Source organism: Photorhabdus sp. RM96S (genome assembly GCF_042879335.1).
Classification (GTDB): domain Bacteria; phylum Pseudomonadota; class Gammaproteobacteria; order Enterobacterales; family Enterobacteriaceae; genus Photorhabdus; species Photorhabdus kayaii.
On sequence record NZ_JBHFKT010000019.1, the window covers coordinates 1 to 57671 of the forward strand.

The 57671-nt window shown below is 39.2% G+C and carries 59 protein-coding genes and 2 pseudogenes (1 of these 61 running past the window's edge); 33 read left to right on the forward strand and 28 right to left on the reverse strand.

The window, feature by feature from the left end; genetic code table 11:
• Positions 1 to 735: 735 nt before the first annotated feature.
• The 14 genes from ACGF49_RS12745 (at position 736) to galE (ending at position 16499) form a co-directional block, all read left to right on the forward strand.
• Entirely contained in the window at positions 736 to 1875 is a 1140-nt protein-coding gene (locus ACGF49_RS12745; protein ID WP_387491258.1) for a hypothetical protein, read from the forward strand.
• On the forward strand, positions 1875 to 3023 hold the full coding sequence (locus ACGF49_RS12750) for a glycosyltransferase (RefSeq protein WP_387491261.1): 1149 nt from the start codon (positions 1875 to 1877) through the stop codon (positions 3021 to 3023). The genes ACGF49_RS12745 and ACGF49_RS12750 overlap by 1 nt, the downstream gene beginning before the upstream one ends.
• Positions 3020 to 4237, forward strand: a complete 1218-nt coding sequence (locus ACGF49_RS12755; protein ID WP_387491264.1) for a hypothetical protein — start codon at positions 3020 to 3022, stop codon at positions 4235 to 4237. The genes ACGF49_RS12750 and ACGF49_RS12755 overlap by 4 nt, the downstream gene beginning before the upstream one ends.
• Before the next feature lie 26 nt (positions 4238 to 4263).
• The gene (locus tag ACGF49_RS12760; RefSeq protein WP_387491267.1) at positions 4264 to 5316 is read left to right on the forward strand and encodes a glycosyltransferase family 4 protein; all 1053 of its coding nucleotides are present in this window, start codon (positions 4264 to 4266) and stop codon (positions 5314 to 5316) included.
• Between the two features lie 7 nt (positions 5317 to 5323).
• Positions 5324 to 6442, forward strand: a complete 1119-nt coding sequence (gene gmd, locus ACGF49_RS12765) for a GDP-mannose 4,6-dehydratase (protein ID WP_387491270.1) — start codon at positions 5324 to 5326, stop codon at positions 6440 to 6442.
• A 2-nt stretch (positions 6443 to 6444) separates the two neighbouring features.
• Positions 6445 to 7413: a GDP-L-fucose synthase gene (locus tag ACGF49_RS12770; RefSeq protein WP_214067462.1), complete on the forward strand. Its 969-nt coding sequence runs from the start codon at positions 6445 to 6447 to the stop codon at positions 7411 to 7413.
• 1 nt (position 7414) lies between these two features.
• Positions 7415 to 7879 (forward strand): GDP-mannose mannosyl hydrolase, encoded by a 465-nt coding sequence (locus tag ACGF49_RS12775; RefSeq protein WP_387491275.1) that lies wholly within the window; start codon positions 7415 to 7417, stop codon positions 7877 to 7879.
• Positions 7880 to 7885: 6 nt separating this feature from the next.
• Positions 7886 to 9295, forward strand: a complete 1410-nt coding sequence (locus ACGF49_RS12780) for a mannose-1-phosphate guanylyltransferase/mannose-6-phosphate isomerase (protein ID WP_387491278.1) — start codon at positions 7886 to 7888, stop codon at positions 9293 to 9295.
• Complete coding sequence (locus tag ACGF49_RS12785) at positions 9295 to 10035, forward strand: glycosyltransferase family 2 protein (RefSeq protein ID WP_387491281.1); 741 nt, start codon at positions 9295 to 9297, stop codon at positions 10033 to 10035. Before ACGF49_RS12780 ends, ACGF49_RS12785 begins: the two co-directional genes overlap by 1 nt.
• Positions 10036 to 10039: 4 nt before the next feature.
• On the forward strand, positions 10040 to 11407 hold the full coding sequence (cpsG, locus tag ACGF49_RS12790; RefSeq protein ID WP_387491283.1) for a phosphomannomutase CpsG: 1368 nt from the start codon (positions 10040 to 10042) through the stop codon (positions 11405 to 11407).
• Between the two features lie 436 nt (positions 11408 to 11843).
• On the forward strand, positions 11844 to 12776 hold the full coding sequence (locus ACGF49_RS12795) for a UDP-glucose 4-epimerase family protein (RefSeq protein ID WP_387491286.1): 933 nt from the start codon (positions 11844 to 11846) through the stop codon (positions 12774 to 12776).
• 19 nt (positions 12777 to 12795) lie between these two features.
• On the forward strand, positions 12796 to 13359 hold the full coding sequence (locus tag ACGF49_RS12800) for a sugar transferase (protein ID WP_246545037.1): 564 nt from the start codon (positions 12796 to 12798) through the stop codon (positions 13357 to 13359).
• An 87-nt stretch (positions 13360 to 13446) separates the two neighbouring features.
• Positions 13447 to 15408 carry a polysaccharide biosynthesis protein gene (locus ACGF49_RS12805; protein WP_387491289.1) on the forward strand — a complete coding sequence of 654 codons (1962 nt, stop codon included), beginning with the start codon at positions 13447 to 13449 and terminating at the stop codon, positions 15406 to 15408.
• A gap of 71 nt (positions 15409 to 15479) precedes the next feature.
• A complete protein-coding gene (gene galE, locus ACGF49_RS12810; RefSeq protein ID WP_387491292.1) occupies positions 15480 to 16499 on the forward strand; it encodes a UDP-glucose 4-epimerase GalE in 1020 nt (339 codons plus the stop codon).
• Positions 16500 to 16760: 261 nt separating this feature from the next.
• On the opposite strand, the gene ACGF49_RS12815 is transcribed toward galE, so the two are convergent.
• Together ACGF49_RS12815 and ACGF49_RS12820 are read right to left on the reverse strand one after the other, a co-directional pair.
• Positions 16761 to 16934 (reverse strand): type II toxin-antitoxin system YafQ family toxin, encoded by a 174-nt coding sequence (locus ACGF49_RS12815; RefSeq protein WP_387491294.1) that lies wholly within the window; start codon positions 16932 to 16934, stop codon positions 16761 to 16763.
• Positions 16935 to 16937: 3 nt separating this feature from the next.
• Entirely contained in the window at positions 16938 to 17120 is a 183-nt protein-coding gene (locus tag ACGF49_RS12820) for a type II toxin-antitoxin system antitoxin, RelB/DinJ family (protein WP_387491365.1), read from the reverse strand.
• Between the two features lie 36 nt (positions 17121 to 17156).
• Between ACGF49_RS12820 and trmL the strand changes: the two genes are divergently transcribed.
• Positions 17157 to 17645, forward strand: coding sequence for a tRNA (uridine(34)/cytosine(34)/5-carboxymethylaminomethyluridine(34)-2'-O)-methyltransferase TrmL (gene trmL / locus ACGF49_RS12825; RefSeq protein ID WP_387491297.1), 489 nt, complete (start codon positions 17157 to 17159; stop codon positions 17643 to 17645).
• 489 nt (positions 17646 to 18134) lie between these two features.
• Entirely contained in the window at positions 18135 to 18833 is a 699-nt protein-coding gene (locus tag ACGF49_RS12830) for a bifunctional 2-polyprenyl-6-hydroxyphenol methylase/3-demethylubiquinol 3-O-methyltransferase UbiG (RefSeq protein WP_113041796.1), read from the forward strand.
• Here ACGF49_RS12830 and ACGF49_RS12835 read toward each other — a convergent pair.
• The 5 genes from ACGF49_RS12835 to ACGF49_RS12855 all read right to left on the reverse strand — a co-directional run bounded on the left by ACGF49_RS12835 (position 18803) and on the right by ACGF49_RS12855 (position 21929).
• Complete coding sequence (locus tag ACGF49_RS12835; RefSeq protein ID WP_146748073.1) at positions 18803 to 19006, reverse strand: hypothetical protein; 204 nt, start codon at positions 19004 to 19006, stop codon at positions 18803 to 18805. The genes ACGF49_RS12830 and ACGF49_RS12835 overlap by 31 nt on opposite strands.
• Before the next feature lie 51 nt (positions 19007 to 19057).
• A complete protein-coding gene (gene cysE, locus ACGF49_RS12840) occupies positions 19058 to 19879 on the reverse strand; it encodes a serine O-acetyltransferase (RefSeq protein ID WP_112896088.1) in 822 nt (273 codons plus the stop codon).
• Positions 19880 to 19923: 44 nt separating this feature from the next.
• Complete coding sequence (gene gpsA, locus ACGF49_RS12845) at positions 19924 to 20946, reverse strand: NAD(P)H-dependent glycerol-3-phosphate dehydrogenase (RefSeq protein WP_228900811.1); 1023 nt, start codon at positions 20944 to 20946, stop codon at positions 19924 to 19926.
• Complete coding sequence (gene secB, locus ACGF49_RS12850) at positions 20946 to 21422, reverse strand: protein-export chaperone SecB (protein WP_228900812.1); 477 nt, start codon at positions 21420 to 21422, stop codon at positions 20946 to 20948. Before secB ends, gpsA begins: the two co-directional genes overlap by 1 nt.
• A 69-nt stretch (positions 21423 to 21491) precedes the next feature.
• The gene (locus ACGF49_RS12855; protein ID WP_113041798.1) at positions 21492 to 21929 is read right to left on the reverse strand and encodes a rhodanese-like domain-containing protein; all 438 of its coding nucleotides are present in this window, start codon (positions 21927 to 21929) and stop codon (positions 21492 to 21494) included.
• Positions 21930 to 22480: 551 nt separating this feature from the next.
• Between ACGF49_RS12855 and envC the strand changes: the two genes are divergently transcribed.
• On the forward strand, positions 22481 to 23788 hold the full coding sequence (envC, locus tag ACGF49_RS12860; RefSeq protein WP_387491303.1) for a murein hydrolase activator EnvC: 1308 nt from the start codon (positions 22481 to 22483) through the stop codon (positions 23786 to 23788).
• A gap of 4 nt (positions 23789 to 23792) precedes the next feature.
• Positions 23793 to 24704, forward strand: a complete 912-nt coding sequence (locus ACGF49_RS12865; protein ID WP_228900821.1) for a divergent polysaccharide deacetylase family protein — start codon at positions 23793 to 23795, stop codon at positions 24702 to 24704.
• Positions 24705 to 24841: 137 nt separating this feature from the next.
• Here the strand turns inward: ACGF49_RS12865 and tdh are convergent, their stop codons facing one another.
• Both tdh and kbl read right to left on the reverse strand, forming a co-directional pair.
• A complete protein-coding gene (tdh, locus tag ACGF49_RS12870; RefSeq protein WP_113041802.1) occupies positions 24842 to 25867 on the reverse strand; it encodes an L-threonine 3-dehydrogenase in 1026 nt (341 codons plus the stop codon).
• Positions 25868 to 25876: 9 nt separating this feature from the next.
• Positions 25877 to 27073 (reverse strand): glycine C-acetyltransferase, encoded by a 1197-nt coding sequence (kbl, locus tag ACGF49_RS12875; RefSeq protein ID WP_228900824.1) that lies wholly within the window; start codon positions 27071 to 27073, stop codon positions 25877 to 25879.
• Positions 27074 to 27307: 234 nt separating this feature from the next.
• On the opposite strand from kbl, the gene rfaD reads away from it, so the two are divergent.
• Genes rfaD through rfaC form a run of 3 tightly spaced genes read left to right on the forward strand, consistent with a single transcriptional unit; the run spans position 27308 to position 30271 of the window.
• Positions 27308 to 28246, forward strand: coding sequence for an ADP-glyceromanno-heptose 6-epimerase (gene rfaD / locus ACGF49_RS12880; protein ID WP_262977967.1), 939 nt, complete (start codon positions 27308 to 27310; stop codon positions 28244 to 28246).
• Positions 28247 to 28256: 10 nt separating this feature from the next.
• Positions 28257 to 29306, forward strand: coding sequence for an ADP-heptose--LPS heptosyltransferase RfaF (rfaF, locus tag ACGF49_RS12885; RefSeq protein ID WP_228900828.1), 1050 nt, complete (start codon positions 28257 to 28259; stop codon positions 29304 to 29306).
• A complete protein-coding gene (rfaC, locus tag ACGF49_RS12890; RefSeq protein WP_262977968.1) occupies positions 29306 to 30271 on the forward strand; it encodes a lipopolysaccharide heptosyltransferase RfaC in 966 nt (321 codons plus the stop codon). Before rfaF ends, rfaC begins: the two co-directional genes overlap by 1 nt.
• 60 nt (positions 30272 to 30331) lie before the next feature.
• On the opposite strand, the gene ACGF49_RS12895 is transcribed toward rfaC, so the two are convergent.
• From ACGF49_RS12895 to rfaQ, 4 genes are all read right to left on the reverse strand, one after another.
• The gene (locus tag ACGF49_RS12895) at positions 30332 to 31291 is read right to left on the reverse strand and encodes a polysaccharide deacetylase family protein (protein WP_262977969.1); all 960 of its coding nucleotides are present in this window, start codon (positions 31289 to 31291) and stop codon (positions 30332 to 30334) included.
• A gap of 266 nt (positions 31292 to 31557) precedes the next feature.
• Positions 31558 to 32661 carry a glycosyltransferase gene (locus ACGF49_RS12900; protein ID WP_228900834.1) on the reverse strand — a complete coding sequence of 368 codons (1104 nt, stop codon included), beginning with the start codon at positions 32659 to 32661 and terminating at the stop codon, positions 31558 to 31560.
• Complete coding sequence (locus tag ACGF49_RS12905) at positions 32658 to 33791, reverse strand: glycosyltransferase family 4 protein (protein WP_228900836.1); 1134 nt, start codon at positions 33789 to 33791, stop codon at positions 32658 to 32660. Before ACGF49_RS12905 ends, ACGF49_RS12900 begins: the two co-directional genes overlap by 4 nt.
• On the reverse strand, positions 33788 to 34852 hold the full coding sequence (gene rfaQ / locus ACGF49_RS12910) for a putative lipopolysaccharide heptosyltransferase III (RefSeq protein ID WP_271858875.1): 1065 nt from the start codon (positions 34850 to 34852) through the stop codon (positions 33788 to 33790). Before rfaQ ends, ACGF49_RS12905 begins: the two co-directional genes overlap by 4 nt.
• Positions 34853 to 35081: 229 nt before the next feature.
• On the opposite strand from rfaQ, the gene waaA reads away from it, so the two are divergent.
• Genes waaA through coaD form a run of 3 tightly spaced genes read left to right on the forward strand, consistent with a single transcriptional unit; the run spans position 35082 to position 37615 of the window.
• The gene (gene waaA, locus ACGF49_RS12915; RefSeq protein WP_113041810.1) at positions 35082 to 36359 is read left to right on the forward strand and encodes a lipid IV(A) 3-deoxy-D-manno-octulosonic acid transferase; all 1278 of its coding nucleotides are present in this window, start codon (positions 35082 to 35084) and stop codon (positions 36357 to 36359) included.
• Positions 36360 to 37133, forward strand: coding sequence for a glycosyltransferase family 2 protein (locus ACGF49_RS12920; RefSeq protein WP_113041811.1), 774 nt, complete (start codon positions 36360 to 36362; stop codon positions 37131 to 37133). It abuts the gene before it with no gap.
• On the forward strand, positions 37133 to 37615 hold the full coding sequence (coaD, locus tag ACGF49_RS12925; RefSeq protein WP_113041812.1) for a pantetheine-phosphate adenylyltransferase: 483 nt from the start codon (positions 37133 to 37135) through the stop codon (positions 37613 to 37615). Before ACGF49_RS12920 ends, coaD begins: the two co-directional genes overlap by 1 nt.
• Before the next feature lie 74 nt (positions 37616 to 37689).
• Here the strand turns inward: coaD and mutM are convergent, their stop codons facing one another.
• Positions 37690 to 38499 carry a bifunctional DNA-formamidopyrimidine glycosylase/DNA-(apurinic or apyrimidinic site) lyase gene (mutM, locus tag ACGF49_RS12930; RefSeq protein WP_113041813.1) on the reverse strand — a complete coding sequence of 270 codons (810 nt, stop codon included), beginning with the start codon at positions 38497 to 38499 and terminating at the stop codon, positions 37690 to 37692.
• A gap of 119 nt (positions 38500 to 38618) precedes the next feature.
• On the opposite strand from mutM, the gene rfaL reads away from it, so the two are divergent.
• On the forward strand, positions 38619 to 39836 hold the full coding sequence (gene rfaL / locus ACGF49_RS12935) for an O-antigen ligase RfaL (protein WP_228900844.1): 1218 nt from the start codon (positions 38619 to 38621) through the stop codon (positions 39834 to 39836).
• A gap of 19 nt (positions 39837 to 39855) precedes the next feature.
• Here the strand turns inward: rfaL and ACGF49_RS12940 are convergent, their stop codons facing one another.
• The 8 genes from ACGF49_RS12940 to radC all read right to left on the reverse strand — a co-directional run bounded on the left by ACGF49_RS12940 (position 39856) and on the right by radC (position 46087).
• Positions 39856 to 41031 (reverse strand): glycosyltransferase family 4 protein, encoded by a 1176-nt coding sequence (locus tag ACGF49_RS12940; protein WP_113041814.1) that lies wholly within the window; start codon positions 41029 to 41031, stop codon positions 39856 to 39858.
• Positions 41012 to 42130 (reverse strand): glycosyltransferase family 4 protein, encoded by a 1119-nt coding sequence (locus tag ACGF49_RS12945; protein WP_113041815.1) that lies wholly within the window; start codon positions 42128 to 42130, stop codon positions 41012 to 41014. The genes ACGF49_RS12940 and ACGF49_RS12945 overlap by 20 nt, the downstream gene beginning before the upstream one ends.
• Positions 42111 to 43133 (reverse strand): glycosyltransferase family 9 protein, encoded by a 1023-nt coding sequence (locus ACGF49_RS12950; RefSeq protein WP_228900846.1) that lies wholly within the window; start codon positions 43131 to 43133, stop codon positions 42111 to 42113. Before ACGF49_RS12950 ends, ACGF49_RS12945 begins: the two co-directional genes overlap by 20 nt.
• Before the next feature lie 187 nt (positions 43134 to 43320).
• Positions 43321 to 44442, reverse strand: coding sequence for a glycosyltransferase family 4 protein (locus ACGF49_RS12955; RefSeq protein ID WP_228900848.1), 1122 nt, complete (start codon positions 44440 to 44442; stop codon positions 43321 to 43323).
• Positions 44424 to 44573, reverse strand: a complete 150-nt coding sequence (locus tag ACGF49_RS12960; RefSeq protein WP_349010475.1) for a hypothetical protein — start codon at positions 44571 to 44573, stop codon at positions 44424 to 44426. Before ACGF49_RS12960 ends, ACGF49_RS12955 begins: the two co-directional genes overlap by 19 nt.
• A 166-nt stretch (positions 44574 to 44739) precedes the next feature.
• Positions 44740 to 44907 carry a 50S ribosomal protein L33 gene (gene rpmG, locus ACGF49_RS12965; protein WP_010847629.1) on the reverse strand — a complete coding sequence of 56 codons (168 nt, stop codon included), beginning with the start codon at positions 44905 to 44907 and terminating at the stop codon, positions 44740 to 44742.
• Between the two features lie 11 nt (positions 44908 to 44918).
• Entirely contained in the window at positions 44919 to 45155 is a 237-nt protein-coding gene (rpmB, locus tag ACGF49_RS12970; protein WP_011148921.1) for a 50S ribosomal protein L28, read from the reverse strand.
• Positions 45156 to 45394: 239 nt separating this feature from the next.
• On the reverse strand, positions 45395 to 46087 hold the full coding sequence (radC, locus tag ACGF49_RS12975) for a DNA repair protein RadC (RefSeq protein ID WP_088372679.1): 693 nt from the start codon (positions 46085 to 46087) through the stop codon (positions 45395 to 45397).
• 197 nt (positions 46088 to 46284) lie between these two features.
• Here radC and coaBC point away from each other — a divergent pair, with 197 nt between their 5' ends.
• From coaBC to slmA, 4 genes are all read left to right on the forward strand, one after another.
• Positions 46285 to 47502 (forward strand): bifunctional phosphopantothenoylcysteine decarboxylase/phosphopantothenate--cysteine ligase CoaBC, encoded by a 1218-nt coding sequence (coaBC, locus tag ACGF49_RS12980; RefSeq protein ID WP_113041818.1) that lies wholly within the window; start codon positions 46285 to 46287, stop codon positions 47500 to 47502.
• The gene (gene dut, locus ACGF49_RS12985; protein ID WP_113041819.1) at positions 47480 to 47938 is read left to right on the forward strand and encodes a dUTP diphosphatase; all 459 of its coding nucleotides are present in this window, start codon (positions 47480 to 47482) and stop codon (positions 47936 to 47938) included. The genes coaBC and dut overlap by 23 nt, the downstream gene beginning before the upstream one ends.
• 91 nt (positions 47939 to 48029) lie before the next feature.
• Positions 48030 to 48161 carry a hypothetical protein gene (locus ACGF49_RS12990; RefSeq protein WP_267479076.1) on the forward strand — a complete coding sequence of 44 codons (132 nt, stop codon included), beginning with the start codon at positions 48030 to 48032 and terminating at the stop codon, positions 48159 to 48161.
• Between the two features lie 17 nt (positions 48162 to 48178).
• Positions 48179 to 48778: a nucleoid occlusion factor SlmA gene (gene slmA / locus ACGF49_RS12995; RefSeq protein ID WP_112877832.1), complete on the forward strand. Its 600-nt coding sequence runs from the start codon at positions 48179 to 48181 to the stop codon at positions 48776 to 48778.
• A gap of 60 nt (positions 48779 to 48838) precedes the next feature.
• Here the strand turns inward: slmA and pyrE are convergent, their stop codons facing one another.
• Entirely contained in the window at positions 48839 to 49480 is a 642-nt protein-coding gene (gene pyrE, locus ACGF49_RS13000) for an orotate phosphoribosyltransferase (RefSeq protein WP_113041820.1), read from the reverse strand.
• An 84-nt stretch (positions 49481 to 49564) separates the two neighbouring features.
• Positions 49565 to 50293, reverse strand: coding sequence for a ribonuclease PH (gene rph, locus ACGF49_RS13005; protein WP_113041821.1), 729 nt, complete (start codon positions 50291 to 50293; stop codon positions 49565 to 49567).
• A 126-nt stretch (positions 50294 to 50419) separates the two neighbouring features.
• Between rph and ACGF49_RS13010 the strand changes: the two genes are divergently transcribed.
• On the forward strand, positions 50420 to 51283 hold the full coding sequence (locus tag ACGF49_RS13010; protein WP_113041822.1) for a YicC/YloC family endoribonuclease: 864 nt from the start codon (positions 50420 to 50422) through the stop codon (positions 51281 to 51283).
• A 225-nt stretch (positions 51284 to 51508) separates the two neighbouring features.
• On the opposite strand, the gene ACGF49_RS13015 is transcribed toward ACGF49_RS13010, so the two are convergent.
• Positions 51509 to 51787 (reverse strand): ATP-binding protein, encoded by a 279-nt coding sequence (locus ACGF49_RS13015; protein WP_113041823.1) that lies wholly within the window; start codon positions 51785 to 51787, stop codon positions 51509 to 51511.
• A 13-nt stretch (positions 51788 to 51800) separates the two neighbouring features.
• Positions 51801 to 52733, reverse strand: a pseudogene (locus ACGF49_RS13020) (site-specific DNA-methyltransferase); the annotation flags it as partial.
• 313 nt (positions 52734 to 53046) lie between these two features.
• Between ACGF49_RS13020 and ACGF49_RS13025 the strand changes: the two are divergent.
• Entirely contained in the window at positions 53047 to 53211 is a 165-nt protein-coding gene (locus ACGF49_RS13025; protein WP_113041824.1) for a type II toxin-antitoxin system Phd/YefM family antitoxin, read from the forward strand.
• Between the two features lie 101 nt (positions 53212 to 53312).
• Positions 53313 to 53456, forward strand: a pseudogene (locus ACGF49_RS13030) (type II toxin-antitoxin system death-on-curing family toxin); the annotation flags it as partial.
• A gap of 27 nt (positions 53457 to 53483) precedes the next feature.
• Here ACGF49_RS13030 and ACGF49_RS13035 read toward each other — a convergent pair.
• Positions 53484 to 54434, reverse strand: a complete 951-nt coding sequence (locus tag ACGF49_RS13035) for a hypothetical protein (protein ID WP_113041826.1) — start codon at positions 54432 to 54434, stop codon at positions 53484 to 53486.
• Positions 54435 to 54745: 311 nt separating this feature from the next.
• Between ACGF49_RS13035 and ACGF49_RS13040 the strand changes: the two genes are divergently transcribed.
• Positions 54746 to 56221: a DNA translocase FtsK gene (locus ACGF49_RS13040; RefSeq protein WP_113041827.1), complete on the forward strand. Its 1476-nt coding sequence runs from the start codon at positions 54746 to 54748 to the stop codon at positions 56219 to 56221.
• A 245-nt stretch (positions 56222 to 56466) separates the two neighbouring features.
• On the opposite strand, the gene ACGF49_RS13045 is transcribed toward ACGF49_RS13040, so the two are convergent.
• Positions 56467 to 57671 carry the 3' portion of an MFS transporter gene (locus tag ACGF49_RS13045; protein WP_262977975.1) on the reverse strand. 13 nt of this gene lie beyond the right edge of the window, so 1205 of the gene's 1218 nt are visible here — the last part of the coding sequence; its start codon lies beyond the right edge, outside the window; the stop codon is at positions 56467 to 56469.

Here is a 57671-nt window from a genome sequence, read left to right on the forward strand (position 1 = left end):
TGGTTCTGTAGCCTATCTCATTGATTCTACAGACCACTTGGATGAAAAGGCTGTATATCTTGGTACACAAGGGCTGGTTGGAAGTGGAGCATAATTATGAAAACTTATTTAGTCTTCAGCACAGCCATCTCACTAACTATTAATACTAAATAAACATAATGCCACAGCTAATCTTCAGCTACCGAATGGATATCAAGGAACAAATTACCCATCTGAAAAACAAACGCAAAGCGAAAATACTGCTACACCCCAAAACGAACAAACACGGCACAACACCCCTTGAAAATCAAGCATCATAGTGTGTTGTTGACCAATTTAGCCGCCATTTCATGAGTGGTAATACAGATTTTAGCTAACCCTATTCTACCAATTAGTTAAACAAGTGGTTTGTTAAACTTGACCCAGAAGAGTTTACAGTCTAATCTCCCCCCAACTAGTTACAAAATCTTATCCCCCATTACTTTTTGTTAAGACAGACAAAAGTATTGAAAAATCAGTGCGGTAGATAAGATTTCCGAATATTACAGGCACTCTGGGGGCCAATAACCTAGTGCGGTAGCTTTATCTTAGGAAAAATGGAATGCTTATTACTCAATTATAGAAATATTTACTAGATAGCAATAATTCTATAAACATTCATCTCAAATTCCGAAAAATCCATTCCTTATTAAATCAAATATATATTCATCATTTATGTTAATAAAGAAAATTCTGTTAAAACCAAGTATATTATCTTTGTATGTCAATATATTGGGCTTAACATCGGGAATAACAACCATACTAATAATAACAAAATATTACAATTTATTATTTCAATCTGAGTATTATATAACAACAGCATTGGTTTCATGGATAATTTTATTTGACTTTGGCATATCACAAACACTGCTTTACGTCTCTAAAAAAAGTAAAAGAAAAATAGAAAATGCTATAGGATGCTACTTATCTTATTATGTAGCATTTGGATTATTATTTATAATATTATATAAATCATACAATCCAGAAACAACATGGGAAAGTATACTTTACTTCCTCATTTTCTTGTTGAATGGTGCACTATCAATTATTCTATCTTATATAAGAGGGCAAGGGGAAGAAATATATTACTGGAAAGCAAGAAGTTTTGAATTTACTATTTACACATTAACATTAACATTAACACTATTATATGGTTTATCTATATACTCGTTAGTAATAGCAATAAGTTTATCCTCATTAGTCAATTTTATTAGCATCATAAAAATCATTGATATAAAAACATTCAAAATCACATTGAATCCAAAACCCTGGTTATCAACGCTCGCAAATACTCAAATCAGAGTAGCAGTAGAGTATGTTTCCTTCTTAATAGGATTAAAGATAGCAATTCCGTTTGTTAAATCTCAGTTAGGAGCTATATTAACAGGGAAAATAGCCTTAACTTTAACATTACTCTCAATACCCTTATCAATATCGATCGCTCTTCATACAACTAAAATCAGCAGTTTTGTATTTAACAATCAAGAAAAAAACATCAAAAATAAATATATAAGATGGTCACTATTTATAACAACATTCTTTACTCTACTAAATTTTTTCATAATCATATTAATAACAATGGATAATATCAGTTATATAAATGAAAGAATAGCAAATATAAAAATTATCACTGCAATAATGTTAGGTAATCTAGTTTCACTAATTTTATACTTAATCTCAAACTGGCTAAGGATAAATAACCATGATATAGGCTGGAAATGTATACTTATATTTAATATCTCCCAACTAATAGTCTTTACTTTATCATTTAACATAGTTTTCTCTATCTATACCTCATTATTTCTATTAATTGCATTTATTATTCTTTCATCTCTTATCAATTCCTGGAGACATTAATGAAAAAAATAACAAGAAAAATAATAAGAAGAAAGATATACCATATCCTTTGTAATTTCTTCATTATAAAAATAAGAAAAAACAATAAAAAAAAGGTGCTCTGTTCATATATATTAAAACCTTTTATTTTAAAAGGCGCTATATCACATAGTAACCTTCAAGAAGCTAGATGTATTGCAGACATAATATGTTCTTTAGGATATGATGTAGATATTTGTGATTATAAAAACATAAGAAAATTAAACTACAGCAAGTATGACATCATTTTTGGATTCGGTCACCATCTTGAAAATGCAATTTATAAAAATTTCCCAGGAAAAATAATACATTATGCTACTGGAATGCCTCAAGCATTCCAGAATGGAGAATCCATAAAGAGAATAAGGGAATTTAAAGCAAGAAACAATAATATATTGGCTTTAGAATCAGCAAGGTTTAGCTATGATAAACATTTACTACAAGAACAATTAAGTCATGGTATCATTTCAATAGGTGGGCATGACACTTATAAAGAGTTCAAGAAAATAAATAATAATCTTAGAATAATAGATACAACTTATATAGACTGTGGTTATCTTGAAGAAATACTCAGCACAAGAAATATAAATTCAGCCAAAAATAATTTTCTATGGTTAGGAGGGACAGGGGCAATACACAAAGGGTTAGACTTATTAGTTGAAGCATTTAAAGACTTAAAGAACGCCCAACTACATATTGTTGGAGACATTGAGAATGAACCTACTTTTTTTACCTACTTAACTAATACAATAAAAAATACTAATAATATATTCTATTATGGATATCAGAATCTAAATAGTCCCAAAATGATATCTATATTTAAAGAATGTACCTTTTCTATATTGCCATCATGCTCAGAGGGGCAAGCAACCTCAATAATAAACAGTATCGGCAATGGTGGTCTTATTCCCATAGTTACAAGACATGGTGGAAATGATAAAGAATACACTATTCATATAAAAGAATTAAGCATAGAATCAGTAAAAAATTCTATTATAAATGCATTAAATATGACCCAGGAAGAAATAAGAGAACATCAAGAATTTGCTATCAAAACAGTAAAATATGAAAATACCTTAAATAGATTTGAGGAAAAGTTTAGAACCACATTCTTGGAGTTAATAAGTTGACAACATGCCTATTACTGCTATTATCATTAATCCTTTTATCCTTATTATTACTAGGTCAGTTTAATCATAAAAAACTTTTTTTATTCGGGGTTTGTTATTATTTTATATTACCTATAATAGTTGGAGAAAATAAAGAAATATTTAATATAATATATTTTGAACACTGGTTTGAAACGTTTGAATTAGTTAATATTAATGAAAAACTATTTATTATTTTTTATAGCATCATTCTGTTCTTAGCTTATCTTTTAGGATGTAAAATAAGTCAAATAATAGGTTATAAAAACAATTCATTTATTACAGCAAATGCTCTGATAAATAAGAAAGGACATGGATTAGGCCAAACAAGCAGCTTACTCATATCGATATTAATTTTTTTTATATGTATCCCCATTTGGATTCATTCTTCTCATTTCTTTTTTCAAGGATATTCAGTTGGCTATGATTCATCAATTATGGGAAAAATGGTCACTCTAAACTTATTATTAACCACTTTTGTTTTTTGTATAAAAAAATCCGTTTCTTTAAACATAAAGATATTTAGCTTCGGCCTAGTCATAACCAATAGTCTACTATTGTTAAGTATGGGAGGAAGGATGTATGTACTAATATTTTTAATATTTATGATATCCTGGTTTTATGATAGTAGAAAAATTCCCAATAAAATTATTATTGCATTCATAATCGCATCATTTTTATTAATTACAGTTGGTGTGATTAGATCACACTCTGTTTCTATTAATTTATTTTCTTACATCGCCCTAGCAGAACCTGTTTTCACAAGCTTTTCATTATTTAGCTTCCTAACTCATGATAACAACTTCCATTATTTTAATTTTCCAACTAATTTTCTGAATGCTTTTCTACTGATTCTACCAAATTTCTTAGACTACAAAAAAAGCCTAATGATTAATATGGAAGATCTCGGATTTGTTTTTTATGCCCCATTAGGTGCAACAAGTCTCATCGTTTCTCTTATTGGAAACTTTGGGACAATTGGCGGAGTTTTTTTTATATTATTGATGTCCACTTTGATTGAAACAATAAGGTATTCTCAAAATGTAGTATTGAGAGTATTCTATACAATGTTATGCTCAGTTATTCCTTTTATGCTATTTAGAGACAGCTTTGGAATAGTAATAAAAGTTTCTATATTTACAGGTTTAATCTTACCTTCAATTTTTATGCTAATAGCAAGAATATTAAAACATTGATGTATTTATATTAAGAGATGAAAAAAATGATAATAATTGACGGAATCATATTCTCTTTACAGAATGCTGGAGGAATATCAGTATATTATAATGAACTCCTAAAAAGACTAAAAAAATCAGAAATAAATCACACACTTTATTTGTACAATAATAATAACAAAATCATTTCTAAAGAAGAGATTGTTACACCACAAATTAGCAAAACCAGATTAAATATTAATCTAGAAAGGTATTTAAACTTCCCATTATTAGAGGAAAAACCTAACACTATATTTCACTCTAGTTATTATAGATTACCTTACACAAAAAACAAAAGCACTAAAATCATCACAACTGTCCATGACTTTACATATGAGAAATTTTCTCCATTTTTTAAAAGAAACATTCACCATTGGCAGAAACAAAGAGCTATAATAAACAGCGATATAATAATATGTATCTCAGAAAATACTAAAAATGATCTAATTGAATATATACCTCAAGCTGTAAATAAAGACATTAGAGTTATTTATAATGGTGTAAGTGATGATTTTCATAAGATTAACAATAAAATAACATTTAACAAAAGATTCGTTTTATTTATTGGAGCTCGAGATGGTTATAAGAATTTTACTAATGCAGTAAAGGCTTTGAAAAACAGAGATGATCTAGAGCTGAGAATTGTAGGAGGTGGTCCTCTTAATGAAAAAGAAAAAATACTATTAGATGATAATATAAAGAATAGATATATCAAAATAGATTATATTACAAACAAAGATCTAAATTTATTATATAATCATGCTTATGCTTTATTATATCCATCTCTTTATGAAGGCTTTGGTATTCCTCTTCTTGAAGCAATGAAAGCCGGCTGTCCGGTCATTGCCTCAAATTCCTCATCAATACCTGAAATCGCATCTGATTGCGCCCTTTTACTCGAATCGCCTAATTTCAAAAATATATTCTCAGCATTAGAAATACTTGAAAATTTAAACTCTAGAGAAAATCTCATTAAAAAAGGATTGATTCAAAGTAGTCTATTTTCTTGGGATAAAACATTCTCTCAATTAAATAATGTATACAATGAATTAATTGGATAATTAAATTATGAAAAAAGCATTAATAACAGGTATTACTGGGCAAGATGGTTCTTATTTGGCAGAATTTTTATTAGAAAAAGGATATGAAGTGCACGGGATAAAACGTCGCTCATCTTCATTCAATACTTCACGAGTTGACCACATATATCAAGATCGCCACGAAAATAACCCTAACTTCTTCTTGCACTATGGTGATCTGACAGATTCATCCAATCTAATCCGTTTAGTACAAGAAATTCAACCGGATGAAATATATAATCTTGGTGCTCAATCTCATGTCGCAGTTTCTTTTGAATCGCCTGAATATACTGCGGATGTCGATGCATTAGGCACATTAAGGCTGCTAGAAGCTATCCGTATTAATGGATTAGAAAAAAAGACACGTTTCTATCAAGCATCAACTTCTGAACTTTATGGATTAGTACAAGAAATACCGCAAAAAGAAACTACCCCTTTCTATCCTCGCTCCCCTTATGCTGTAGCCAAAATGTATGCTTACTGGATCACAGTAAACTATCGTGAATCCTATGGCATCTATGCGTGTAATGGTATCCTATTTAATCATGAGTCTCCACGTCGTGGTGAAACATTTGTAACCCGTAAGATCACACGAGCTATCGCAAATATAGCTCAAGGATTAGAAAAATGTTTATATCTTGGAAATATGGATGCTTTACGTGACTGGGGACATGCTAAAGATTATGTGCGTATGCAATGGATGATGCTTCAGCAAGAAACAGCTGAAGACTTTGTCATATCAACCGGTAAACAAATATCAGTCCGTGAATTCGTTCGTATGTCTGCCAAAGAAGCAGGTATCGAATTAGAATTCAGTGGTAAAGGTATAGATGAAATCGCTACAGTTACTTCAATACAAGGTAACAATGTCACATCAGTTAAAGTGGGTGACGTCATAGTTAGAATCGATCCTCGTTATTTCCGTCCTGCTGAAGTCGAAACTTTATTAGGTGACCCAACTAAAGCCAAGGAAAAATTAGGCTGGACACCTGAAATTACAGTGGAAGAGATGTGTGCTGAAATGGTTGCTAATGATTTACAACAAGCCAAACAACACGCTCTATTAAAAGCTAGTGGTTTCAATGTAACAATCTCAGTAGAGAATTAATAATGCTTAATAAAAAACGAATCTTTGTAGCAGGCCACCGTGGTATGGTTGGTTCTGCAATTGTACGCCAACTTCAAAATAGACAAGACATAGAGCTAGTTCTTAAAAACCGTGGAGAGCTGGACTTAATTTCTCAGTCTGCTGTACAGGATTTCTTTGCCAAAGAAAAAATTGATGAAATATATTTAGCAGCAGCAAAAGTAGGTGGTATTGTTGCTAATAATACCTATCCTGCTGAATTTATTTTTGAAAATCTAATGATAGAGTGCAACATTATTCATGCTGCCCATTTATCCAATATCCAAAAGTTGTTATTTTTAGGTTCATCTTGCATTTATCCTAAACTTACTAAACAGCCGATGGCTGAAAGCGCATTACTGACTGATACACTAGAGCCAACTAATGAACCCTACGCTATTGCAAAAATAGCAGGTATTAAACTGTGTGAGTCTTACAATCGTCAATATGATCGGGACTACCGTAGTGTTATGCCAACCAACCTCTATGGTGAAAATGATAATTTTCATCCAGAAAATTCCCATGTCATTCCAGCATTGCTACGCCGCATTCATGAAGCAAAACAAAATAACGATGCAGAAATCGTTGTGTGGGGTACAGGAGAGCCAATGCGAGAATTCCTACATGTAGATGATATGGCTGCTGCTAGTGTATATATTATGGAGCTTTCTAGTGATATCTATAAAGCAAACACTCAGTCAATGCTTTCCCATATCAATGTAGGCACAGGAGTTGATTGTACTATCCGTGAATTAGCAGAAATGATAGCTAAGGTAGTTGGTTTTACTGGTAACATCATATTTGATACCAACAAACCTGATGGTACTCCCCGTAAATTAATGGACGTAAGCCGTTTATCTCAACTAGGTTGGAACTATCAAATACCTTTAGAAACCGGTTTAAATATGACCTATCAATGGTTTTTAGATAACCAAAATAATTTTAGGAAATAGTATGGGACAAGTGTTGAATGACTCATTATTCAAAACTATTGTGGCTAACACTCCCCTAATCTCTATTGACCTTATTATTCAAAATTCCCAGAGAAAAATATTACTTGGGAAAAGAATCAATCGCCCAGCTCAAGGTTACTGGTTCGTGCCTGGTGGACGCGTCAGAAAAAATGAAACGCTTATTAACACACTTAATCGATTACTTAAAGAAGAGCTAGGAATAAGCACATCATTACCCAATACAACATTTCTTGGGCCTTTTGAACATTTCTATTCTGATAGTTTTCTTGAAGAAGACGTTAAAACCCACTACATAGCACTTGGATATAAATTAAACATTGATCTGGATTTATCAAAATTACCTAATATTCAACACGATCGTTATCGCTGGGTTAGCATTAATGATCTATTATCTGCTGACGATGTACATCTACATACAAAATACTATTTTCAATATAGGAAGTAACCGATAATGTTATTACCCGTAATTATGGCTGGTGGGACTGGCAGTCGCTTATGGCCTCTATCTCGTACTCTTTATCCGAAGCAATTTTTATCATTAGCTTCGGAACTAACTATGTTACAGGAAACATTTACACGGTTAAAAGAACTTCCACATCTACCCCCACTAGTGATATGTAACGAAGATCATCGTTTTATTGTTGCGGAACAATTGCGCCAGAAAGATTTAATTTATAGTGACATTATCCTTGAACCTGTAGGTAGGAATACTGCCCCAGCTATCGCTTTAGCTGCCCTACATGCTATATCAAGAGGTGAAGATCCTTTATTGTTAGTATTAGCCGCTGATCATGTAATACAAGATAAATCTTCTTTTATTACCGCAATTAAAAAAGCTCAATCACTAGTAGATGCTGATAAGCTAGTAACATTCGGTGTTGTTCCTCACACTCCAGAAACTGGATATGGTTATATTCGACAAGGAGAACTTATAACTAATGATGTATATAAGGTTGCCTCTTTTGTTGAGAAACCAGATTTGCAAACTGCAAAACACTATTTATCCTCAGGTAACTATTACTGGAACAGCGGCATGTTTGCTTTTAAAGCATCACGCTATTTGGAAGAGCTCAAAAAATATCAACCAGATATTTTTTCTATTTGCCAGAAAGCGATCTCAAGCGAACACCAAGATTTAGAATTCATTAGACTCAATAAAGATGTTTTCCAAAAATGCTCTGATATTTCCGTTGATTATGCAGTAATGGAGAAGACTAATGATGCAGTAGTCGTTCCTATGGATGCAAAATGGAATGATGTTGGATGTTGGTCTGCACTATGGGAAATAAATGATAAAGACTCTAAGGGAAATGTCATTCGGGGTGACGTATTAATGGAAAATACTAGTAATAGCTATATTTCTTCTCAGAATAAACTGGTTGCTACTGTAGGAATCAATGACCTAGTTATAGTAGAAACCAAAGATGCAGTATTAGTTGCACATAAAGATAAAGTTCAAGATGTAAAGGGGATCGTCAGCCAACTAAAGCTCAATAATCGAAAAGAACACCAACAGCACAGAGAAATCTATCGCCCTTGGGGCTCCCATGATGCTATTGCAAACAGTATTCGTTATCAAGTGAAAAAAGTAACTGTCAAACCAGGGCGGCATATTACCACTCAAATTCATTATCATAGGGCTGAGCATTGGATTGTTGTATCAGGCATAGCGAAAGTGCACAATGGTGAAAAAACATATCTAGTTACCGAAAATGAATCAACTTATATTCCTGCTGGTGTTGCTCATTCTATTGAGAATCCAGGAAAAATACCATTAGAAATTATTGAAGTTCATACTGGTAGTTATCTTTCTGAAGATGATGTAGAACGGGTTGGAAATCATGGTATGGAATATCAATAATGAAAATAAGTATTATTACCGCAACATATAATAGTGAAAAAACGCTTGCTGACACTTTATTATCTCTGGAAAAACAGACTTATCAGAATATAGAATATATTATTATTGATGGAGCATCTGAAGATAATACACTAATGATGATTAATAAAAACTCAACTCGTGTAACCACTATTATCAGTGAACCAGATAAGGGTATTTACGATGCTTTAAATAAAGGAATTGCGACAGCTACTGGTGATATCGTTGGCTTCCTACATTCTGATGATTTATTCGCATATCCCGAAGCTATTGCAGATATAGTGGCTATGTTTGAAAAATATAAATGTGAAGCTGTTTATGGTGATCTTCAATATGTATCGAAAAATAACATAAACAATGTGGTTAGGTATTGGAAAAGTGGCCCATTTTACCCTAAAAAGATGCAATACGGCTGGATGCCTCCACATCCTACTTTTTATATGAAACGTAAATTATATGATAAATGGGGAGGTTTTGATTTGAATTTTAAAATATCCTCAGACTATGACTCAATTACGAGATACATTATAAACCACAATATTAAATTAATATACTTACCCAAAGTAATCATTAAAATGAGGATCGGTGGTGAAAGTAATCGCTTAGAAAATACAATTCTTAGATCTAAAGAAATCATTCGTATAATGAAGAATCGCCGTATTTTTTGGCCTATAGCTCTGATTTATAGAAATTTATCTAAACTTCCCCAATTTTTAAAATAACACTATGCCTAAATTATCTTGTTTCAAAGCATATGATATCCGTGGCCAACTAGGTGAGGAATTAAATGAAGACATCGCCTATCGCATTGGTCGAGCTTATGGTGAATTTATCAAACCTGAATCCGTGGTTATTGGGAGTGATGCACGTTTAACTAGTGAAAGCCTCAAACTTGCTTTGAGTCGTGGTTTACAAGATGCAGGCTCTAATGTCCTTGATATAGGACTTTCAGGTACCGAAGAAGTTTATTTCGCAACTTTTCATCTAGGTATTGATGGTGGGATTGAGGTTACAGCCAGCCATAATCCTATAAACTATAATGGGATGAAACTTGTTGGAAAAGATTCAAAGCCAATTAGCGGCAATACTGGGTTAAAGGAAATACAACACCTCGCTGAAGTAAATAACTTTTCTACCTTTAACAAAAGACCCCGTGGTAACTATAAAAAAATAACTATTTTAGATAGTTACATAACTCATATCCTAAATTATATCGATACTAATAAATTAAAACCTTTAAAACTGGTTGTTAATAGTGGGAATGGCGCTGCTGGTCATGTGATCGATGCTATAGAATCTCGCTTTAGAGAACTAAATGTTCCTATTGAATTTATAAAAATTCATCATAAAGCTGATGGTAATTTCCCTAATGGAATTCCTAATCCACTATTACCAGAATGTCGACAAGATACTTCTGAAGCAGTGAAGAGATACAATGCTGATATAGGCATTGCATTTGATGGTGATTTTGATCGTTGTTTCTTTTTCGACGAAAATGGATGTTTCATTGAAGGATATTACATCGTTGGGTTATTAGCTGAAGCCTTTCTGAAAGATAATCCAGGACAGAAAATCATTCATGATCCACGCCTTACATGGAACACTATAGAAGTCGTTAAGTCGTCTAATGGTATTCCTATCCTGTCAAAAACAGGACACGCTTTCATTAAAGAAAGGATGAGAGAAGAAAATGCTATTTATGGTGGAGAAATGAGCGCTCATCATTATTTTAGAGAATTTTCTTATTGTGATAGTGGCATGATTCCATGGCTATTAATAGCTGAATTACTTTCTATTAAAGAAAAAAATCTTAGCCAACTAGTACAAAATCGCATTGAAGCATTTCCCTCATCGGGTGAAATAAACAGTAAATTACTCGCGCCTCAAGAGGTTATTCAGCGCGTTTTAAACACTTATCAAAAAGATGCTATCGCAATTGATTACACAGACGGTGTTAGTATTGAATTCAAAGATTGGCGTTTTAACTTAAGAACATCTAATACTGAACCGGTGGTTCGTTTAAATGTAGAATCTAAGAATAATATACCATTGATGCGACAAAAAACAGATGAAATATTAAAACTACTAAAGTAATGAATACACAATCTAATCATTGAAGGAATAGATTATATCATTTACATACGGTATTCTAGCTTCTGAAAAAATAAGCTGATATTGTTGTGATTAATTATTTTTTACCACGGATCAAACAAATCACTATGTTAAGTTGAAAAACTAACTAGCAAAAAAATGAAACTCTATCAAGAAAACATGTTTAATATAAATCAAAGATCATTATACATCAACATTATATTAAATACTTAACCAGATAAAATCCGTTTATTTTATTTAACCAACTCATTATTATTAAATGCCACAATAAAAATCATTTAATATAAGTTCATTAACAGATACTGAAAAATATCTTTTAATATTAATCTGGCCCTATCTTTGGCTATAAAACAATACTTAATGAATTTTTGGGATAAACCATAAGCCTTTAAAGATATAAAGAGAAGGAATTATCATAATGATTCTTTTAACTGGTAGTACAGGGTTCGTTGGTAGAGCCATTCTTGATAAATTATCAGGAAAATTAGTTAAAACTCTTGGTCGTACTCGCCCAGCAAACCAATCCTCTAATTTTTTCAGTGGCACTATTGACTGCGATACTAACTATTCTCTAGCACTAGAAGGTGTTAAAGTTGTTATCCACTCAGCCGCTCGAGTCCATATCATGAATGATTCAGTATTGAATCCATTAGCTGCATTCAGGGAGGTCAATGTTGCAGGAACTCTAAATTTGGCTCGTCAAGCAGCTGCTGCTGGTGTTAAACGTTTTATTTTTATTAGTTCTATCAAAGTAAACGGTGAAGAAACAAACCCCAGCACCCCATTCCGATATAATGATATACCCGCACCAAGTGACGCTTACGGGCAATCTAAAGCTGAAGCAGAAGAAGAACTAAAAAAATTAGCAAATCTTACGGGAATGGAACTAGTAATCATTCGTCCACCTTTAGTCTATGGCCCTGGCGTTAAAGCTAATTTTAGGTCATTAATGACGGTAGTGAACAAAGGCTTACCCCTGCCACTAGGCGCTATTCATAATCAGCGTAGTTTAGTAGCACTAGATAACCTAGTTGATTTGATCGTGACCTGTGTCGATCACCCACAAGCAGCAAATCAAACATTTATGGTCAGCGATGATCAAGATATTTCCACTACTGAGCTTCTAAAAAAAATGGCCAATGCTCTGGATAAACCATCAAGATTAATCCCAGTACCAATGAATTGGATTCGTTTCGTTGCCGGTTTGCTTTGTAAGAAACCTATTGCTGACAGATTATGTAGCTCTTTACACGTGGATATTACTCATACTAAGCAGGTTTTAGGTTGGACCCCACCGGTTACAATGGATGAAGAATTAGCCAAAATTGCTAGTGTGGAATTTAATAAATAAATTGGATCAATTATTACCCATGACCACTTTGATAATTCGTATATTTGATATTATATTTTCCTTAATAGGGTTAATTATAACTTCCCCGATCTTATTTATCTTAACTATTATCGGATTATTTGATACAGGTTCACCTTTATTCCGGCAAACACGTGTAGGACGATTTCAAAAACCGTTTACTTTGGTCAAGTTACGTACTATGAAAATAGATACAGCTTCTGTTGCAAGTCACTTAGCTAATTCTTCTTCTATTACTAAATTTGGTAGTTTCTTACGTAAAAGTAAGTTAGACGAGCTACCACAATTATGGAATGTATTGAAAGGGGAAATGAGCCTTGTCGGACCTCGACCTTGTCTCTTTAATCAAGAAGAACTAATCACTGAAAGAAAACTGCTTAATGTATTTAATGTGAAGCCAGGAATTACAGGGTTAGCACAAGTGAACACCGTAGATATGTCTACACCAAAATTATTAGCTGAAATGGATGCTAATATGATTAATTCACTCACATTAACTGATTATTTCAAATACATTATCCAGACGGTTGCTGGTAAAGGTTCTGGCGATAGGGTTAAATATTAATAGTCTTTTCTCATGTCTTTTAATGTTACAACTATTCAAAGCAGCAATATTAACCTCAACCATGCAAATAAGTAGGCATAAAATATAATGTTATTTTATTTTCTTGAGCTTTCGCGAAAGCTCAAACGAACTATTTCTATTTCAGTGGACATAGGACTATTGAGTATTGCTTTTTGGGGAGGATATTGGGTTCGTCTTGATGCACAAGTTCCCATTTCTAATTTGCCTCAATGGGGACTATTAGCAATACTCACGCCAGTGACTATACTAATTTTTATAAAATTAGGATTATATCGAGCAATATTGCGCTATGTAGGTTTTAAAGTTTTATGGACAGTAGCCCTAGGAATTTCGGTATCTACTATATTATTAGTAATATCTGCTTTCTTCTTCAGCATATCCCTACCACGTACTGTACCTATAATTTATTTCGCATTTGCTATACTGTTAGTCGGTGGCGTTAGATTATTTTTCCAGATGTTGGTTAATAGAAATAAAAACAATAGAATTCCTGTATTGATCTATGGTGCCGGTTCATCAGGCCGACAATTACAATTAGCACTAAATCAAGGACAAGAATATTTTCCTGTCGCATTTGTTGACGATGATATAACCCTACATAAGACAATGATTCAAGGAATTAGTGTCTATCCCTCTGAGAATATTGACGAATTAATTCTTCGTTTTAACATTAAGAAAATATTATTAGCAATACCTAGTGCACCCAGGTCAATACGTCAAAATGTCATCCACCGCTTAGAACATTTTCCGTGTGAAGTTCTCTCTATTCCAGGTATGACTGACTTAGTAAAAGGGAATGCATTTATTGATGAATTAAAAGAGGTTTCTATAGAAGATCTATTAGGACGTGATCCTGTGGAGCCAATACCTGAACTAATGAATGCAAATATAACGAATAAGCATGTTATGGTGACAGGAGCTGGCGGCTCTATTGGCTCTGAACTATGTCGTCAAATATTACGCTGTGAACCAGCTAAGTTAGTATTATTTGAATTATCTGAATATAACCTTTACGCAATTGATAAAGAACTTAATGAACAATGTCATCGTGAAAGTATTAAAACTGAGATTATACCCCTTCTAGGTTCAGTTCAACATCAATGCCGCTTAAGTACTGCAATGATTAGCTTCCAAATTCAAACTGTCTATCATGCAGCTGCTTATAAGCACGTTCCTTTAGTTGAATATAACGTAGTCGAAGGAGTACGTAATAATATATTTGGTACTCTTTACAGTGCTCAAGCTGCTATAGAAGCTGGTGTTGAAACCTTTGTTTTAATTTCAACAGATAAAGCGGTTCGTTCTACCAATACTATGGGAGCGACTAAGCGTATGGCAGAATTAATTTTACAGGCTCTAGCTGAGGCACAAAATCAAACCCGTTTCTGTATGGTTCGTTTCGGTAATGTATTGGGATCATCAGGTTCTGTAGTACCACTGTTTCGCAAACAAATTCTGAATGGTGGCCCTATCACTGTGACTCATCCAGATATTATTCGTTACTTTATGACAATTCCAGAGGCTTCCCAACTAGTGATTCAGGCTGGGGCCATGGGTACTGGAGGAGATGTCTTTGTACTTGATATGGGCAATCCTGTTAAGATCCTTGATTTAGCTCACCGTATGATTAGATTAAGTGGCCTAACATTGAAAAACAAACAAAACCCAGAAGGAGATATAGAAGTAAAAGTTGTAGGACTCCGCCCAGGTGAAAAGTTATTTGAAGAGTTATTAATTGGTGACTCAGTAAATAATACAGCTCACCCACGTATTATGACTGCTCAAGAGAACATGTTACATTGGCCAATACTGCGTGAACTTTTAGTCGAATTAGCAGATGCATGTTGCAACCACGATTACAAGCAAATTCGCCAATTATTATTAAAAGCGCCAGCAGCATTCTCACCAACAGATGGGATATGTGATCTAGTTTGGAAAGCCCAAAAAAAGCTTGATTTTGATGTAATCCAAGCCGGAACACATGATATTGAATTTTTTATATCTGAATTACATACACCCTTTCATTGATCATTAAAATAATTAACTCTCATAATAAGTATATCAATTATTTATGTAAGAGAATTTATTAAAGGATTCAAATGATTACTTTAATCACCGGCGGAACCGGCTATATCGGCTCACATACAGTATTAGCGCTTCTGGAAAGAGGAATTGATGTTGTTGTTATCGATAACCTTTGCAATTCATCACCTGAATCTCTTCTCCGAGTTGAAAAACTCACTGGTAAATCAGTGAAGTTTTATCAAGGTGATATCCTTGATTTAGATTTACTGAATCAAATCTTCCAAGAAAACAAAATAGACACTGTAATTCATTTTGCCGGATTAAAAGCCGTTGGTGAATCTACCAGAAAGCCTCTTGAATATTACCAGAACAATGTTACTGGCACCCTAGTTCTATTGCAGGCTATGCGTGCCAACGATGTGTATCAATTGATTTTCAGTTCATCCGCAACGGTTTATGGTGATCCTGAATTTGTACCACTTACTGAAAATGCTAAAGTAGGCGGCACCACTAACCCTTATGGCACATCAAAACTGATGGTTGAGCAAATTCTAAAAGATTTTGCCGCAGCCGAGCCAAATTTCAAAATCACCAGCCTGAGATATTTCAATCCTGTTGGTGCTCATTCATCAGGTATGATTGGTGAAGACCCTAACGGTATTCCCAATAATCTGTTGCCTTATATCACTCAAGTTGCTATTGGCCGTCTGAAATGTTTATCAGTTTATGGCAACGATTATCCAACCAAAGACGGTACCGGTATTCGTGATTATATCCACGTAATGGATTTGGCTGAAGGCCATATTGCTGCTATTGATTATCTGGATAAACAACTATCCTATGAAGTTTTCAATTTAGGAACAGGCGCTGGTTATTCTGTATTGGATTTACTTCATGCTTTTGAAAATGCAGCAGGTAAAGAGATTCCACATAAAATCACAAATAGACGCCCTGGAGATATTGCTGAGTGTTGGTCTGATCCGTCCAAAGCCCGTGAAATTCTCGGCTGGCAAGCAACACGCAATATTGACGACATGATGCACGATAGTTGGAATTGGCAGAAGAATAACCCCAATGGTTTTCGCTCTAATTAAGGTGTATACCTACACTGTTTGGTTCCTTAAAAGAAGTAAAATTCAGAATAAATCTGAATGACTACCTATTCGATATATACCCTATGGATTTCAAGATGCATCGCGACGGCAAGGGAGTGAATCCCCGGGAGCATAGGTAACTATGTGACCGGGGTGAGCGAGTGCAGCCAACAAAGAGGCAACTTGAAAGATGACGGGTATAGTTTAAATTCAGTATTTGTGCGCTGATAAATAAGCAAAATATCTGGCGCTCCGTGGCATTCAAGGTAACCAATAATATTGGCCTGCTAATGAATGTTCACGGTAACGCTCTAGTAAAGGCTCACCAGTCTGTAAAAGCTCAATGGTTTTCAAGATAACCGATTGAGCTTTTTTATTATTAGCATAACGTTTTGCATCTTTTTTAAAACGACTCTGGTAAACAATCTTTAGCATTATTTACCATCCAAGATCACGCTTTATTTCATCTATCGTATCAACTCGGTGAACACCTACGCCATTTTCCAGATTCCGAATAGCCTGTAATGTCTCCTGATTAAGTTGCAGCAACTCAGCAGGTAATTCTGGCTCAACAGCCAGACGATTAATCAGAGATGAAATCCCCCTGCATCCCCTCCCGATTTCTGCTAATCTGTGCCCCTTGTTTCTGGGGGGTATATGCTAAACATCGTCTTATTTGAACCTGAAATCCCACCTAATACCGGTAATATTATTCGCCTTTGTGCCAATACCGGTTTCCAATTGCATTTGATTCAACCCTTGGGTTTTACCTGGGATGATAAAAGGCTACGTCGAGCCGGGCTGGATTATCATGAGTTTGCCAATGTTAAACAACATCATGATTATTATGTTTTTTTAGAGAATGAAAAGTTAATAGAAGGATCTGCTGCTCGTTTGTTTGCTCTCACAACAAAAGGAATACCAGCACATAGTGCGGTAAGTTATCAAGCAGGGGATTATTTAATGTTCGGGCCGGAAACCAGAGGGCTACCGCCTTACGTACTGGATAATATGCCGCCACAACAAAAAATCCGTATCCCAATGCTGGCAAACAGCCGCAGTATGAATCTTTCCAATTCAGTCGCTGTTGTCGTTTTCGAAGCCTGGCGACAATTAGATTATCAGGACGCTATCATAAAAAATTAGTGTGTCATTTAATAAGCGTGACTAATATCGCTACACTTTCTTACAATAGCCCAACGTGTTATTTATTTATCGTATCGCGGCAATTTTTTCTTCTTTATGTGGGTCTGGTGAAGAATAGTTTTCTACTCTACACCAGATTCACGATGAGCCAAGCACCCATTTTTGTCATGTTCTCGGATGAAGTGTGGTACGTAAAATAAAAAATCATGGGTAGAGGAAAATAGGAAGATATTAGACGTAGCTTTTATCCTGGGTTTTTCCGAACAAGTTTTTGCGCTAAATCATCGTTTATTACGGGGCATAGGTGCTATGATTAGTATAGAATAACCCTATTGGGGGATTTTTTCTCTTTGAAAATTGATTCAGATAACTTAATCGGGGTTGATTCCCTCAAATGATCTACTATTTGATAAAACTATTTAGATCATAATAATTTAACAAAGTTAGCATTAAATCAACTCATTTTCATTGATATATATTGGTTACACTATGAAAGCAAAAATTTCAAAAGAATTTCTCCAAGATGTCATAGAATGGGACATATATAATTGGAGCCATGCATTAAAATATTGGCAAGATAATTCTAGCTTAGAATTAAAATCAGCTAATATTCTAGAAATAGGCAGTGAAAATGGTGGGCTATCGTTGTGGGCTGCATTAAATGGTGCAAATGTCCTATGTACCGATCTAAATGGCCCTACACCAAAGACACTGGAGAAACATAAGCGTTATAATATAGAAGATAACATTCAATATGAAAAATTGAGTGCATCGGATATTAAATATAAGAACCATTTTGATATTGTTATGTTTAAATCAGTATTAGGTGCTGTCGGTTATAATTTCAATAAAACAGCACAAAAAGAGGCTATTAATCAAATCTTTCATTCATTAAAAGAAGGAGGTGAACTTTGGTTTGCAGAAAATCTGGTTGCATCACCATTGCATAAATTTCTCAGGAAAAATTATGTTAATTGGGGAAATACTTGGGGCTATGTTACCGTCAATGAAATGACAGATTATCTGTCAGTATTTTCAAATGTTAATTATACAACATTAGGCTTCCTTGCTACGCTTGGTAGGAATGAATTTCAAAGAAAATTTTTAGGGGTGTTAGATAATAAAGTTCTAAATAAAGTCATTCCTAAGCATTGGCACTATATTATAATAGGTGTGGCAAAAAAATAATTTATATACCCGTCATCTTTCAAGTTGCCTCCTTGTTGGCTGCACTCACTCACCCCAGTCACATAGTTATCTATGCTCCCGGGGATTCGCTCCCTTGCCGCCGCGATGCATCTTGAAATCCATAGGGTATAGAAGATTTCACAAGTTAAGCATGCCAGATCATATTTCCACATTCAGCATGTGAAAATATGATAGTGATTACTAATTATCCAGATTTCGATAAATTAAATCCCATCCCCATACTCAAAGCCATGATTGATACCATTAAAGTGTTGGTTCATATCCAATGATGGCTTTTCGCTTTCAGGTTTACCAACAATACGGGCAGGCACTCCAGCGGCTGTTGTGTGCGGTGGAACAGAGCGAAGTACAACTGAACCTGCGCCAATTTTGGCCCCACGACCAATTTCAATATTACCCAATATTTTCGAACCTGCGCCAATCATCACCCCTTCCCTGACTTTCGGATGACGATCACCCCCGGTTTTACCCGTACCACCAAGGGTAACGGATTGCAGGATAGAAACGTCATTTTCCACTACCGCCGTTTCACCAATTACAATGCCTGTAGCATGGTCAAGCATAATGCCACAGCCAATCTTTGCTGCCGGATGAATATCAACGCCAAAAGACATCGAGATTTGGTTTTGTAGATAAATAGCCAATGCTTTACGTCCTTCTCCCCAGATCCAATGGGCAATACGATAGGCTTGTAAGGCATGAAACCCTTTGAGGTAAAGCAAGGGAGTTGAGTATTTATCTACAGCGGGATCACGTAAACGTACCGCTATGATGTCGCGGGCAGCAGAGACAATCATCTTTTGATCTGAGTTATAAGCCTCTTCTACGATCTCTCTAACAGCAATAGCCGGCATAATCGGCGTAGCCAGCTTATTAGCCAACATATAACTTAAAGCACTACCAAGATTTTCATGCTTGAGCAATGTTGCATGAAAAAAACTGGCCAACATCGGTTCACATTCAGCCAGTGCTCTCGCTTCTGTTTTTATGTTCTTCCAAACTTCGTCCAATTCTTCTAGCGACATATTTTTTACTCTCACATTTAGAACCTATCTCATTAGATTTTTATTTAAGAGCGTACATTATCGCTCTCGTCCTTTCTGGCTCTTCCTAATAATGCCTGAGCAGCTTCTTGCACATTTTTATTGCAATAGAGTATCTGATAGATTTGTTCTGCAATCGGCATTTCTACATTGGCACGATTAGCCAATGCACGTACTTCTTTGGTATTGCGATAACCTTCAACAACCTGTCCAATCTGATCCTGGGCTTCTTCGACGCTAATTCCCTGCCCCAACATCATGCCAAAACGACGGTTACGTGATTGGTTATCAGTACAAGTTAAGACCAAATCGCCCAATCCCGCCATGCCCATAAAGGTCGAAGGATCAGCACCAAGCGCCGCCCCAAGGCGACTCATTTCCGCCAATCCACGCGTAATCAAGGCAGTACGAGCATTAGCACCAAAACCCATACCATCAGATATTCCCGCACCAATGGCAATCACGTTTTTTACAGCACCACCGAGTTGAACACCAATAAAATCAGGATTTTTATAAACCCGGAAGCTTTTGCCACAGTGGAATAATTGCTGAAGCTCATCGCCAAAAGCAGATTCCGTCGCGGAAATAGCAATCGCAGTAGGCAAACCAGCCGCTAACTCTTTAGCAAATGTTGGCCCAGAGAGCACCGCTAGCGGTATTTCATTGCCTAATATCTCACGGGCCACATCCTGCAATAACCGACCGGTATCCGCTTCCAAGCCTTTAGTTGCCCAGACGATACGTGAATCAGGCCGTAGATGTGGTTTTACCTGCTTTAACACTTCACCAAACACATGGCTAGGTACCACAACAAGAATATCGCGGCTCGCTGTTAGTGCTTTTATTAGGTCTGTTTCAAGCAATAAACTATCAGGAAAGGAAACATCCGGCAGAAATTTCTGATTACAACGCGCCTGTTGCAATGCCCGGATATGTTCTGGGTTGTGCCCCCAAAGTACAACATTATGACCATTACGAGCCAGCGTAATGGCTAATGAGGTGCCGTATGAGCCGGCACCAATCACTGTCATAGAAACAGTATTATTCATTAAGCTTCCTGTTCAGTTTGTTCACCACCCTCAGACTGTTCTGCCTGCTGTTGCAGGTAGTTCATGAATAGGGCGTCAAAGTTTACTGGAGCCAGATTCAGCTGTGGGAAGGTACCACGGCTAACCAGGCTAGTGATGCACTCACGAGCATATGGGAACAGGATATTCGGACAATATGCCCCCAAGCAGTGAGCTAGCTGAGTTCCTTCAATACCGTCAATAGAGAAAATACCCCCTTGCTGTACTTCACACAGGAATGCCGTCTCTTCTCCCAAAGTTGCTGTTACAGTCACACGCAGAACAACTTCATAAACCCCTTGAGCCAACTCACTGGAAGCGGTATCCAGATCCAGTTTTACTTCCGGCTGCCATTCCTGCTGAAACACTTGCGGTGCGTTCGGTGCTTCAAAAGAGATATCTTTGGTGTAGATACGTTGGATCTGAAAAGCCATTTCTGTATTGCTTTGTTCTGACATAATAATTGTTACCTTTAGATGTCCTTATTAAATTTTTCATGTGAATGTCACCATTCACGCCCAAAATGATTACTTTTTACCACGCGCCAATGGCAAGTTTTCGCCTGTCCAACCAACCAAACCTTCTTTCAAGGAACATACGCGTTCAAAACCAGCACGAATAAGATTCTCTGCCGGAGTACGAGATTCAGCGCCATTCGCAGAAACAACAATTACAGGCTGCTTTTTATGTTTTTCCAACTCAGCAAAATTGTTGTCTTTAATTTCAGAGGGAGTCAGGTTTACTGCGCCAATAATATGCCCTTTGCGGAAATCTTCACGGGAACGTAAATCCACGACGATGGCTTCTTCTTTATTGATCAGATTAATAGCTTGAGCACGAGTTATCTCTTTGGTTTTAGAGAAGAAACCTCTCGTTGTAGTCACAATAACGGCAACCAGCAGTGCAATCCAGATGAGGCTTAAGGTCATATGCTGGTTAATAAATTGCATGATTTCTTGCAGCATGGGGGCAACAACTCCCGTTGGTTAATAACAAATATCTAAGGTTCCAGAGTATACCTTTGTGTTGCGTCAATTACAGCCAAATAGCATAAGCTCAATGCAAATTTTGCGGAGAGTTTCGAGAAAAAATAAAAATATCCTGAAAATGAAGCACCTTAAGTACATTACCAGCATATGTTCTGTCACACTAAATGTATGTATGCGGGAATTTCAACGATAAATAGGCTAATATGTCTATATTTATACCCTATGGATTTCAAGATGCATCGCGACGGCAAGGGAGCGAATCCCCGGAAGCATAGAAAACTATGTGACTGGGGTGAGTGAGTGCAGCCAACAAAGAAGCAACTTGAAAGATGACGGGTATAGATAACTATGTGACCGGGGTGAGCGAGTGCAGCCAACAAAGAGGCAACTTGAAAGATAACGGATATATTCGATTTCGATGTTAAGACAGCATTATCTAAAGTGTAAAAAATCAGCGTAGCATCTGGTAACTCTTTGTTCATCATGAAATAATCTAGTGCATACAGTAGCAAGGTATATTTACAGAAATGGCTGACAACAAGGAAATGCATAGCCGTAATTATCGGCGCAATCAGAACTCACGGCGGAATGATATCTGTGCCTTATTGTTCTATGCTTTCCTATTGGTTATTTTCAGCTTTAGTACCTTTGCGAATCAAATTATCGCCAATAAAAATCAGCTGAAAGATCTCCAACAAAACATCGCGGAGAAAGAGAAAAGTGTGCAACAACAACAGCAAAAACGGAGTTCTTTGCTAAATCAGTTGAAAGATCAGGAAAATACCATTTCCAAAATTGGTCAATCTCTCCACAACACTCAAACTCAACTCAGTAAGCTGAATAAAGAGATTGCCGCTCTAGTCTCCAATATCAAAAAACTGGAAAAACAACAAAAAGCGCAACGAGATATGCTGGCACGCCAATTGGATGCAGCATTTCGTCAAGGGCAACATCAAGGGCTTGAACTCATGTTCAGAGGAGAAGAGGGCAAGAGAGGTGAGCGCATACTCGCTTACTATAGCTACCTTAATCAAGCCCGCCAAGACACCATTGTTAAACTTGAGCAAACAGCCGTTGATTTAACTGAACAAAAAAAACTTGAGCAGCAGAAACAGGAAGAGCAGAAACAAGTGCTGACTGAACAGCAGCAGCAGAAACAGCAAATGGAAGTGGCCCGCAATGCCCGGCAGAAAACCCTAACTGAACTGGAATCTTCCTTAAAGAAAGACCAGAAAAATCTCGCTGAACTAAAACAAAATGAAACCCGTCTGCGAGATAAAATCGCTAAGGCAGAACGGGAAGCGAAAGCACGCGCTGAACGAGAAGCCAGAGAAGCTGCCCGTGTTCGTGCTCAAATTGCAGCGAAACAGAAGCAAGCACAACAAAAAGGTTCCAGCTATAAACCCACTGAAGATGAACGCGCATTGATGGCGCGTACCGGTGGCCTTGGTCGTCCGGCTGGTCAGGCAATCTGGCCTGTCCACGGTAAGGTGATACATCAGTTTGGTGAAGCGCTGCAAGGCGAATTACGCTGGAAAGGCATGGTGATTTCAGCCACAGAAGGTACGGAAGTCAGAGCGATATCCGATGGCCGGGTTTTACTGGCTGACTGGCTACAAGGCTATGGGCTGGTTGTCGTTATAGAGCATGGTAAAGGTGATATGAGTCTCTATGGCTATAATCAGAGTGCCCTAGTCAGGGTCGGCCAGCAAGTTCGGGCCGGACAACCTATTGCATTGGTCGGTAACAGTGGCGGTCAGCAGCAACCCGCTCTCTATTTTGAAATTCGCCGTCAGGGAAGAGCGGTAAACCCACAACCGTGGCTTGGGAGATAATCAGGTGAGACAACGCAAACTCGCAAAACTCATTGGTACTACCGCCCTGCTACTCTTGAGCCTACAAGCCAGTGCAGCCCGTCTGGCAATTGTTATTGATGATTTTGGTTACCGTCCTCATAACGAAAACAAAATATTGCAGATGCCTGTTGCAATCTCTATCGCCATTCTGCCGGATTCACCGCATGGCAGGGAGATGGCCGAAAAAGCCTATAAACAAGGGCGGGAGATCTTAATCCACCTGCCAATGGCACCTTTAAGTAAGCAATTGCTAGAGCCGGATACTCTCCAGCCAACCATGAGCAGTGAAGATATTGACCGCATCATCCAGCGTGCAATACAAAAAGTTCCTTATGCTGTAGGGATCAATAACCATATGGGCAGCGCTATGACTTCGAGTTTGCCGGGAATGCAGAAAGTGATGCGCTCACTGTCTGGTTATAACCTCTATTTTCTCGACAGCGTGACGATTGGCAATACTCAGGTAACAAAGGCAGCGAAAGACACGCCCGTTCGCGTTATCCGCCGTAATGTTTTCCTAGATGATGTGCAATCAGAAGCGGAAACTCGCCATCAGTTAAACCGTGCGATTTCCATTGCCCGTAAGAATGGTTCCGCTATTGCTATCGGTCATCCTCATTCAACAACCATTCGTGCATTACAGCAGATGCTGCCAACGCTTCCCGCTGATATTGAGTTAGTTAGCCCAAGTAGGTTGTTAAGTGGCAAACCTGTTGGTGATAATCAGCCTAAATGGGGCAAGCTGTGTGAAATAAAAGAGGCACCCGCTACAGTTACCAGCCAAGATTATCTGGCCGTTATTGGCGATACTCTGGTTGATAATCCTATTGTGAACACGGTAAGCCGATATATCCAGAAACTGACCGGTGATAAATCTCAGGATAAAACAGAATAGAAATTCATATTAAGGAATAACCAATCACCTTGTTATTTCTATTTATTCGATGATAGCTTGCAATATTGCTAATGCCTCAAATAGGCGCTCAAGAGCTAAAAGCGCCTGTCAATTTTAGTGATAACTCACTCGGTCAGTTAATCCCAGTTCAGAATAACTTTACCAGACTGCCCTGAACGCATGATGTCAAAGCCTTTCTGGAAATCATCAATAGAGAACCGGTGAGTGATAATGGGTGTCAGATCCAAACCAGACTGAATCAATGTAGCCATTTTATACCAGGTTTCAAACATCTCACGGCCATAAATACCTTTAATAAACAAGCCCTTGAAAATCACCTGATTCCAATCAATTGCCATATCTGATGGAGGAATGCCCAACAGTGCAACACGGCCGCCGTGATTCATGGTATTTAATAAGGTACGAAACGCCACCGGGGCGCCGGACATTTCCAAACCAACATCAAAACCTTCCGTCATGCCCAATTCCGCCATGACATCGGTCAGATTTTCCTGGCTGACGTTCACCGCACGGGTGACACCCATTTTACGTGCCAACTCAAGGCGATATTCGTTAACGTCGGTGATAACAACATGACGTGCGCCAACATGTTTACACACTGCCGCCGCCATAATACCAATTGGACCTGCACCAGAAACCAACACATCTTCGCCAACCAGATCAAACGAGAGCGCGGTGTGAACAGCATTGCCAAATGGGTCAAAAATAGAAGCCAGTTCATCAGAGATGTTATCTGGGATTTTGAATGCATTAAATGCAGGAATAACCAGATATTGAGCAAAACAACCAGCGCGGTTTACCCCTACGCCAATGGTATTACGGCATAAGTGAGTACGGCCACCACGACAGTTACGGCAGTAACCACAAGTAATATGCCCTTCGCCAGACACCCGGTCACCCATTTTAAAACCTTTTACTTCCTGACCAATAGCAACAACTTCGCCGACATACTCATGACCAACAACCATCGGTACAGGAATGGTTTTTTGTGACCAATCATCCCAGTTATAGATGTGCACATCCGTACCACAAATCGCTGTTTTACGGATTTTGATCATCACATCATTGTGCCCCAGCTCTGGCTCGGGCACATCGATCATCCAGATGCCTTCTTCTGCCTTTAACTTTGACAATGCTTTCATAAAGATGCCTTATGCAATTACATTTAATTGCTTACCAATGCGCGTGAACGCCGCAACTGCTCGTTCAATTTGCTCTTCCGTATGCGCTGCTGACATTTGCGTGCGGATACGGGCCTGATTTTTAGGGACTACCGGATAGAAGAAACCAGTAACATAAATGCCTTCTTTCAGTAATTCTACGGCAAACTCCTGTGCCAATTTCGCATCGCCTAACATGACCGGAATAATCGCATGGTCAGCCCCCGCCAAAGTGAAACCTGCGGCTGTCATTTTTTCACGGAACAGGTTAGCGTTCTTCCACAAACGATCACGCAATGCATCTCCCTCTTTCAGCATATCCAGCACCTTAATGGATGCCGCGACAATCGCCGGTGCCAATGAGTTAGAGAACAGATATGGACGTGAGCGCTGGCGCAGCCACTCAACAACTTCTTTACGTGCCGCGGTATAGCCACCGGAAGCACCACCCAACGCTTTACCTAATGTGCCGGTAATGATGTCAATGCGATCCATTACGTCACAATATTCGTGAGTACCACGGCCATGAGCACCAACAAAACCAACAGCATGGGAGTCATCCACCATAACCATTGCATCAAATTCATCAGCCAGATCACAGATAGACTTCAAATCAGCAATCACACCATCCATCGAGAACACACCATCGGTTGCAATCACAATATGACGTGCATTATCTGCTTTCGCTTTCTCTAATTGTGCTCTCAGTTCCTGCATATCATTATTAGCATAGCGATAACGCTTCGCTTTGCATAAACGGACACCATCAATAATAGAAGCGTGGTTCAACGCATCAGAGATAATGGCATCTTCCGGCCCAAATAGCGTTTCAAATAAACCACCATTAGCATCAAAACAAGAAGAATAAAGAATAGCATCTTCCATACCCAAAAATTCTGCCAGTTTTCTCTCCAGCTCTTTATGAGGATCCTGAGTTCCACAAATAAAACGAACAGACGCCATACCAAAACCGTGGCTATCCATTCCCGCTTTAGCCGCGGCAATAAGCTCAGGGTGATTAGCCAAACCTAAGTAGTTATTTGCGCAGAAGTTAATAACGTGGCTGCCATCGGCTACAGCAATGTCAGCATTTTGTGCAGAAGTGATGATACGTTCATTTTTGAACAATCCTTCAGAATGGGCTTGTTCTAATTGTTCGTTAATTTGCTGATAAAATGATGCTGACATTTATTTTTCTCCTGATTTATAAATGAAGGGTTGTGAGATATTTTACTCATTGATCAAGCTACTGACGACTCTATCAGGCAGATAATATTAACTTTGCTGTATCCGTCACGTCATGCAACCTGAATTACCATAATATTTCAGTATATTCCCCTGCTTAAGCTGCTGTCGTCATGGATGTTAGATGTTATTATAGAAACAATTTGCTTCATTAACCCGATTGTAGAGGTGAGTCGGATGATTATTGTCACTGGCGGTGCTGGATTTATTGGTAGCAATATTGTCAAAGCACTAAATGACGAAGGATATAAAGATATTCTGGTCGTAGACAATCTAAAAGATGGTACTAAGTTCATCAATCTGGCTGACTTGGATATTGCTGATTACATGGACAAGGAAGAGTTTATTGCCAGTATTCTGGCCGGTGATGACTTCGGTGATATTGACGCTATTTTCCATGAAGGCGCTTGCTCATCCACAACCGAGTGGGATGGCAAATATATGATGGATAATAACTATCAATATTCCAAAGAATTGCTGCATTATTGCCTTGAACGCGGCACTCCTTTCCTGTACGCCTCCTCAGCAGCAACCTATGGCGGCCGTACTGATAATTTTATCGAAGAGCGTCAATATGAGAAACCGCTCAATATTTATGGTTACTCTAAATTTCTATTCGACCAATATGTCCGGGAGATCCTGCCTCAAGCTGATTCACAAATTTGTGGTTTCCGTTATTTCAATGTGTATGGACCACGTGAAGGGCATAAAGGGAGTATGGCTAGCGTTGCCTTTCATTTGAATAATCAAATCAATCAGGGACAAAACCCAAAACTATTCGCCGGCAGTGAAAGCTTTCAACGTGATTTTATTTATGTTGGTGATGCCGCTGCGGTTAATCTTTGGTTCTGGAAAAACAACGTTTCCGGTATTTATAACTGTGGAACGGGTCGTGCTGAATCTTTCCAGGCGGTTGCAGATGCGGTTGTTGAATGCCATAAAGATAAATCACTCACTGTTGAACATATTGATTTCCCTGAACATCTGAAAGGTCGTTATCAGCGCTTCACGCAAGCAGATCTGACCAAACTTCGCGCGGCGGGTTATGATAAGCCATTCAAAACCGTTGCCGAAGGGGTAACGGAATATATGCATTGGCTCAATCAGGATAAGTAATCTACTCACTATGAAAATATTGGTAATCGGCCCCTCGTGGGTGGGTGACATGATGATGTCGCAGAGCCTTTACCGGACGTTAAAGGCTTTGCATCCTAATGCAGAAATTGATGTGATGGCTCCAGCCTGGTGCCGCCCACTGCTGGACAAAATGCCGGAGGTCAATCAAGCATTAGCTATGCCATTAGGACATGGCGCACTGGCATTGGGTGAACGCCGCCGTTTGGGGGTCGCCCTACGTGAACGTAAATATCATCGCGCTTATGTGCTACCAAATTCTTTCAAATCTGCCTTAGTGCCTTTCTTCGCCAATATTCCTCTGCGCACTGGCTGGCGCGGTGAAATGAGATATGGATTGCTTAATGATATTCGTACATTGAATAAAGAAGCCTTCCCATTAATGGTGCAACGCTATGCCGCATTGGCTTACGATGCAAAACCCAGTAGTGCGGCAGACCTGCCTCAACCATTACTTTGGCCTCAACTAGATGTCAGTGACGAAGATATTGCTGAATCCACCGCGGCATTCAATATTTCTGATCATCGGCCTATCATCGGCTTCTGCCCCGGTGCAGAATTTGGCCCAGCAAAACGCTGGCCGCATTATCATTATGCCGCGTTAGCTCAACAGCTTATTACTAAAAAGGGGTATCAAATTCTGCTATTTGGCTCTGCCAAAGATCACGAAAGTGGAGAGGATATCCGCAACTCACTGACTGAAGAAGCTTGCGAACACTGTATCAATCTTGCCGGACAAACTTCTCTTGAGCAGGCCGTCAATATTATCGCGGCCTGTGATGCCATTGTGACCAACGATTCTGGTTTGATGCATGTTGCCGCAGCACTTAATCGCCCTCTGGTTGCGCTTTACGGCCCAAGTAGCCCAGATTTTACTCCACCATTATCCGATAAAGCGGAAGTTATCCGTCTTATTACTGGCTATCATAAAGTCAGAAAAGGTGACAGTGCACATGGCTATCACCAGAGTCTGATTGATATTCAGCCAGAGCGAGTTATCACTTCTCTAGAAAAATTATTACAAGCGGAGAACCAGAGTTAATGCGGGTTTTATTGGTCAAAACTTCTTCTATGGGCGATGTCCTCCACTCGCTCCCTGCACTGACTGATGCAGAAAGAAACTTACCTGACGTCCGTTTTGATTGGGTAGTAGAGGAAGGTTTTGCTCAAATCCCCGGCTGGCATAGTGCGGTTGATCAAATTATTCCTGTTGCTATTCGCCGCTGGCGTAAAAACTGGTTTAGCCCAGAAATTCGTGCAGAACGCCGTTTATTCAAAGAAAAATTAAAATTACATCAATATGATGCCATCATCGATGCTCAAGGGTTATTAAAAAGCGCATTTCTGGTAACCCGACTCGCTTATGGTCCTAAACATGGTTACAACCGCAAAAGTATCCGTGAGCCATTAGCAAGTTTTTTTTATGATTGCTGTCATGCGGTCAGCAAGCAACAGCACGCCGTAGAGCGCATTCGAGAACTGTTTGCTGTCAGCCTGGGTTATACCAAACCGGCGGCACAGGGCGATTATGGGATTGCCCGTCACTTTTTAAAGCAGAAATTAGAAAATCAGGGCGATTATCTGGTTTTTCTCCATGCCACCACTCGCGATGAAAAACATTGGCCGGAAAGCCACTGGAGACAACTTATTGCTGAAATTCAGCCAACGGGTATGAAAATTAAGCTCCCTTGGGGCGCAGAACATGAATACCAACGTGCGCTGAGACTAGCGGAAAACTTCTCTCATGTGGAAGTATTGCCAAAGCTGACTTTGGCGCAAGTTGCCCAAGAGCTGGCCTGCTCAAAAGCCGTTGTTTCTGTTGATACCGGCCTGAGCCACCTCACTGCCGCATTGGATCGCCCTAATATCACGTTGTTTGGTCCGACAGATCCAGGGCTCATTGGTGGCTATGGCAAAGAACAAATATCTTTAAAAGCGGAAGATGGGAATATCAAAAGTATTACGCCATCGAAAGTGTTAGCTCATCTTCAAAAAAATATTGGCTGATTAATTATTAAATCTGAGGCGTTTCTGGCAGACGCCTATTTCACGTGACTGCTTTATTAATCATGATGACTTCTTAAATTGATAATATTCAGCCAATGTCATTCCTCGAACCTCTGGCTGTAAGTCGTTAAAGAGTGCCTCCAGATCCTGATAAAGTAATTCAATCTGTTCTTCATTTTTAAATGTCGGGCTACCACCAGGCATAAATTCAGATGAATGCAACATAAATTCAATATAATCACTGCCTTCTGCTAATGTCTGTTGGACCACTTTTTTCATTTGTTCCAAATTGCCCCCTTTTGGTCTTAACCAGTTAACAGATGGAGAACGCTGTTTCCCACGTAAGCTGTCATATTTCTGTTTAAGGAAATTCATCAGTGGAGGGTGTTTATATTGAATACTCATGGGGACTTCCAGCAAAGAAGAGTCACCTTCTTTAGCAATATTCTGCAAATCCACAAAATAGGCATAAGATGGAAAGTGACGATAATCAGTTCCACCGTTGCCATTAGGATCGCCTTTGGTGAAACGCCAATTAACCCGTGGTGTTACTGAACAATCGACTTGATAACCATATTCCACCAGCAATTCAGCATAATATTCATTAAATGCCCAACGACCTGCCCGATGGCTTAACATTTTAATCTGTAGTTTGTCTTCCAATAACTTAGTCATCAGATCAATTTTGGCTCTAACTTGTTCTTTTGGAAATTCAATCAGATAAGGTTTATAACGCATGTCATCGTCGGTAAGAGGAACAAGTGGTGGATTATTCCAGGCATGTAAATGCATACCAATTTCCCCCTGCCCTCTGGCAATAACATCTTTAGCAAATTTAATATATAAATCATCCATTGCCATTTCATAGTTCGTCAACCAAACTGGCTTAAAACCAAAACGTTCACATAAATGCTGAAACTTTGGTAAATAATGAGTATTTTTTGTCGAGATCTGACCGTGATTTTGCCACAGGTCATCACCCTCAGTATCAATAGTGATAATAAATGCAGGTCGAGTCATCAGAATATGCCCACAATAGAATAAAATGAGGGTTTTATAGTACGCAGATCTATGAAATAGTGCAATTATCTTATCATATATATAGCAGTTCTATATCTCATTAAATCCTATATTTCGTATCTAATCTTATCAATAAAAAACGCTATGAAATGTTAGATCTTTCGGAAATTTGTTTTTTCTTCTATTAAGTTCTCTTAATTTTTGGAACTTTTTTTATCCATTAACTTATCCTAATAACCAAACTTGAAAAGCGCATCTAACCTCTCTTACTTCTTAATTAAAGATAGATATTTTGCCAAAATAATATCTAAATCAAACTTCTTATACATATCCTCAGTAATTACAGGCGGCTCATAGTAGACAAACTTCATTTTCTCTGCAAACGAATCAACTGTCAGTTCTGATTTATATTTTTCCAACTCACCAACCATAATTTCATTAACGCCACCAGGGCACATCGTGCTAACAATCGGAGTATCACAAATCAACGATTCAATTAACACATTCCCTAATCCTTCACTGTCAGAACTCAAAACAACCGCTTTAGCTCCACGGATAACAGGTAATGGATTTTCAAGGAATCCGGTTAAAATAACTTTAGACTGTAAGTTTAAATCCATAATCTTCTGCTTTATCTGTTGAGTAATAGCCTCATCTCCGTGACCAACAATCAATAACTTACATGGAATATCTGCTTTCGCAAACGCTTCTAATAAACGATCATGCCGCTTAACCCGGTGAAATCTACCAACATGTAATAAATAGGTTTCATCCGAATATAGGTTATTTTGCAGAGATTTTTCTTTAATCTCTGGGATATTGAAAGGGTTATAAATCGTCACCATTTCATTAGGCGTAAGTAACAAATTATTCTTTAAATCTTTCCCTACAGCATCAGATACACAAATTAAATTCCGGTTATTATATGTCCACTTGATTTTTTGTTTCTTGATCCAGCGAGATAATCCCGTCTTATTACCAAGATATGAGTTTGAAAATACGCCATGAATACAAAACCATACATTTAACCCCGCTAACACTTTTGATTGCACGACAATACGATCAGTTTTATGCAAGTTTGAGACAATCAGCGTAGGGATTCCCTTGCGAAGAAAAACTTTTTCTAAAACCTTATCCATAGATTTAGCCCTACGGCAAATCTCAGTCTGTCTTCTAAAAGGCCCTCTATATCCATCAACATCAATGATCAGTTCAATACCACTCGGTACTGAATATTCACATTTCTCTGCCAAAGAGAGCAGCGTAACATCATATCCTCTCTGTTGCAGACCATCACAAAGCCGGATAGTGACATTTTCCGCACCGCCACCAGGTAATCCATCAATGATAAATAATATATGTCCTTTCATGATGATGAGAGCACCTTTTCGTATAATTCAATGAGCTGTTGTGATAAATGTTCCGGTGTATAACAGAGTATTCCTGTTCTCGCTAATTCTGACATTTTATTATTCAAATGATTCGAAGGCGTATTCTGAATAGCTTCCGTAATATCTGAAACAGCCAAAGCATCACATACAAACCCGTTATTCCCAGAGGTAATAAATTCAGCACCACCACATGTCGTACTGGTTATTACCGGCAGCCCGCAAGCCATTGCCTCCAGTATCACATTTGGAAACGGATCATATAAGGTCGGTAGCAACAAACCATCTGCAAGCTGATAAAAAGGCAATGTCCTTTTCTGAACTCCCATAAACCTGATGCGCTCATTACATCCCAGTGAATTAGCTAACTGCTTATATTTTTTCTCTTCTTTATCCTGCCCCACAACGATTAAATAAGCATCCGTTGCACTCACTGCCTGAATCGCGGCTTTTAATCCCTTTCGCTCAAACCCCGAACCAACATAAACTAAACATTTAGCCTGCAAGGGAAGGTTATGCTCTTTCCTTAATTGTGTTCTCTGAGATTCCGTTGCCGGGAAAAATTGTTTATTGTCTATCGAATTATAAATAACCGATATTTTTTCCTCAGAAAGCCCAAAATCCGTCATGACCTCCCTTTTTACCATTTCCGAGTTACAAATAACCATTTTTAATTCCGGTGCCGAATACATCTTTTGCTCAGCATCCATCACATAACGATGGTAACGACTCGTAAAAAGTAATTTGCTCCGCCAAGGAGATAAAACACGCGCACGCTGCTGTAGCCAGCGCTGATGAACGCCGTCACCCGCACGATAAATATCACAACCAGCAATGCGTTCATGGCTTTGAACAAGATCAAATTGCTCTTGTTCCCATATTGTTTTGGCAGCTTTGGCAAATCCTCTCTCACGGCTGATGCGCCCCCATTTATGAGGATTTGCTAAATGAACATGCCAATCAGGATTAACGTCTCCCTGCCAGGAACGCGTAATAACGTTAAGCTCCAAATTTTCATTCCCTAAAGCCTCTAAGGCACGGGAGACAAAACGTTCTGCACCACCATCCGGACGATATTTCTGCCGAACAATTGCAAGACGTACTAATTTCATAATAAATTTCTCCGGGCGGCAGCAATAACCATCTCACTGGGAATGACATTCAGATAACGTATATCCGTTTTAGTATCAACATCATCAGGATCAGGTAAATCACCATAATCACCAGCCCAAATAACTTCACCTTTCGCTTCCCACGGACGCCAGAATACTAACTTTGATGGCCCAAATAAAGCGATACCCGGTGTTTTTAGCGCAGCTGCCATATGCATAGCAACAGAATCCATCCCGATGAATAAATTGGCCCCATCAATCAGCGCTGCAAGTTGAGGCAAAGTTAATTGGCCGGCAAAAGAAATCACTCTCTCTTTTGGGCAATTTGATAAAATCTTCTCTACCATCTCTTCCTCCTTACGATCTGGCCCGGAGGTAACAACGATTGTCCAACCATCAGACTGTAATGCATTAATCGTTTCGCTCATCTTTTTTTCATCCCAACATTTAAAAAACCAGCGGGATGTTGGTTGCACAACAATATATTTTTGATCTACACCATGCTTATCAAAAAGCATCAAAACAGCCTCTTTATCCTGCTGGCGGTAACTCATCGTCACTGTCGTGTTGATTAATGGAAGATTTAACAGTGAAAGAGCTGACAAATTTTGCTCAACAATATGCAAAAATTGACTATGCCCTGTCGGCACAAGATTTGTGAAACATTTTTTCCAAAATAGGCTGCGTCGTTTTGCTAAATCAAACCCAATACGCACTTTTGCGCCAGTAAATCGTGTCACAAATGCACTATACCATTGATCAGTAAGATTAATAACCAGGTCGTATTGACGATGCCTTAATCGTTTAAGCAATCTCCATTCATGCCCCAAATGTGTTTTAATTCCCTGTTTCTTCCATTGTCTATCTATAGAAAATAGATTATCCACAGCAGAAAAATTAGCCAATATTGGTTCAGTTTCTTTATAGAGTAAAACATCAATTTCCACCGCTGGATAATTATCCTTAAGGGTATTAATAACCGGTGTAATTAATAATACATCACCATGATGTCGTAACTTTATTATTAGAATACGGTCAAATTGAGTGTATAATTTACTCATTGCATTCCCAGTATAAAGATACAGATAAAAGAGAAAACTGCCGCAACCATGTGCAGAAGCTGCAAAAAATCCACTCTACCTTCACATATAATAGAAGCACGATCTTACGCAAAAATCCTCATTTACCTCTCCAATTCTGTTCAGATCCTAGAAGCCATACGCATTTTCATACTTTCTTTGAAGCAATGTGATACTATTGACACTAATTTATATAAGTGAATTTGATAGAATGTTACTGCGTTTATATCAGGTACTTCTCTACCTTATCCAACCTCTGATTTGGTTGCGTTTATTGCTCCGCAGCCGCCAAGCCCCTGCTTACCGTCAGCGCTGGGGTGAACGCTACGGTTTCTGTGCCGGTAAAGTTACCGCTGGAGGCATCCTGCTCCATTCCGTTTCCGTTGGTGAAACGTTGGCCGCCATCCCTTTAGTCAGAGCCTTGCGCCATCACTATCCTTTTTTACCGATTACCGTGACAACGATGACGCCAACGGGCTCAGAAAGAGTGCTTTCTGCTCTGGGAAATGATGTTAATCACGTCTATTTGCCATACGATCTCCCCGGTTCTATGGAGCGCTTTCTCAATCAAGTTAATCCAAAGTTAGTCATTATTATGGAAACAGAACTTTGGCCTAATCTGATTTTCCAACTTCACCAACGTAACATTCCTCTGGTCATTGCTAATGCCCGTTTGTCTGCACGTTCCGCTGAGGGATATCAAAAAGTAGGGAATTTCATAAAAACAATTTTGCGCAGCATTACCTTAATTGCCGCTCAGAATCCGGAAGATGGTGAACGTTTTGTTGAACTGGGTCTAAAGCGCTCTCAACTGACTATCACTGGCAGTTTGAAATTCGATATCTCAGTAACACCTGAATTGGCAGCCAAAGCAGTGACATTACGGCGCCAATGGGCTGCTCGCCGTCCTGTCTGGATAGCCACCAGCACCCATGATGGAGAAGAGAGTATTATTCTAGATGCTCATTGCAAGTTACTGAAACAATGTCCAAGCCTGCTGCTGATCCTGGTACCACGCCACCCTGAACGTTTTATTAAAGCTGAAGAATTAACAAAGAAAGCCGGACTCAGCTATATTCTTCGCAGTTCTGATAAAATCCCTGACGCCAATATTCAGGTAGTTATCGGCAATACTATGGGGGAACTGATGCTGCTCTATGGTATTGCCGATCTGGCTTTTGTTGGTGGCAGCCTGGTTGAACGTGGCGGCCACAACCCGCTAGAAGCGGCAGCCCATGCTATTCCGGTGCTGATGGGTCCTCATACCTTTAACTTTAAGGATATCTGCACCAAGCTGAATCAGGCTAATGGTCTGATTACCGTTACGGACAGCCACTCTTTATTCACCGAGATCAATAGCTTACTGACTGACGAAGATTATCGTCTGTATTATGGTCGCCACGCAGCAGAAGTACTGCATGAAAATCAGGGGGCTCTTCAACGTCTACTTAAACTGCTGGAACCCTATCTCCCACCTCGGAGCCACTGAATGAGTGACAAAAAACGTCTTTCTGTTGTCATGATCGCTAAGAATTCAGCGGATCTGATAGCAGATTGTCTGACCTCAGTCCGTTGGGCTGATGAAATCATCGTACTCGATTCGGGTAGTTCAGACGATACCTGTCAGATAGCACAGGCAATGGGTGCAAAAGTATTCTCCAATACTCACTGGCCGGGATTTGGTCGTCAGCGTCAGCTAGCTCAGCAATACGCTTCTGGTGATTATATTTTTATGATCGATACTGATGAACGCGTAACATCAGAACTCAGAGCATCCATAGAACAGACTCTGGCCCATATTGATAACAATAAAGTCTACAGTTGTGCCCGCCGGAACTTGTTCCTTGGCCGCTTTATGAAACACAGCGGCTGGTACCCAGATAGGGTCATTCGTCTCTACGCCCGTGATCGTTATCAATACAATGATAATCAAGTGCATGAATCCCTTGAAACTCATGGCGCTCCAGTCGTTATTTTGCAAGGGGATTTACTTCATCTTACTTGCCGTGATTTGATGGAATTTCAGAGAAAACAGCTAAATTATGCTAAAGCCTGGGCAGAACAGCGCGATGAACAAGGTAAACAGTGCAGTTATTTCTCAATTTTCAGTCACACTTTTGGGGCTTTCTTTAAAACCTGGTTGTTGCGAGCTGGCTTTCTTGATGGTAAACAAGGGTTAGTATTGGCTATTGTCAATGCTCAATATACGTTTAATAAGTACGCCGCATTGTGGGAAAAGAGACAACAAAAGGGTAAAAATTGATGAAAACCAAAGCCATTTATCCCGGAACATTTGATCCTGTTACCTACGGTCATATCGATATCGTCACCCGCGCCGCGGATATGTTTGACCATGTTCTATTTGCTATCGCCAACAGTGCCAGAAAGAATCCTATGTTTACTCTGGATGAGCGCATTACCTTGGCAAAAGAGGTGATCTCACATCTGGATAATGTGGAGGTGGTAGGTTTCTGTGAATTAATGGCTAATTTTGCAAAAAAACAACAAGCAAATATTCTTATTCGTGGCCTTCGTTCAGTATCTGATTTTGAGTATGAATGGCAGCTTGCCAATATGAACCGCCACTTTATGCCGGAATTAGAGAGCGTTTTTCTGCTGCCATCACAAAATCTCTCGTTTGTCTCTTCATCCTTGATTAAAGATGTCGCTCTCCACGATGGCGATATCTCATCATTCCTGCCAGAACCTGTCGCCCAAGCTATGCTAAAAAAACTGGGCAAGTAATTTACTCCGTTCACTGGAGGCGGCACACAGTAGAATATTCCCTATGCAACGCCTCCCCTAACTATCCGATATCACTAATACTGACAGTGACGGCAAAAGAAAGTACTGCGCTGCCCAAGCTTAATACTCTCTATTTTTCCACCACAAATTCGACATGGTTCTCCTGCTCTGCCATAAACAAACAATTCCTGAGCAAAATAGCCCGGTTTACCATCAGATTGCAGGAAATCTCTGAGTGTCGTACCACCCCGCTCAATAGATCGTTGTAGAACCTTCTTAATCGTTTCCGCCAGTAAATTAGCTTCACGCTCAGTTAAAGTATGCGCGGGACGATCCGGCTGAATATGGGCAGTAAACAACGCTTCATTTGCATAGATATTACCAACGCCAACAACCAGTTTATTATCCATTAGCCAGGGTTTAATCAAGGTTTTTTTATTACTGGATCGGGTGTAGAGATAAGAACCATTAAAATCATCAGAAAGTGGCTCAGGCCCTAAATGAGCCAATACCGAGCACCGTTCGAGATCATCACTCCATAACCACGCACCAAATCGTCTGGGATCGGTATAACGCAAAACCTTACCATCTGCCATCACTAAATCCACATGATCATGTTTCTCCGCAGGGCGTTCCTCTGGCAAGATACGCAAGCTGCCCGACATCCCCAAATGGACAATAATCCAACCACTTGCCAGTTCAATCAGCAAATATTTGGCCCGGCGTTGAATGCTAAGCACAAGCTGGTCACTCAACTTCATAATTTCTTCCGCCACCGGCCAACGTAGCCGACCATTCCTGACAACCGCATACTGGATCACATTCCCTACCAGATGTGGTTCTATTCCCCTCCGGCTGGTTTCTACTTCTGGTAGTTCTGGCATGGTGATAACTCCTAACTATGTATATTGCTTAAACTCTATTGCATCTGAGCAGATTAAGATAATCTTTTCATGTATTATTTCCAACTAAACTCAACAGAAATGAAAGCAGATTTATGAATATGTTTAATATTAAAAGTCGTGATAAAAGGTCATTATGGAATTTATCCATCATTGGGATTTATATAGCCCTTGTTTATCTACCTGATATAACGAGATATAAAAATCTGGTTATCGTGCTTATTAGCATTACAGCACTAACCTATCTAGTGACAGATTTTCGTCAAGTGATGCGCTCCATGCGTAATTCACTGTTTCTATCCATTTTATTATTCATCGTAGCAATGTTCTATTCAGTAGCAATTTCCGTCAATCCTGCATTGAGTTTTCAAGAGATGAATAAACCTATCTTAAATGGGCTATTATTGTTCAGTTTTACTTTTCCTGTGGTGCTGTACAAAGAAAATAAAGAAAGTATTGCCAAAATGATTCTGTACTCATTTGCCATTGGTATGCTGGCAATATGCCTAACTGATATTGGTAAATACATTATTAACTACAATAAAGGTGAAATGCCTTTTACTAACTTCAACCACCGAGAATTTTCTTACGGTTTTATTTTCTATTTTCCGGTCTTACTTTGTACTTGGGCATTGTGGAAGAAACATACCTTAGTGAGTTGGCTGATACTGGCTGTTGCTTCCGCTATCAGTCTGTTTTTGTTATTAGGTACCTTAGCTCGTGGCGCTTGGGTCGCCATTGCCGTCATCACTGCTTTTATCATCATCATTAATCGAGAATGGAAGCTGACCATAATAGCGAGTTTAATCCTTAGTTTTTCAGTTGTACTCTCTCACACTACGATCATAACTAATGAAAATACTAAATTATTATTTTGGAAACTTACTCAAACTGATAGCAGCCATCGTTATAAAAATGGCACACAAGGGGCTGCTTTTGAGTTGATTCTAGAGAACCCAATTAAAGGCTACGGTTATGGCAATAAAGTCTATCATAAGGTCTACAATGAACGAGTTGCTGACTATCCAGACTGGATATATCGCACATCCATCGGCCCCCACAATATCTTTCTGGCACTCTGGTTTGCTGGTGGAATCATTGGTTTGATTACCACTTTGCTGATGACCTTCTCAGCGCTGTACACGGGTAGCCATATTATTAGCCGTAACAATGGTGTAATAAAGCAAGCCAGTATTATTCTACTGACGGGATTTATCGGATTGTTTATTGTCCGAGGAGCCTTTGAAAATACCTATATCAATGAAATAGGTATTCTATTCGGTCTGATGATTGCTCTATATCAGCAGAAAAACGATTAATATATTATCAAACCGATTATTATGCAGAAATATCCTTTGATATTGTCTGCATAATAAGCTTTGCTCTCTGCTCCCAATTAAAACGCTCTGTCACCAACATTTTTGCATAACTAACTTGTGACTTAACTTTTTCTGGATTATCCCTCAGTAACTGAATCTGTTGAGCAAAACTTTCTGCATTCTCACTGTCAGCAAAACTGACCGCATTTTCATCAGCCACATCACGAATAGAAAGAAAATCAGAGATAACCACAGGCTTATCCATCGCCATATATTCAAATAATTTTAGTGGCGAAGTATAGCGACTGCCAATGCTGGTTTTAGTTAATGGCAACAGACAAATATCATTATCTGCAATTATCTGAAAACGTAATTTAGGTTGAATAAACCCAAGAAAATTGATTTTATCGCCAACCCCCATTTGCTGAGCAATCTGCCGCAATTGCTGAATTTGCCCTGGTTCACCACCAGCAATATTCAATACTGCATTCTCAAGATAAGCCATCGCTTTGATCGCCGTTGGAACACCTTTCCAACGATGCAAGCTGCCCAAATAAAGGATCTGAGTTGGTAATTCACCGTCGTCTGATACACGTTTATCTAATGACATCGACTCAACTGCCAACATATCCACACCATCTGGCGCAATAACTATTGGCGTGCTGACATTATATTCACTAATAATATCATCACTAAGTAACGACGTCAGAACGAAAATAATCCTGGACTGGCGATAAACAAAGTGTTCAATTTCTCTTAGCCTCTGATATTTACGCTGATTTTTATTTTCACTTAAATCATGCGATTCTTTAAATGATTGGGCAAAAATCTCATGACTTTCAAAAAATAGCGGAATTTCTGGATGTTCACACAATAAATACTTTGCCATTTTCAGATTACGGGTAAAAACGGCATCTACCCCATTTCTCTTCAACCAATGGGAAACCTGGAAATAGAACATTTTTTGGGTATTGAATGGAAAATACCATTTACGCCGGATATTGCGTAAAGATATCAGTCTAACTGATGGTGATAATGAGCGCCCCAAGATCTCTTCTGCGGTATTTTTACCTTCAGGCGTAACCAAATATACGTAGGCTCCCTGGCGAGCAAACGCATCAACATTCTGCAAAATTTGCAATGATGCTACCCGATAATCAGGAACCGGATAGGGATCAATATAAGCAATCTTCATTATTTATCGCTTTCAGTAAACGATTTGCCGAATGCTCCCAGGTATACATTGTTTCAATCCGTTGACGAGCTGCTTTTCCCATTTTTGGCCCCCTGTCTGGTTGAGACAATAAAAAATTAACCGCATCGACAATTGCTGAAGCATCGCCTGGCGTGACTAAAATACCCGAATTATTTTCGTTACCGACAACTTCAGGTATGCCTCCAATATAACTAGCAATCACCGGTCTGCCACACGCCATCGCTTCCGCAATTGTGATACCAAACGCTTCATCACCAATACTGGGGAAAATCCCGGCATCACCAGCAGCATAATATTCAGGCAACTGATCATGTCCTACCGGTGGATGGAAAATTATCTGTTTTTCCAGCCGTAATAGCGCAACCCGCTTTTCTAAGCGTTTCAGATCTTCACCTGACCCGATGATCAGCAATTTAACATCTTTATCCTGTAGCTGAGCCATTGCATCAATAGCAACATGCATGCCTTTCCAGCCAACCAACCTGCCGGCAAAGGTCAGCAAAAATGTTTTATCACTGATCCCAAGACGCGTTCTGACAGAAGAGTCTATCGGCCTGAATTTATTAATATCAACACCATTGTAAATCACCTTCGGGAATTGTTTAAAATGGTGCTGAATCTGCCAGGCATTAAAATGGCTGCATGCCACCCAAGCTGAAATTCGCTTACTCAGCTTTCTGTCACCCTTGAAAAAACTGGTGCCACCGCTCATATAGCAAAATTTAGTGCGGCTCTCTTTTGGCATCATTCGAGGCCAGAAAAAATCAAATGGTTTAGTCAGAATAACCCAGTCAAAATCCTCAGTAACAACTGTATCGCGAGCATGGCGAGCAAATGAGTAACGTTCAATAATACGTTGAAAACGTCGACCAATGTTAATGACTTTCTCCCTGGGAATAAATGGAAAAGTGTGAACCTGAATTGCTCTCCCATTGAGTTCTGGTTGAACATTACCCTTTCCACCAAAAATATGGATCTCATGACCGGCATCAGTCAACGCTTTCGCCAGTTCCCAGACTGCCGTCTGAATACCACCGTAAGACATAGTTACCGTGACATCAACCAAACCTATTTTCATCTTTTCTTCCTGACAACTTAGTTTCTAGTAACTTTTGCGTTGCCTGCCAGACTTGTTCAACAGATATTGCAGACATCGAGTCTTTGCGTGTGGCTTGCATATAGTGAACCGGATGTTCAATAACCACCAAATGAGAATGCTGTTGAGGTGCCAAAAAGCGGCCTGGGTGGAAACTATGATACATAGCAACCATCGGGATACCTAATGCGCCGGCTAAGTGGGTCGGCCCTGTATCAACACCAATATACAAATCAAGTTGACTCATTATTGCTGCATTCTGTCGCATTGTCAGTCTACCAACCAATGAAGTACACTTTTCAGCCCCTAACCTTTTTGCCAGTGACTGTGCAGCAATTTTACCGTCAACACTGCCTAATAACATAATATGTGACTGGGGATAACGGCTACAAATGTGTTGCGCTAATTGGTAAAAATGTTCAACCGGCCAATCACGATAAGCTTTTGCCGGGAAACTTTGTAACTGAAAACCAATCAGGAGCTTGTTCTCTAAATGATACTGCCGTATAAAACCATCAGCAAAGTGTAACTCCTGTTCACTCACACAATAATTCAACCGCCAGTCATTGACCTCAACATCTACCGCGCTAGCAAGCATGGCCCGTTCCTGTTGAGCAGGCATCAACATCTTTGGCTTTTCCACAGTCAGCCAATCAGATTGCAACGCGGACTTATCTGAAAATGAAACCGTTAAGTGTGATTTACGTTTCGCATACTGCAATAAAGGTTTATCGTCACTATATACTAAAGCCAGATCATAATGTTTACGGGTAAACCAACCACACCAGTTTGCCTTACCTTTCGAAAAAGCAGTCAATTTATTGATATCACTTATATTTTCAAGGATCTGTTTAGTCCTTTTATGAGCCATAACATCAATATTCGCACCAGGCCATTTCTGCTTTAAAGCACGAATCACCGGCGTTACCAATAAGGTATCACCGAAACGTGCTATAACAATGACCAGAATATTTTTGATCTGCATAAGACAATTATCTAATTAATCTGCCATAAAATTCAACAAAATATACAAAAAACCATTTTGTATACGATTGACCACAACAAGGTGATTTAACTAATAATTAACTTTAAAGTAATTTAATATCAATAAGTTGAACATTACCTAAAACCATAAGCCGAAGAATAAGGACCAGAATAAATCCTAAATAATGTTAACGTTTTTTACCTTTAATGCTGTGAAAAAAGATATTTTCCATTTTATCCAACATCTTATCCATGCCAAATAAAGCCATTGCACGCTCTAATGAAGAATGGCTGAATTGCAAACGCAGTTCATTATTATGAATCAATAACTCTAAACTTTTCGTCAATAACTCTGTATTTCTGGGTTCCACGATATAACCCGTTTCACCATCAACTACCGCTTCGGTAATTGCACCAACGGAGGTTGATACAACAGGTATCCCACACGCCATTGCTTGCATAATGCCTTGTGGCACGCCTTCATTACCAAAAGAAGGTAATGCAAATAAATCCATCGCATTCAAACAATCAGGAACATCCTGACGGTTACCTAAAAAAATGACACTGTTTGACAAACCTTCTCGCTTTACTAAAGGTTCCAATGACTTACGTTGTGGACCATCACCAACAAACAAAAGTTGCCAATCAGGATATTTCTGGTGCAGAACTTTCCAGCTTTCCAACAGATAGCGATGCCCTTTCCAGGTTCTCATGGTCGCAACGACACCTAATGTCGGTTTATCTTGAATCCCAATCCGCTGACGGCAAACTTTCTTATCTTCCGGTCGGAAACGATCTAAATCGATGCCGGTAGGCACTGATGTCATATGCTGTAATGGATAACGATTATTGGCATGCAGATGTTGGCGTAGTTTTTCGCCTGTAGTCGCAATATGCCGGCACGCTTTCAAATACAACCAACGAGTTGATATTGAATTAGAAACATGAGTAGAAACATGCCTGGTTCTAACCATTGGCGGCATATGCCTTAACGTTGCACAAGCCACAGCAACCAACCATGCATCCGTCGAGCTATGTGTATTAATAACGTCAAATTGACGGCCTTCTTTTTTCAACCAACGACGCATAGCAAGAAAGCAGGACCGCCGCTTTTTTTCAATCGGCAGGGCTACGGCCGGCACACCATAAGATTTTGCTTCACGGTAGATATTAGAACTAGGACAACAGACAATAACCACCTTGTGTCCACGTTTTATCATTCCTTGGGATTCCGTCAGGATTCGGATCTCCTGACCACCCCAACCACAAGATGATTCTGTATGTAAAATATTTAGTTTTTCTTTAGCCATTTCGGTTTCATATCTAGCCTACCGGAAGGCGTTAGTATAACGAAACAGTATCTTACGTCTACGAATAACAGGATATACCCGTTATCTTTCAAGTTGCCTCTTTGTTGGCTGCGCTCGCTCACCCCGGTCACATAGTTATCTATGCTCCCGGGGATTCACTCCCTTGCCGTCGCGATGCATCTTGAAATCCATAGGGTATGTCTATGAAATGTAGAGAAGAATCAGTGAATATCTGTTAAAACTCTTCAGACAACAAAAAACCCAGCCTAGGCCGGGTTTTTATCAAATCAACCAAAATTATTTAATCTTGGCTTCTTTATACATAACATGCTGACGAACAACTGGATCAAATTTTTTCATTTCCAGTTTCTCAGGCATAGTACGCTTGTTCTTCGTAGTGGTATAGAAGTGACCAGTACCAGCTGAAGAAACTAGCTTAATTTTATCGCGAATACCTTTAGCCATTTTTCAGCTCCTTAGTACTTCTCACCGCGGGTACGAAGCTCAGCCAAAACTGCATCGATACCCTTCTTATCAATCACACGCATACCTTTAACAGATACACGCAGAGTCACAAAACGCTTCTCGGACTCAACCCAGAAACGGTGGGAATGCAGGTTAGGCAGAAAACGACGCTTAGTCGCATTCAATGCATGAGAGCGGTTGTTACCACTCATCGGGCGTTTGCCAGTAACTTGGCAGACTCGGGACATGTCTATTCTCCAAAAATCAAATCAGCTCGAGCTTTGTATTGGGTATGGCCGCCTCGTCAGGCTTAGGAGCCTATCTCAGCAAATTCCACTGAAAAGACTCACATTTACTCAGAAAATGTGCTGAGATAGGCTCTTCTCGCCAAACCAAAGATCCTCAAAGGTGGCGTAGTATACGCCCTCAATCGCTGACGCTCAAGTCCCGCACAACCAAAGATCCATAAGGATCTTGAAAAAGTTAGCTAAATCCATCCTCGCTCAGCAAATGAAACACAACATTGCCGGCCAATAACCAGATGATCCAGCACTTTTACACCAACCAAATTACAGGCATCAATTACTTTATCTGTAACAATCTTATCTGCCAAACTTGGTTCTGCATGACCTGATGGATGATTATGAGCCAAAATAACGGATGAAGCATTCACCTTTATCGCTGATCGGACAATTTCACGAGGATGGACTTCAACTTTATTAATGGTGCCTTTAAACATCTCCTCATGACAGATGACTCTATTTTGATTATTGAGAAACAACACAACAAATATTTCTCTATCACGCCCTGATAATAGGTTTTGCAAATACTCTTGAGTCACACTTGGACTACTCATAATATCCTCATGCATGAATTGGCTGGAAAAAAAACGCTTTGCCAGTTCTGCAATAGCCTGTAATTGTGCATACTTAGCCAATCCCATCCCTTTATGAGAACAAAAAGTGTCATAATCAGCAGAGAGTAAATGGTACAAAGATCCAAATTCTTTCAGTAGAAATTCAGCCATTCGTAAAACAGGAAGTCCTCTGGTCCCGGTACGTAAAAAAATAGCCAGTAACTCAGCATCTGTCAGAGAAACCGAACCATAAGCCAACAATTTTTCTCTGGGGGCTAAATTTGAATATATTTCTCCTGTATTTTCAGCAACATCAACTCCCATATATTCATCTCCCTGCCCTATTTCACCTGATACAAACAGTATTCCATGCCTTAAACATCAGGGCGAATATCATATTCAGGAGCTGCGTAGCCGCTCGCAAACTTATCCTTTTTTACAATCAAAGCTCAGACTCTGCTCAACTCTGTAATTTCTTGTGATAAAATCTTGGCCCCTTGCAACTTAATATTCGGACAATCATGATGGCAGGACTTTCCGGCAAACAGATTGTGCTCGGTATCAGCGGAGGAATAGCCGCTTACAAAACTCCCGAGCTAGTACGCCGCCTGCGTGATCGCGGCGCACAAGTACGTGTAGTGATGACACCAGCAGCAGAAGCGTTTATTACACCAATGACGTTGCAGGCGGTTTCTGGTTATCCCGTTTCCGATGACTTGTTAGATCCGGCAGCAGAAGCTGCCATGGGGCATATTGAACTTGGCAAATGGGCTGATATGATTATTCTCGCCCCAGCTACCGCTGATTTACTGGCACGCCTGGTAGTCGGTATGGCAAATGATCTCGTAACAACTGTCTGTTTGGCCTCCCCAGCCCCAATTGCCGCCGTACCCGCAATGAATCAACAAATGTTTCTAGCTCAAGCGACGCAACATAATCTCAAGCGCCTTGAAGAACGGGGCGTTCTCCTGTGGGGACCGGACAACGGCAGCCAAGCTTGTGGTGACGTTGGTCCCGGCAGGATGCTAAATCCCATGGCGATTGTCGAACTCGCTGAACAACATTTTCAAGCAAGCCAAGATTTAGCTCACCTAAAACTTGCTATTACCGCCGGACCAACCCGTGAAGCGCTGGATCCCGTCCGCTTTATCAGTAATCACAGCTCCGGCAAAATGGGGTTTGCTATCGCCCAAGCTGCGGCAACACGTGGTGCAGAAGTCACCCTGATCACTGGCCCCGTTAATTTACCGACACCCCCGGGAGTCAAACGAATCGACGTCACCAGCGCCCTAGAAATGAACGAACAAGTACAAGCAATAGCGGGTTCACAGAATATCTTCATTGGTTGTGCTGCGGTTGCAGACTATCGCGCTAAACAGATTGCCTCAGAAAAAATTAAAAAACAGGGTGATGAGATCACTTTTACCCTGATCAAAAACCCGGATATTGTTGCCAATGTAGCAGCAATGCAAGAAAACCGCCCTTTTGTGGTTGGATTTGCGGCTGAAACCCAGAATGTGGAAGAATACGCACGAAAAAAACTGAACCAAAAACATTTGGATCTGATTTGTGCAAACGATGTATCCCTAACTGGCCACGGCTTTAACAGCGATACTAATGCATTACATTTGTTCTGGCATGAGGGAGAAATCCGCTTACCTCATAGTAATAAGTTATTACTCAGCCACCATTTATTAGACGAGATAGTCAGACGCTATGATGAAAAAAATCGACGTTAAAATTCTTAACCCACGTATCGGGAAGGAATTTCCTTTGCCAACTTACGCCACACCGGGTTCCGCAGGTTTAGATTTACGCGCTTGCCTGGACAATGCGGTAGAACTGGCTCCAGGACAAACAGAACTGCTTCCAACCGGGCTTGCTATTCATATTGGTGATGAACAACTGGCAGCCGTTATTCTGCCCCGTTCAGGCCTTGGACATAAACATGGTGTCGTTCTGGGTAATCTAGTGGGTTTGATCGATTCTGATTACCAAGGTCAGCTAATGGTTTCCGTCTGGAATCGTGGTGATAAAGCTTTCACTATCCAACCAGGCGAACGTATCGCTCAGATGGTTTTTGTACCCGTCGTTCAGGCTCAATTTAATCTGGTAGAAGATTTTGAAGCCAGCGAAAGAGGCAGCGGTGGTTTTGGTCATTCCGGTCGCCAATAAATCTCTGTAAGACCATACCGTTTATACCCTATGGATTTCAAGATGCATCGCGGCGGCAAGGGAGTGAATCCCCGGGAGCATAGATAACGATGTGACCGGGGTGAGCGAGTGCAGCCAACAAAGAGGCAACTTGAAAGATGACGGGTATAACCCATTATCATATTCTTTGCTCAAAATGCCATTGAGCAAAGAATTACTGATTTGTTTGTTTTGCTATTCTTAACAAAGGTCTTGTCAGACATGGCAGAAAACGAAAATACAAAGAAAAGAAACAGACGCGAGGAGATCTTGCAGGCACTGGCGCATATGTTGCAATCCAGTGATGGTAGCCATCGAATCACTACCGCTAAACTAGCCGCCAACGTAGGCGTTTCCGAAGCTGCCCTATACCGGCATTTTCCTAGTAAAACCCGGATGTTTGACAGCCTGATAGAGTTCATTGAAGATTCATTAATCTCACGGATTAACCTGATTCTGCAAGATGAAAAAGATACCATAACTCGTATTCGCCTGATATTGATCCTGATTTTGGGTTTTTCAGAAAAAAACCCAGGTCTGACCCGCATCATGACCGGTCATGCTCTAATGTTTGAACAAAACCGGCTGCAAGGGCGCATAAATCAATTATTTGAACGAATTGAAGTACAGATCCGTCAAGTTTTAAAAGAGAAAAAATTACGTGATGGGCAAGGTTTCAGTTATGATGAATCGTTATTAGCTTCTCAGTTACTCGCATTTTGTGAAGGGATGCTTTCACGTTTTGTACGCTCTGAGTTCCACTATCGTCCAACCCAGGAATTTGAAGCACGCTGGCCATTATTACTGGCTCAGCTACAATAAGTTATTCTACTACTCACCCCGCCCGTTATTGGGCGAGGGCTTTTTTTTGAAGCTTATCTATCAGATACCGTACTGCACACGATAGGCTTTTACTGCATCCAGATGAGCTTTCATCTCTGGCTGACCACTCAAATAATTAATCAAATCATTCAAGGTAATAATAGAAGACACTTTGCAACCATAATCCCTTTCAACTTCCTGAATTGCCGAGATTTCACCGTTCCCACGTTCCTGACGATCAAGACAAATCATCACGCCGGCAAGTGTCGCACTATGCTGCTTGATAATCTCCATCGATTCACGGATAGCTGTACCTGCGGTAATAACATCATCAACCAGAACAACATTACCTTTAAGTGGGCTACCAACCAAAGTACCACCTTCACCATGATCTTTAGCTTCTTTACGGTTAAAACAATATGGCATATCAATATCATGATGCTCTGCCAGTGCCACTGCCGTTGTCGTTGCAATTGGAATACCCTTGTAAGCAGGTCCGAATAACAAATCGCACTGAATACCGCTATCCAACAATGCTGCTGCATAAAAATGCCCGATTAACGCCAAATCACGCCCAGTATTAAACAGCCCGGCATTAAAAAAATACGGGCTTTTACGTCCTGATTTCAGGGTAAATTCCCCAAATTTCAGTACCTGTTTTTTTAGCGCAAGCTCGATAAATTCGCGCTGATAGGCTTTCATTGGTGTCTCTCCTCTTTTTGAGTCATAGTTATCGTCATACAACAGGCATAAAAAAGGCGACTATCACGTCGCCTGATCAATTTATTATTTTAATGCATTTTGTTTTAACGCATTTCTCTGCGCATCAAAAATATCCTCTAATCCTCCCTTGGCAAGGGCCAATAAGGATAACAACTCATCATGACTAAATGGTTCGCCTTCCGCAGTGCCTTGCACTTCAATCATCCTGCCATCTTCCATCATCACGACGTTCATATCAGTTTCAGCGGTGGAATCTTCCACATATTCCAGATCACAACGACCTTCACCATCCACAATGCCAACAGAGACCGCAGCAACCATTGATTTCAGAGGACTCTCTTTCAGCTTGCCTGCTTCAACCATTTTATTCAACGCATCAACTAGCGCGACACAAGCACCCGTAATAGAAGCTGTACGGGTACCGCCATCAGCCTGAATAACATCACAATCCAGTGTAATGGTGTATTCACCCAGTTTTTTCAGATCAACAGCGGCGCGTAGCGAACGGGCAATTAAACGCTGGATTTCCATCGTACGGCCGCCCTGTTTGCCTTTAGCTGCTTCACGGGCATTTCGGGTATGAGTAGAACGCGGTAACATGCCATATTCAGCCGTCACCCAGCCCTGCCCCTGACCTTTCAAGAAACGAGGAACGCCTTCTTCAACGGAGGCATTACATAACACTTTAGTATCGCCAAACTCTACTAGAACCGAACCTTCCGCGTGCTTAGTATAATGACGGGTTATAGTGATAGGACGCACTTGTTCTGCCGCTCTTCCTGTTGGGCGCATAGTGTTATCTCCGTTGTTAAATCATTATTGGGGGCGCATTATACGGCCTAACAGGGCTAATTCCTATCCTGCATCTACAACGAGCGTTATAATCTCTTAATCTTTTGTTTAAATTGGGAACGAATCATGATCCGTAGTATGACTGCTTTTGCACGGCGAGATATCAAAAGTGAATGGGGAAATGCGGCTTGGGAACTGCGCTCCGTTAATCAGCGTTATTTAGAAACTTATATCCGCCTACCAGAACAATTCAGAAGCTTGGAACCGGTGATCCGTGAACGAATTCGTTCCCGTCTGACTCGCGGAAAAGTTGAGTGCAACTTACGTTTTGAACTGGACTCACGCTCTCAAGGCGAACTTATCCTGAATGAAACTTTAGCAAAACAGCTAGTCAATGCAGCGAACTGGGTCAAACAACAGAGCAACGAAGGTGAAATCGATCCTGTTGATATTCTGCGTTGGCCTGGCGTTATGGCAGCAGAAGAGCAAGACTTAGATGCTATCAGCACTCAATTGTTGCAAGAACTGGATACAACACTGGATGCCTTTATTCAAAGCCGTGAAGCCGAAGGCAATGCACTCAAAATTATGATTGAACAACGTTTGGACGCGGTGATCGAAGAAGTCAGGAAAGTTCGCCAACAAATGCCTGAAATCATGCAATGGCAGCGGGAACGCCTGCAAACCAAATTAGAAGAAGCACAAGTACAGCTCGAAAATAACCGTCTTGAGCAAGAGTTAGTTTTACTGGCTCAACGTCTTGATGTGGCAGAAGAGTTAGATCGTCTCGATGCCCACGTCAAAGAAACCCGTAATATTCTAAAGAAAAAAGAAGCGGTCGGCCGCCGCCTGGATTTTATGATGCAGGAATTCAACCGCGAATCTAATACACTTGCCTCCAAATCTATCAACGCCGATATCACTAACTCCGCTATTGAATTGAAGGTGCTAATCGAGCAGATGAGGGAGCAGATTCAGAATATTGAGTAAGGTTTCAGACAAATTCATAAAGTCTCATAACATTTCACCATTGCCACTAAGTCCGCGTAATTGCGGACTTTTTTAACACCACAAGGTCTCATATAATTTCATTACTGCACATACTTGGGGTGTACTTCATTCTTGACGGTTTCTCTACAAAAACTAGTACTACAGCCGTAGATACCAGAAAGTTGCATTTTCCTTGATGCTCACAACTCTGAGAAACCGCATGAATTAAGCTTTTCTATGGGTGTCTTTTCTGTTGAAAAAAGTAAGTACGGCTGTAGCACTAGCAATATGAAACAATTTTTTAACATCTTCATAATCCATTCCTAAACCATCATCACTAATAGTTAATAAACACTTTTGAGTATCAATCTTTATATCTATCTTCCTTGAAAAGGCATCATAAGAATTCTTTGTTAGCTCATTGAGAGCAAATATATTAGAAGGAATCTTAATTGATAGTTCGTCTATTATTCGTCCATCAAACCTTAAACCAATTGAGGTCATAAAATTACTCCTGTTAGCTTTTAGCTAAACATTTTCTCATAATTAAAATTAATTCTTTATCCATCGTATCAGCAACACGATTACGTTTTGCCATTCTTTTATTATGAATTTCCCTATCAAGTTGATAAATATATTTGCAACCTTTATGCTCCAATAGCTCTCTCATGATCTTATCTAATGGTATTTCTATATTGGATATTCTGCGATTTCCCAGAGTCCATATCATATATGCATTACTTCTAAGATTAGACAATGTATTGTCCAATGCTTTATCTAAGTCATAGATAAATGAAATCAATTTCTTTATGTTTTTTTCATTAACTAAACTTATTAACTCTACGGTTTCAACTAAAGATAATGACTTATTCTTAATGAATTCGTATTTTTCTTTCGCATCTTTTAATGAACCACCTAAACTTTTTGAGTCAATAGAACTCTTATTCTCAAGCAGGTCATTAAATTTTAATTGATCTATATCAGATCTATCAATCCACATTAATGGAAGATATGAATACTGACCATAAGTAACGGTTGTATGATTATCACCATAAGGAGGAGAACTAACAAGTAAATCGCATAAAGAAGTTTTCTTAGAAAGATTTGATGTATCAGCATGCCAAATTTCTACTTTACTCTCTGATTTTGATCTTTTTATCATTCCTAATGATTTTAGTAATTCTTTTTGTTCTTTTATGTTTTCAATATTTTTAATAAGGTTTTTTTTAAAGACAACTAATGCAGAAGGAATTAATTCGATTTTTTCGTCAGTTTTTATATGTAACTTAAAAGTTGAACTCCGCGAATTACATACAATTCTGACCATATTACTCATTGATAACCAGAAAATTTTTCTTGCCCATTTAGACGGCTCCGATTTTATCGTTCTATAAATAACACTGAGTTCTATTTGGATTTTTTTTGTAAACCACTTATCTATACTCAAGATACTTCAAAGTGCATGTTTGAAAAACGATTATGTTGTTGAATTTAAATGTTTTTATATCTGACGACTCAAGCATCTTGAAGTTCATTCGGTATATACCACCAAAAGAAACCGCAATAATTTCTTAGCCTGGTTTATCTATGGGGGAATAACCCGATTATTATGGCGATCACGTATCCGCAAATACCCGCATGTAGCTGCCAAAAGCGTATCATTAACGCATGGAGTAGATATCCAGTATCTCATTGATTTGTATTGTGAGAATCTCACTACTCCAGAGTGAACATTGATAACCAAACACCTCAAGATAAGCAACATGCGCACATACACATCAACCCAAGCCAGAGCTAATATTTCAACTGTGTTGGACACAACTGTCAACGGTGAGCCGGTTGAAATCACCCGCAGAAACGGCAGCGCCGCTGTGGTAATTAGCAAAGTTGAATATGAGAATTATCGAAATGCTAAACTGGATACCTAATTTGATCACATTATGCAGCGCCATAGGTATACTGTAGAGGCGTTAACTTACCGATGATTTGGGTGAATGCTCAGGAAATTATCGCATCCCACAATTGTATACTTCATCGTAATGGCATACAAATCTTCGATAACGACAATACACTGGAAAATCTAACTGTAGATGTCGCTACTGGTGAAAAAAGCATCAGCCAGCTGGCACAACATTTACGGCAGTTGGTAGAAAACACTGGTTCACTCAGCTAAGTAACCCTGTTTTTCCCGTACTTAAATTTAAACTTTTCTTTTAGGAATAGGATTATCCACATTAATATCAATATAGTCTAAGTTATCAACATAGAAATTAACATACTCTTTATTATTGATTTTCGATCTAACTATTTCAGGCCGACCATAAATAAAGACAAATGCTGTAGATTTTTGTGTCTGTATTATTTTTGACAACCTCTTGATGACAAGTTTTTTTACATGATATTTATCTATTAGCTTTTGGGATATAAAACAAGTTGTTTGTAGCAATTCACCATGTGAGTTTTTTATCTTTTTTTTAAATTTAATACGATATCCTTTACCTTCATACTTATCAATATAAGCCCAACCATAATATATAATTCCATACTCTGGCAACGAATCTATTTTCTGCTCCCAAATACATTTAAACACCCCAGGATATGGTATATCCATTCCAGATATATTCAACTTCCTATTTATTAACGTATCATCCTTAATATACCTTATATAACGACTTACGATAGTTCTAACTGAATAGACTTTCCCTATATTACCGATTTCTTTCAGATTAAGAGCGTATGACTTTGATAGATATTTATTCTGCTTATTCCCATGACTTTTAGTATCATCCTTCTTCTTAGATTCATAATAACTATCCGGCCGGTGAAGTATAAAAGAATCAACTATCGACTGATCAAGTGTCTTTTTCTCTCCTTGCTTAGCATTTTCAATGACACTTAATATTTTAAGAGGAACTTTTCTCTCTATTTCACAATTAGGATGATGTTTACCATAAATGCGATAATGAGGAACTACACGCATGTTCTGCATATCTTCATCAAGATTCGCGCAAGTAACCTGTGCAAGACAATCTTCGCCAGGACACATAAATAATTTTTTATTAGTAATTAATCCAGACCAATACAAATCATAAGCTCGATCAGGGTCGATATACTCATTTAATTCAATGCTATAAGCCACATCCAAAGACATATTTTATCACCATCGCATTATAATCATTCTGATAAGTTACCCCCAATCAGTTAAAAAATCTATAGTGTTTCTCTTATCTAAAAAAACTCCCCCTCACTTCCCTAAGTACAAAAATAATGAATAATTAACATAATTAATAAATATCAATTAGTTACGCTGTTAAAATTTACTATTGTCGCAGTAGCTACTTATTTTTAATGCTATACCGACGAAGTGACTATACTTATTGTAAGAAACTTTTAAGCAACACAATATCTTGAATGCTCTCTAGATTAGAGTAAAGTCTCCTAGATGTCAGAACAGAGGAATTTATGCCTAACACTATGATAAATAAATTTCCAACATTTGATTTATTACTCTCTCCGCCTATAAGTGTGCCTCAGGTAGCCAGTTTAGAACTAGCTAAAATGGCTGAATTAATAGAATCATGTCTGGCTGCTTATGACATCATGGTTCATGTAGAAAATATATCTCCAGGACCAGCGTATATTCATTTTGATTTACTTCCAGCACCCGGCGTTAAAGTTTCCCAGGTTATTAATTTATCTCACGATATAACACGCTCACTCTCTGCATCTACTATACAGATTGTGCCAATCATACCAGGGACACCCTATATTGGCTTAAATGTGCTTAGAAATTGTCGTGATACCATCTACTTACGTACTGTATTAGATTACGCTCAATTTAAAGAAATCGATTCTCATCTGGCAATAGCTTTGGGCAAAGATATTTCTGGAAACCCCGTCATTACAACTCTAACTGATATGCAACACTTATTAATTGGGGGAGCTACAGGATCGGGGAAGTCTACGTTTATTCATGCCATGATTCTTAGCCTACTGTACAAAGCCACTCCTATAGACGTTCGCTTTATCATGATTGATACGAACATGTTGGAACTTTCGGTTTACGAAAAACTACCCCATTCACTAACAAGAGTCATTAGCAATACGGAAGAAGCTGTTCACGCGTTACACTGGTGCCTCAATGAGATGAAGTGGCGTTATAAACTGATATCAGCACTTGGCGTACGTAGCCTAATTGAGTATAACCAGCGTGTACAACAAGCAATAGATCTGGGACATCCTATCCCTAATCCTTTCTGGATCCCCTCTGATGGAACAGATACGACATCATCAATGTTGATGCAACAACCCAATATTATTGTTGTTATCGATGAATTTTCCGATTTGATGCTTAAAGTGGGTAAAGAAGCCGAAGCATTGATCGTATCCCTCACTCAACAAGCTCATATTGCTGGTATTCATCTAGTGCTTGCTACCCGATATATCTCAGTTGATATCATAACCAACCTGATTAAAAGTAACATCCCCACACGGATTGCTTTTTCGGTATTCGACAAAACTGATTCACATATTATCTCAGGCCAGAATGGCGCTGAATTGCTGCCTGTAGGAGACATGCTTTACGTGGCGCCTCACTTGATTGAGCCGCTTCGTTTACACGGTGCTTTAGTTCATGAACAGGAAATACACTCTATAGTACAAGAGTGGCAAAAATATAGCCAACCTCAATATATTAAGATTACTTCTGCGAATGATTATGGAGCACCGGAGTTTGAGGATGAAGAGCTTGATTCACTATTTGAGCAGGCTGTCGTTTTTGTCATAGAAAAGCAACGAGCATCAATATCTGAAGTCCAACGTCAATTCCGGATTGGCTATAACAGAGCGGCACGTATTATTGAACAAATGGAAACCATTGGTATCATCAGTATGCCTGATAGTAATGGCAACCGGAAAGTACTAGTTCCACCATCATAAAAAACAAAGAACAAGTTACTTCTACAAATTACGTTTAGCCTTTTATCGTTGTATGCCAGTAATAGCATTAAAAGGTGCATTTGCGTGTCATGTTTATATTTCCTATTTTTATCGACACGTAAAGGTTTCATGTCGATAAAATCGAAAAATTTCGACATGTACTAGCCATATGTCGATAGAATCGACATATGGAAACCCATTCACGGCGCTGCGCTTATCGCATAACTAGGCAACATTAAGCCTGATTAAACTACGCTGCTACTTTCTCGGCTGCCTTCTCCGTTAAACATAAAAAACAGCGCGCCAGTCAGTAATATCAATCCACCAGATACCATTAAAAGAGATTGAATACTAATATAGTCAGCAATTGGGCCAAACAGCACCATTCCTAATGGCAGAGAGCAAGACAAAGCGATCTGAACTAAACTAAATACCCTGCCCATCATCTCAGGTTCGACTCTTTCCTGAAAAACCGCTGTTATCGGTGCGTTAAAACAAGGTGTTACCACACCTAAAAAGACATTGAGTACTAAATAAAGTGGGAACCAATAGGCATTACCAAGAGCGATCATAAATATGCCAAAAAACGCGCAAGCTATCGCCGTTATACGCATTTTATTTTTATACTCACCCCAGAAAGAAATCAGCAATCCACCTAAAACCGCGCCAGCACTAAATGTCATTTCATTAATGGCTAAACGCCACGGCTCTTCCCCAAATGTTCTATTAACTAATAAAGGTGTCAAAAATGCAGCCGGACTAATCAAAAAGCAGACACAAATCAGAAAAATCAAAAGATTTCTGATTAATTTATTCTCTTGCAGATAACGGAAACCCGCTAAGATTGCCTGAAATTTATTATCCGGCATGGAATCAGAAGCAATTTTAGGAATAGGGATAAACGCAACAATGCTGATGCCGATAATAGCAGTCGTTACGTCTACTAAAAAAATATTTTCCATTGAAGTTTGAGAATATAAAAAGCCACTGATAGCAGGAGATGCCAACATCATCAGTGAAGTCAAAGAAGTATTAATACCATTGACCCGCAGCAATTTATCTTTCGGCACGAGTTGCGGAATAATAGCATTAACAGCCGGCATCTGGATGCCCGTCCCGAACGAGCGGACAATCAGTGCGACAAATAACAACTCAATGCTCTTAAATCCGAACATAAAAGAGATTGCCAAACCAAGAGTGACTAATGCAATTAACGCATCAGAGGCAATACTGAGCAGCTTACGGTTGTAAGTATCCGCCCAAACCCCCGCAAATAAAGAGATCAATACCTGAGGAAGAAATGCGCAGAGTACCGAAATAGCCAGCATTTCTCCCGATGAAGTACTCAGGGTGATATACCAGACGATAGAGAACTGGACAATGGAAGAACCTAGCAAAGAAATTGTTTGAGCTGATAAAAATAAAGCCGTTTTGCGTTTCCAACCTGGAA

Bases quoted from the DNA above. Each gene is read 5' to 3' on its own strand.
- ACGF49_RS12775 (WP_387491275.1), top strand. From the start codon at position 7,415: ATGGGACAAGTGTTGAATGACTCATTATTCAAAACTATTGTGGCTAAC.
- ACGF49_RS12940 (WP_113041814.1), bottom strand. From the start codon at position 41,031: ATGAAGATTGCTTATATTGATCCCTATCCGGTTCCTGATTATCGGGTA.
- ACGF49_RS12800 (WP_246545037.1), top strand. From the start codon at position 12,796: ATGACCACTTTGATAATTCGTATATTTGATATTATATTTTCCTTAATA.
- ACGF49_RS12905 (WP_228900836.1), bottom strand. From the start codon at position 33,791: ATGAAATTAGTACGTCTTGCAATTGTTCGGCAGAAATATCGTCCGGAT.
- rfaD (WP_262977967.1), top strand. From the start codon at position 27,308: ATGATTATTGTCACTGGCGGTGCTGGATTTATTGGTAGCAATATTGTC.
- ACGF49_RS12805 (WP_387491289.1), top strand. From the start codon at position 13,447: ATGTTATTTTATTTTCTTGAGCTTTCGCGAAAGCTCAAACGAACTATT.
- pyrE (WP_113041820.1), bottom strand. From the start codon at position 49,480: ATGAAAGCCTATCAGCGCGAATTTATCGAGCTTGCGCTAAAAAAACAG.
- ACGF49_RS12945 (WP_113041815.1), bottom strand. From the start codon at position 42,130: ATGAAAATAGGTTTGGTTGATGTCACGGTAACTATGTCTTACGGTGGT.
- dut (WP_113041819.1), top strand. From the start codon at position 47,480: ATGATGAAAAAAATCGACGTTAAAATTCTTAACCCACGTATCGGGAAG.
- ACGF49_RS12835 (WP_146748073.1), bottom strand. From the start codon at position 19,006: ATGTGGAAATATGATCTGGCATGCTTAACTTGTGAAATCTTCTATACC.
- rfaL (WP_228900844.1), top strand. From the start codon at position 38,619: ATGTTTAATATTAAAAGTCGTGATAAAAGGTCATTATGGAATTTATCC.
- trmL (WP_387491297.1), top strand. From the start codon at position 17,157: ATGCTAAACATCGTCTTATTTGAACCTGAAATCCCACCTAATACCGGT.
- ACGF49_RS12785 (WP_387491281.1), top strand. From the start codon at position 9,295: ATGAAAATAAGTATTATTACCGCAACATATAATAGTGAAAAAACGCTT.
- ACGF49_RS12815 (WP_387491294.1), bottom strand. From the start codon at position 16,934: ATGCTAAAGATTGTTTACCAGAGTCGTTTTAAAAAAGATGCAAAACGT.
- coaBC (WP_113041818.1), top strand. From the start codon at position 46,285: ATGATGGCAGGACTTTCCGGCAAACAGATTGTGCTCGGTATCAGCGGA.
- gmd (WP_387491270.1), top strand. From the start codon at position 5,324: ATGAAAAAAGCATTAATAACAGGTATTACTGGGCAAGATGGTTCTTAT.
- envC (WP_387491303.1), top strand. From the start codon at position 22,481: ATGGCTGACAACAAGGAAATGCATAGCCGTAATTATCGGCGCAATCAG.
- rfaC (WP_262977968.1), top strand. From the start codon at position 29,306: ATGCGGGTTTTATTGGTCAAAACTTCTTCTATGGGCGATGTCCTCCAC.
- ACGF49_RS12955 (WP_228900848.1), bottom strand. From the start codon at position 44,442: ATGGCTAAAGAAAAACTAAATATTTTACATACAGAATCATCTTGTGGT.
- ACGF49_RS12780 (WP_387491278.1), top strand. From the start codon at position 7,886: ATGTTATTACCCGTAATTATGGCTGGTGGGACTGGCAGTCGCTTATGG.
- gpsA (WP_228900811.1), bottom strand. From the start codon at position 20,946: ATGAATAATACTGTTTCTATGACAGTGATTGGTGCCGGCTCATACGGC.
- coaD (WP_113041812.1), top strand. From the start codon at position 37,133: ATGAAAACCAAAGCCATTTATCCCGGAACATTTGATCCTGTTACCTAC.
- ACGF49_RS12770 (WP_214067462.1), top strand. From the start codon at position 6,445: ATGCTTAATAAAAAACGAATCTTTGTAGCAGGCCACCGTGGTATGGTT.
- ACGF49_RS13015 (WP_113041823.1), bottom strand. From the start codon at position 51,787: ATGACCTCAATTGGTTTAAGGTTTGATGGACGAATAATAGACGAACTA.
- cysE (WP_112896088.1), bottom strand. From the start codon at position 19,879: ATGTCGCTAGAAGAATTGGACGAAGTTTGGAAGAACATAAAAACAGAA.
- ACGF49_RS12855 (WP_113041798.1), bottom strand. From the start codon at position 21,929: ATGCTGCAAGAAATCATGCAATTTATTAACCAGCATATGACCTTAAGC.
- slmA (WP_112877832.1), top strand. From the start codon at position 48,179: ATGGCAGAAAACGAAAATACAAAGAAAAGAAACAGACGCGAGGAGATC.
- rpmG (WP_010847629.1), bottom strand. From the start codon at position 44,907: ATGGCTAAAGGTATTCGCGATAAAATTAAGCTAGTTTCTTCAGCTGGT.
- ACGF49_RS12760 (WP_387491267.1), top strand. From the start codon at position 4,264: ATGATAATAATTGACGGAATCATATTCTCTTTACAGAATGCTGGAGGA.
- kbl (WP_228900824.1), bottom strand. From the start codon at position 27,073: ATGTCAGCATCATTTTATCAGCAAATTAACGAACAATTAGAACAAGCC.
- ACGF49_RS12900 (WP_228900834.1), bottom strand. From the start codon at position 32,661: ATGAAAGGACATATATTATTTATCATTGATGGATTACCTGGTGGCGGT.
- mutM (WP_113041813.1), bottom strand. From the start codon at position 38,499: ATGCCAGAACTACCAGAAGTAGAAACCAGCCGGAGGGGAATAGAACCA.
- ACGF49_RS13010 (WP_113041822.1), top strand. From the start codon at position 50,420: ATGATCCGTAGTATGACTGCTTTTGCACGGCGAGATATCAAAAGTGAA.
- ACGF49_RS12795 (WP_387491286.1), top strand. From the start codon at position 11,844: ATGATTCTTTTAACTGGTAGTACAGGGTTCGTTGGTAGAGCCATTCTT.
- tdh (WP_113041802.1), bottom strand. From the start codon at position 25,867: ATGAAAGCATTGTCAAAGTTAAAGGCAGAAGAAGGCATCTGGATGATC.
- ACGF49_RS12950 (WP_228900846.1), bottom strand. From the start codon at position 43,133: ATGCAGATCAAAAATATTCTGGTCATTGTTATAGCACGTTTCGGTGAT.
- ACGF49_RS12895 (WP_262977969.1), bottom strand. From the start codon at position 31,291: ATGACTCGACCTGCATTTATTATCACTATTGATACTGAGGGTGATGAC.
- waaA (WP_113041810.1), top strand. From the start codon at position 35,082: ATGTTACTGCGTTTATATCAGGTACTTCTCTACCTTATCCAACCTCTG.
- ACGF49_RS13035 (WP_113041826.1), bottom strand. From the start codon at position 54,434: ATGTCTTTGGATGTGGCTTATAGCATTGAATTAAATGAGTATATCGAC.
- cpsG (WP_387491283.1), top strand. From the start codon at position 10,040: ATGCCTAAATTATCTTGTTTCAAAGCATATGATATCCGTGGCCAACTA.
- ACGF49_RS13040 (WP_113041827.1), top strand. From the start codon at position 54,746: ATGCCTAACACTATGATAAATAAATTTCCAACATTTGATTTATTACTC.
- ACGF49_RS13025 (WP_113041824.1), top strand. From the start codon at position 53,047: ATGCGCACATACACATCAACCCAAGCCAGAGCTAATATTTCAACTGTG.
- radC (WP_088372679.1), bottom strand. From the start codon at position 46,087: ATGGGAGTTGATGTTGCTGAAAATACAGGAGAAATATATTCAAATTTA.
- galE (WP_387491292.1), top strand. From the start codon at position 15,480: ATGATTACTTTAATCACCGGCGGAACCGGCTATATCGGCTCACATACA.
- ACGF49_RS12830 (WP_113041796.1), top strand. From the start codon at position 18,135: ATGAAAGCAAAAATTTCAAAAGAATTTCTCCAAGATGTCATAGAATGG.
- rfaQ (WP_271858875.1), bottom strand. From the start codon at position 34,852: ATGAGTAAATTATACACTCAATTTGACCGTATTCTAATAATAAAGTTA.
- ACGF49_RS12750 (WP_387491261.1), top strand. From the start codon at position 1,875: ATGAAAAAAATAACAAGAAAAATAATAAGAAGAAAGATATACCATATC.
- rpmB (WP_011148921.1), bottom strand. From the start codon at position 45,155: ATGTCCCGAGTCTGCCAAGTTACTGGCAAACGCCCGATGAGTGGTAAC.
- rfaF (WP_228900828.1), top strand. From the start codon at position 28,257: ATGAAAATATTGGTAATCGGCCCCTCGTGGGTGGGTGACATGATGATG.
- secB (WP_228900812.1), bottom strand. From the start codon at position 21,422: ATGTCAGAACAAAGCAATACAGAAATGGCTTTTCAGATCCAACGTATC.
- ACGF49_RS12920 (WP_113041811.1), top strand. From the start codon at position 36,360: ATGAGTGACAAAAAACGTCTTTCTGTTGTCATGATCGCTAAGAATTCA.
- rph (WP_113041821.1), bottom strand. From the start codon at position 50,293: ATGCGCCCAACAGGAAGAGCGGCAGAACAAGTGCGTCCTATCACTATA.